The sequence below is a fragment of the Pseudomonas tremae genome (genome assembly GCF_001401155.1).
Classification (GTDB): Bacteria; Pseudomonadota; Gammaproteobacteria; order Pseudomonadales; family Pseudomonadaceae; genus Aquipseudomonas; species Aquipseudomonas tremae.
Window position 1 is genome coordinate 115,344 of record NZ_LJRO01000031.1, and the last position, 40,769, is coordinate 156,112.

Below are 40,769 nucleotides of genomic sequence, written 5' to 3' on the forward strand. Positions count from 1 at the left end.
GTTTCATTTCGCTGACGATCACCCCGATCACGATCAGTGCCGCCCCCAGCAGGGCAATGCCTGGCAGGCGCTCACCAGCCAGTCTTCCGACAATCCCGGCCCACACCGGTTCACCTGCATAGATGACCGTTGCGCGCGTGGGCGAGACGCTCTTCTGTGCCCAGTTCATGGCGATCTGGATGGCCGCGCTCATTGCGCCCAGCCCGACCGCGCTGGCTGTCAGTAACCATGAGAACTCCGGCAGAGGTTCCTGGGTGGGCACGATCATCAGAAACGCCAGGATAGACGCCGTTGCCAGTTGCACGACGGTGACCCTGCGCACGTCGACTTTGCCAGCATAGGCGCTGATCATGATGATTTCGGCGGCGATGGCCACGGTGCTGATCAGCGTCACAATCTCGCCTGTGCTCAGATTCAGGGAAGCACCTTGCGGTCCTGACACCAGCATCAGGCCAAGGAAGGCGAGGATGATGCCCAAAGTTGGCATCAGCCCAGGCCGTTGCCCCAGCACCAGCCATTGCAACAGCGGCACGCACGGCACGTACAGTGCCGTGATGAATGCGGACTGGCTGCTGGGGATGGTCTGCAGTCCTACAGTTTGCAGGCCATAACCGAGCATGATCGCGGTGCCGATGAAAACACCGGCCCTGAGCTCAAGAAAGGTCAGTCCGCGCAGCACCTTGATTGAAAACAGCGCTACGATGAGCGCCGCAGCGGCAAAGCGAAGCCCGACGAAAAACATCGGCCCGCTGACCGTCATGGCATGCTGCACCAGCAGAAACGTGCCTCCCCAGAGCATGGTGATCAGGATCAGAACGGCCTCTGCCTTGCTGATACGGGGTATGCGGCTGATAGACTTCATGTCAGCTCCGGGCTCCTGTGAATTGCGCTGTGGCGACGATGAATGCGACGTAAAGATGAGTACGCCAGGAGCGTCCTCGAAGTGGGCAGTATAATGCGCAACGGTTTGATGTGAGCACTACCATGCACAAAGAAAATTCCGGGCGCCCGCCCGTGCTGCAGCACGTGAGCCAGAATGTACGGCGTTTGCGTAACGCTGCAGACCTCAGTCAGACGGCTCTTGCCGACAAGTCGGGGGTCAGCCGCCGCATGCTGGTGGCGATCGAGGCGGGCGAGAAAAATGTCAGCCTGGCGACCCTGGACCGAGTGGCCGAGGCGCTGGAAGTGGCGTTCAGCGACCTGATTCAGGCCCCTGAAAACCGCGATCACAGCCGTATCAACGAACTCGCCTGGGCGGGTGCGATTGTCGGCAGCAAGGCGGTGCTGCTGGCCAAGGCGGTGGCACGTCGCGAGGTCGAACTATGGGAATTCTGCCTGGAACCCGGCGACGCCTACGCTTCTGAAGCCGATCCCGATGGCTGGAGCGAGCAGGTCTATGTCGTGGAAGGGCATTTGACGCTGCGTTTTTCCGAGCCTGTTGCCGAACAGCAAATCGGCCCGGGCGAGTTCTTCATGTTTCCCAGCAATCAGCCGCATCGTTACTGCAATGAAGCAGGCATGACCCTGCGCTTTGTGCGTAACGTGGTGCTCTGAGATTTTTTATTACCCCCTTTCTGCAACCTGCCGAGGCGCTGTTCGATGACTGACAACCCTGACCGGAGCGCTGACATTCTTATCATTGGTGGCGGTTTGAGCGGCACCCTGCTGGCCGCGCAGTTAGTGCGCAGGCCGGGCCGGCGGCGCATCCGGATCATCGAAACCCGCAGCGAGCTGGGCAGGGGCGAGGCTTACAGCGCTATAGAGCAAGGGCATACGCTCAATGGCAACGCGGCACGCATGAGTGTCGACCCTGACAACCCGGATGACCTGACCCAGTGGCTGGCGGGTTATCTGGCCGAAGGCGGCTGGCCTGAAGCGGCAGAGCAAAAAGTACCGGTTGCCGAACTGTTCCCGCCGCGCGGTGTGTTCGGGCTCTATGCACAGCAGCGCTTGCGCGAAGCTTGTGCCGCTGGCAAAGCCGTTGGCTCGACGGTCGAGCACGTACAGGGGGAGGCGGTGGACATCCAGATCAATGAGCAAGGCGCGCGCGTTACGCTGGCCGACGGTCGTGAGCTGCTTGGCAACCAGGCTGTGCTGGCGACCGGCATGTACGCCGCATCACGTACACCGCAGCGCGAGTCGGACGGGCTGAATGCTGCAGCGCTGGACCCTTGGGATGTGAGCGTCATGCGTCAGCTCGAGCCTCATGCCAGGGTCTTGATCATCGGCTCCGGGCTAACGATGGTCGATGCGGTGGTTTCTCTGGAGAAGTCCGGGCATCGCGGGCCGATTCAGGTATTTTCCCGTCACGGCTTGTTGCCGCACGTGCGTCGTCAACCCCCGGAGTGGGCTGACTTTCTGGCGCAAAACCCAGGCATTCGCAGCCCGTTGCAACTGTTGCGCAAGGTACGCGAGCAATGTGAACTGGCCATCGAAAGCGCTATTGACTGGCAGGCCCCGCTGGACACCGTGCGCGCCAACGTCGGCAGGCTGTGGAGTCAAGCCACCGACAGGCAGCGACGTCAGTTTGTGCGCCATGTGCGACCGTGGTGGGAAAGCCACCACCATCGTTCACCACCGCTGGGTGCAGCCTTGCTGGCGCGACTGGTCAAGCAGGGGCGGCTGAGTATCGCTGCAGCTTCGTTGCAAGGTGTTGAACGCCTGGTTTCAGATGAGGTGCAGATCAGCGTACGTCGGCGTGGCGACAGTGAGACTACCCATATCGTGGGTGATGCCTTGATCAACTCCACTGGCATTCAGTACGACTGGCGCCGTGTTGACCGCCCGTTGCCCCGCCAGTTGCTGGCACGCGGGCTTATCCAGCCCGGACCATTGGCGTTGGGTATCGCCGCCGACGTCGATGGCGCGGTGCTCGACGCACAAGGCCAACGTTCCCCATGCCTGTTCGCCATGGGGCCGCCGTTGCGCGGCATGTGGTGGGAAAGCACCGCAGTGACCGACGTGGCTATTCAGGCCAAGGCGCTGGCGCTGCGTCTGGCCTCGCTGAAACGCTGAGGCCACAAGGCCGGACACGCAGCGAACACGAGCGCCAGACGCCGTTTCACACCGACAAATGCAACATCCTGTCACCCTGTACGTTCTCGCCCGGTCTGCGTTTGTTGACCGCCAGTTCGCCGATTCTGATCAGCCGGGTGCGAGTGACGTTGCGTGTCAGGCCCAGCAGGCTGGCAGTGTGAACCTGATTGTGATGGCAGAAGCGGTAAGCCGCTCTCAGCAATGTGTCCTCGACCTTCTCGTGCAGTGCCCCGGCCTGTTCCTCGAACAGCTTTTGAAATGCGCGGTTGAGCAACTGCTCGGCGGACTCGTCCGATGGGTTCTGTTCGTCAGACCGCTCGATCCGCAGGTTGGACATGCGCAGGTCATCACGCTGGATGACGCCATCACGGCAGACCAGCAGCGTGTGGTGAATGACGTTCTCCAGTTCACGGATATTGCCTGGCCAACTGTAGGTCTTGAGCTTGTGCTCGGCTTCGGCGCTGACCCGCACCGGGGCGTGCCGCAGTCGCTGGCTGTAGACGTCGATGAAATGCCGGACCAGCGGCAGGATGTCGCCGGGACGGTCGCGCAGCGGGCTCAATTCCAGGTTGACCACGTCCAGTCGGTAATAAAGGTCTTCGCGGAAATGCCCGGCGTTGATGGCCTTTTCCAACTGCACATTGGTGGCTGCCAGAACCCGCACATCGATCGCAATACTCTTGCGCGAGCCCAGTCGGACCACTTCACGCTCCTGAAGCACGCGCAGCAGTTTGACCTGCAAGGTCATGGGCAGGTCGCCGATTTCATCGAGAAACAGCGTGCCGCCGTTGGCCTCTTCGAACCAGCCAGCCTTGGCGCTGATCGCTCCGGTGAAAGCGCCTTTCTCATGGCCGAACAACTCGGCCTCGATCAGGTTCTCGGAGAACGCACCGCAGTTGACTGCCACAAACGGCTTGTCGCGGCGGGCGCTCAACTCATGCACATGCCTTGCAACCAATTCCTTGCCGGTACCGGTTTCTCCGATGATCAGCACGCTCGCGTCACTGGGCGCAACCTGACGCACGTGTGCCAGCAAGGCTTTGGACCTGGGGTCTTCGAAAACCTGCGCGGTGGCTCTGATCGATGTCGCCAGTGCAGGCGAGTGGGGTAGGGTCAGCAGTTGCCCTGACATCACTTGGCCTGCGGGGGCAGATCGTTGGCGATCATTTCGCCGAACGGCCCTGTCAGATTGGTGATGCCGCGCCCGGCCAGGCTGGCGTAAGGTTCAGGCAGCAGCGGAAAGACCAGTTCGGCAAAGCGGTAGGCTTCTTCCAGATGCGGATAGCCCGAAAAAATGAAGCTTTCGATGCCCAGGTCTGCGTATTCCTTGATGCGTTCAGCCACTTCCTGCGGGTTGCCGACCAGCGCTGTGCCTGCGCCACCGCGAACCAGGCCGACGCCTGCCCACAGGTTGGGGGCGATTTCCAGATTGTCGCGACGCCCGTCGTGCAGGGCGGCCATGCGCCGCTGGCCTTCTGAATCGAAGCGCGAGAAAGATTTCTGCGCAGCGGCGATGGTGTCATCGCTGATGTGTTCTATCAGGGTACTGGCGGCTTTCCAGGCTTCTTCGCTGGTTTCGCGCACGATGACATGCAGGCGAATGCCGAACTTCACGATACGACCCTTGCGCGCTGCACGCTCACGTATATCGGCCAGCTTTTGGGCAACGGCTGCGGGAGGCTCGCCCCAGGTCAGGTAGACGTCCACCTGATCGGCAGCCAGATCGTGTGCCGCGTTAGAAGAGCCTCCGAAATACAGCGGTGGGTAGGGCTTCTGAATGGGCGGATAAAGCGCTTTGGCGTTTTGCACGCGCAAATGCTTGCCTTCAAAGTCGACAGCTTCGCCTTGCAGCACGCGACGCCAGATTTGCAGAAACTCATCAGTGACTTCATAGCGCTCGCTGTGGTCGAGAAAGCTGCCATCGCCACGATTTTCGTCGGGATCGCCACCAGTCACCACGTTGATCAACAGGCGGCCGCCGGAGAGCCGATCCAGCGTGGCAGCCATGCGTGCCGAAACGGTAGGGGAGATGATGCCGGGGCGGATCGCCACCAGGTACTTCAAACGCTCAGTCAATGGCACCAGTGCAGAAGCGATCACCCACGAGTCCTCGCAGGAGCGGCCGGTAGGGATCAATACCCCGTAATAGCCCAGATCGTCGGCGGCCTGTGCCACCTGCTTGAGGTAGTTGAGCGTGACCGGACGTGCGCCCCTCGTCGTGCCCAGATAATGGCCGTCGCCGTGAGTCGGAAGAAACCAGAAAACGTTCATGACAAATCCTTGGGAGTGATCAGCGATCAGCGCTGACGGGACCCGCTGTTGCGTCATAGACAACCCGCCAACAGCGTACGAGGTGAGCCATTTATAGAACGTCTGTTTTATTCCGTAAAAGAACGTTAAACCATATTTTTAGATCCTAAAAGAATATGTGTATTGTTCTGCTCTGCGTGTGTGGGGCAAAAGGTCTTCATATGCGGTTGCAAAAGCGCTCGTCAGGCTGTCGAAACTTTTACTCGGCCTGCCCGGTCACCTGTTGACGATCATCAGGAGTCAGACCATGGCAAGGGCAATCTGGAAAGGCGCGATCAGCTTCGGGCTGGTACACATCCCCGTGGCACTGGTTTCCGCGACCACGTCAAACAGCGTTGACTTTGACTGGCTCGACAAGCGCAGCATGGAGCCGGTCGGCTACAAACGGATCAACAAGGTCACCGGCAAGGAAGTCACCAAGGAAAATATCGTCAAGGGCGTGCTGTACGAGAAGGACCGTTACGTGGTGCTCAGCGAGCAGGAAATCCGTTCCTCGCACCCCAAGTCGACCCAGACCATCGATATCTTCGCTTTTGTCGACAGCCAGCAGATTCCGTTACAAAACATCGACACGCCCTATTTTCTGACCCCTGACAAGCGCGGCGAGAAGGTTTACGCGCTGTTACGCGAAACTCTGATCGATACCAAAAAAGTCGCGCTGGCCAACGTCGTGCTGCACACCCGCGAGCACCTGGCAGCGGTGGTGCCGCTGGAGTCGGCACTGGTCATGGTTATCCTGCGCTGGCCCGCCGATGTGCGTGAGCTTGACGCACTGGAACTGGGCGAGGCGGTGACTGACGCGCAGTTGAACAAGAGTGAACGCGACATGGCCAAGCGACTGGTCAAGGACATGAGTGCCGACTGGGAACCTGAAAAGTACCGTGACACGTTCCAGGACAAGATCATGAAACTGGTTGAGACCAAGGCCAGTGAAGGCAAGATCGAGGATGTCGAGACTGATCCGGCCGAAGAAGAGCGCAAGAGTGCTGACGTGATCGACCTTACCGACCTGCTGCGTCGCAGCCTGGCGGGCAAGGGCGGGGCAGGCAAGGCCAGAACAGGCAAGCCTTCGACGAAAGCCGCTGACAAGCCTGCTGCCAAGGATGAACCCAGACCCAAGCGGCCCGCTGCGCGCAAAAAGACCAGCAAAGCCTCTTGAGTCAAAAGCCTCTTGATCCATAGGGAGAACACCGGCCATGGCCAAGCCAGCCAGTGAGTACACGCGCAAGCGCAATTTTGACGTTACCTCTGAACCCGCCGAGAGCCAGCGCAAAGGCAAGACGAAGCCCGGCGCGCTGAGTTTCGTGGTTCAAAAACATGACGCGCGCAACCTGCACTATGACTTTCGACTGGAGCTGGATGGCACGCTCAAAAGCTGGGCAGTGCCTAAAGGTCCGAGTCTGGATCCGAAGCAAAAACGTCTGGCTGTGCATGTCGAAGATCACCCGCTGGATTACGCAGGTTTCGAGGGCAGCATTCCAAAAGGTCAATATGGCGGAGGTGACGTCATCGTCTGGGACAGGGGCATCTGGCAGCCTCATGGCGATCCGCAAAAGACCTATTCGGAAGGCAAACTCAAATTCACGCTGGTCGGTGAAAAGCTCACTGGCGAATGGGCCTTGGTGCGCACTCGCCTCAAGGGCAGCGGCAGCAAGGAGCAATGGCTGCTGATCAAGGAAAAGGACGCGATCGCCCGCCCTGCTGACGAGTACGACATTACACAGGAGCAACCGCGCGCATGTCGGAGCAGGTCGTTCAACGCCTGACCCTGCGAAAGGTAAAGCCAAGGCTGCTGCACCGAAGGCCGCAATGAAGAAGAAACCAGTCAAATCGAAAACGGTTTTCCCGGACGCGCTTTCTCCTCAGCTTGCGACATTGGTGGACGCCCCGCCTGCAGGTGAATGGCTGTACGAGATCAAGTTCGACGGCTACCGCATGTTGACGCGAATCCAGAAGGGTGAAGTGTGTTTGTTCACCCGTAACGGCAACGACTGGACCGAGCGTCTGCCAGAACTGGTCAAGGCGCTCGGTGCCTTAAAGTTGCAGGACAGCTGGTTCGATGGTGAGGCTGTGGTTCTGGACGAGCAAGGGCTGCCTGACTTTCAAGGCCTGCAGAATGCCTTCGACGAAGGGCACAGTAAAAAGATCCTGTATTACCTTTTCGACATGCCGTTTCTGAGTGGCGAAGACTTGCGCGAGTTGCCGCTGGAGCAGCGTCGTGATGCGCTGAAACAAGTGCTCGATAGCCAGCGCAGCCGCTTGTTGCGTTACTCGGATGACTTTCAGGCCGGGCATCAGGACATTGTGGCCAGCGCCGCCGCGATGGGGCTTGAGGGCGTGATTGGCAAGCGTGCCGGCAGTGCGTATGTCGGCAAGCGCAATGCCGACTGGATCAAGCTCAAGTGCCGCTTGCGTCAGGAGTTCGTGATCGTTGGCTATACCGCGCCCCAGGGCAGTCGCTCGGCGTTCGGCGCTTTGCTGCTGGCAGTCAACGACGATAAACAGGGTCTGGTATACGCCGGGCGTGTAGGCACCGGTTTCACTGAGCAAACCCTGAAGCAGTTGCAAAAAAAGCTGCAACCGCTGCAGCGCGAAGGTTCGCCACTGGGCAGCAAGCTGAGCTCGGCGCAGGCGCGCGGGGTGCAATGGGTGGAGCCGCAGCAGGTCTGTGAAGTTGAATTCGCTCAGTGGACGCGTGAGGGTATATTGCGTCAGGCCGCTTTTATCGGTTTGCGCAGTGACAAGCCAGCCAGCGACGTGGTGCGCGAAGAGGCGCAGCCGGCGAAGGTCGCCGATCACACCAAGGCTGCATCCACTGCGCCACGCACCGGAAAAAAAACTGCCAAGGGCAGGGTGGACGTGGCGGGCACGGGTATCAGCCATCCGGATCGTGTTATCGACAGCAAGACCGGCACGAAGAAGGTTGAGCTTGCGCAGTTTTACCAGTCCATTGCCGAGTGGATTCTGCCGCACCTGAACAAGCGTCCGGTGGCCCTGTTGCGTTGTCCGGAAGGCATCGACGGCGAGCAGTTTTTTCAAAAACACGCCGAACACCTGGCCATCCCGCACATCCGGCAACTGGATCGCACCCTCGACCCCGGCCACGCTGCCCTGATGGAAATCGATTCGCCCGAGGCGCTGGTCGGTGCAGTGCAAATGGGCACCATCGAGCTGCACACGTGGGCCGCGACACGCGACAGGATCGAGACCCCCGATCATTTCGTGCTGGACCTTGACCCTGACCCTGACCCTGCGTTGCCTTGGCGCAGCATGATCGAAGCCACGCAGATGGTTCTGGCGGTGCTGGAAGAGCTCGGGCTCGAGGCCTTCCTCAAGACCAGCGGTGGCAAAGGCATGCACATCATCGTGCCATTGGCACGCCAGGCTGACTGGGGCACTGTCAAAGCGTTCTCAAAAGCTATCGCCGAGTTTGTCAGCCGCCAGTTGCCCGAGCGCTTTACTGCCACGATGGGGCCGAAGAACCGGGTCGGGAAAATCTTCATCGATTACCTGCGCAACACTCGCGGCGGCAGCACGGTCACCGCCTATTCGGTACGCGCCCGGCCAGGCTTGCCGGTTTCGGTGCCGATTGCGCTGGATGAGCTGGCCGGGCTGACGTCGTCTGCGCAGTGGGACATCAACAATCTTGAAGCGCGTCTGAATCAGCTCAAGGACGATCCGTGGGCGGGTTACAGCAACCGCCGCAAGATCACCCAGAAGATGTGGAAACAACTGGGTGCCAAGCGGCCTTGAGGGCGATTGACGAGCAAAACTAGAGAATCCGGTACAACAAGCGCTCGACCCTGACGCGACTCACCCTGCGCAAGAATTTGCGTACGCCCTCGGGGTAATTGGCCAGCGTATCGAGTTCGTCGTATTGATTGACTCGTTGCGTATTGCGCATCAGATGGGCAATTTCGGCTTCCCGCGGATCGCTCCACTGCGCCTGCGGATCATCGATCAACAGACCGTTTTCCAGGTCCAGATTGAAGGCGCGCGGGTTCAGATTGTTGCCGGTCAGCAAGGTGTAGCGCTGATCGACCCAGATGCCCTTGAGGTGGAACGTGTTGTCCCCATGCTTCCACAAGTGCACGTTCAGACGATGCTGGGCGATTGCCTTCTGGTGTTTCTGGGCGAAGCGCCGAAGGCTGATCTCATACAGATAGGGCAGGGCCGATATCACCTTGAATGGCTCGTCGGGGTCGATGAAGAAGTCATTGGCGGTCTTGTCGCCAATGATGATGTCGACATGCACGCCACGCTTGAGTGCCCGGTTGATCTCGCGAGTCACTGCCACCGGCAGGTTGAAATACGGCGTGCAGATGGTCAACTGGATCTTGCTCGAGGCAATGAGGTCGCAGATCACCCGATTGAGCCTGTTGCGCGGGCCGACGCCCAGCAGCGGGATCACTCGCAGCTGGCCGTTTTCCTTGTCGCCCGCGGATGTATCGTAGGCAGCACGCTTCAGATCACCGCGAAAGGCGCGAATTTCACTGCGCAAGCTGCGAGAGGTCGGCGGTGACTGCAGGTCCAGACGATGCACGGCAGGGGACGGCAGGATTTCCTGCTGCACCAGTTGCTGGAAGGAGTCGGCTAGCGGCGCGCTTTCTATCAGGTGGTAGCGGTCAAGGCGGTACTTGTCGAGCTTGTGCAGGTAAACGTTGTTGATGCTTGCGCCGGAATAGATCACGCAGTCGTCGATAACGCTGCCTTTGAGGTGCAATACACCGAACAACTCACGGGTCTGCACCGGCACGCCGTAGATCGGCACCTCTTCGTCGTATTCCAGGTTCTGCGCCTGATACCAGGTCGAGTTGCCCGGCTGGCGTCCGGCACCGATCAGGCCACGCTGCGCGCGGAACCAGTCGACCAGCACTACTACATCCAGCTCTGGACGGGCTTTCTTGGCAGCATACAAGGCGTCAAGAATTTCCTGGCCGGCCTCATCCTGCTGCAGGTACAGAGCGATTATATAGATGCGGCGAGTGGCCGAAGCGATCTTCTCCAGCAGACAGCGCCGGTAGTCGGCGGCAGAAGGAACGATGGAGATTGCATCGCTCGGCAAGGCAAAACCGTGAAGCGCTGCCAGGGTCGAGCGTCTGAAAGTGGACTGCATAGGCCTCTCGATGGGAAAACCAACAGGGTACGAGCTTACACGAGAGTCGCCTGCAGGTGGCTGTCGTCAACCTGTTTCAAGGCATTGCAGTGCGATGGGGGGGATCTGGTCGTTGTCTGCGACTCCTGTAATGCCAGCGATGGAAAAGCTCCATCGCATGGAGGCCTATGGCCAGACTTGCAACTTCCTGTATGAAATAAACGATAACCATTCCCACTAACATCTGATAGCATTTCGCATTACCTTGAGTCGGTCATTTCCAGGAAGGTTTCTTCCGATCTCGCTCATCTCGTCAGCAGGACCTTTTAATGCACACCCCATCGTTCCCGATGCGCCTTACTTTGCTCGCGTTTTGCTGTTCAGTTGGTTCTCCGGCCTGGGCAGCCTCGGCCACGGCTAGCCCACAAAGTGGCCCAATGGTGCTTGGAGAAACCGACATCAGCGCCGACAAGACTGCCCCGCATGACCTTCCGCCAGTATACGCAGGCGGTCAGGTTGCCCGTGGCGGGCAGCTTGGGGTGCTGGGCAATGCCGACCTGATGGACGTGCCGTTCACCATGTCGAGCTACACCGAGCAACTGATCGAAGACCAGCAGGCCGAGGACGTCGGGGACGTGCTGTTCAATGATGCGTCGGTGCGCCAGTCAAGCGGCTACGCCAACGCTTCGAAGATATTTGTCATTCGCGGCCTGAAACTGGCCACCGATGATATTTCCTACAACGGCCTCTATGGCGTACTGCCGCGCCAGATCATATCGACCGATGCACTGGAGCGGGTCGAGGTCTTCAAAGGGCCGAACGCTTTCATCAACGGCGTTACGCCAACCGGCTCGGGCATCGGCGGCGGCGTCAACCTGCAACCCAAGCGCGCGAAGGACACACCGACGCGCCGGTTTACCACCGACATCAGCAGCGACGGCCGGGTCGGCGAGCATCTCGACCTCGGCCAGCGCTTCGGCGAAGGCAATCAATTCGGCGCACGCCTGAACCTGTCTCAACGCGAAGGTGAAACCGGGGTCGAAGATGAAGAGCATCGCAGCAAGCTGTTCGCCCTTGGGCTTGATTATCGGGGTGACGACTTCCGCATTTCCGGCGACTTCGCGTATCAGAAACAGCGCATTAACCAGAGCCGCAACGCGGTGTTCGTCGCCAGCGGGCTGACCCGCGTACCGCATGCGCCAGACTCCGACACCAACTACGCGCCGAACTGGACCTGGACCGAAATCGAAGACACTTTCGGCATGACTCGGGCCGAGTACGACCTGAACGATGACTGGACGCTGTACGCCGCAGCTGGCGCCAAGCACACCCGTGAAAACGGTATCTACGGCTCGCCGACCATCATTGACGCAGCTGGCAACACCACAGCTTCGCCATCTTCGATACCGCACGACGAAGACAACAGGACCGCGATGGCCGGGATCAACGGCAAGCTGCAGACCGGCTCGGTCAGCCACAAGGTCAACTTCGGCCTGTCCGGTATATGGACCGAGCAGCGCGGTGCGTATCTGTTCGGCAGCACGTCCGGCAACAACCTTTACGACCCCGTTTCCCAGGAGCGCCCGGCACTCGACAGTTTCACCGCAGGCGATATGAACGATCCCGGTATCACGGGCAAGAGCCGGATGCGCAGCGTAGCGTTCTCCGACACGCTGGGCTTTTTCGACGATCGCCTGCTGCTGACGGCAGGCTTGCGTCGCCAGCAACTGCGGGTTCAGGGCTATGACTACAACAGTGGCTCGCGCAATGCTCTGTATGACCAGGCAATCACCACGCCAGTCTACGGCGTGGTGTTCAAGCCCTGGCAGTACGTGTCGTTCTACGCCAACCGCATCGAAGGTCTTGCTCAGGGGCCGACTGCGCCGAGCACTGTGACGATCAACCCCGGCCAGGTTTTCGCACCTGCACGTTCCAAGCAGATAGAGGCAGGTGTGAAACTGGATATGGGCACGTTTGGCGCTAGCCTGGGCGTGTATCGCATCGAGCAACCGACTGACGGGTATCAGATTCAGGACGGTCTCGGCACGCGCTATGTCCGCGACGGTGACCAGCGTAACCGCGGCGTCGAAATGAACGTCTTCGGCGAGCCGGTCGTCGGCTTGCGTTTGCTGGCTGGCCTGACCCTGATGGACACCGAGGTGAGTGGTACTTCAGGTGGCAGCGATGACGGAAACAGGGCGATCGGCGTGCCGACCTTCCAGTTTAATGCTGGCGCCGACTGGGACGTGCCGGGTATCGAGGGCGCGGCCATCAGTGCGCGCATGCTGCGCACCGGTGGGCAGTATGTAGATGCGGCAAACACCCTGAGCATTCCGACCTGGAACCGCTTCGATCTGGGCGCACGCTACACCTTCAACGTCGCACAGAAGGACGTCACCCTGCGTGCCAACGTCGAAAACCTGATGGACAAGGATTACTGGGCGTCGGCCAACGGCGGCTATCTGACTCAGGGTGAACCACGCACCTTGAAACTCTCGGGTACTATCGATTTCTGATGACTGACTGAACGGCCGCATCGTCGGATGCGGCCTGCCGTCGGTCAATAGCCGTTGCGCTTCAGAATCGCATCAATGCTTTCTTTCGCTGGCCGCCCGTAGAACTTCAACAGTTCGGCGGTGCGGTTAGTGAAAAAGCCGTCTGCGCCATCGTTGCGGATCCGCTTGAAGTCCTCTGCATCGTCCACCGTGTAAGGGTGAATGACCATGCCTTTCTCGTGGGTCAGGTTGTTCATCCAGGGTTTGACCAAGTCCATGTAGCTCTGGTCACCACCCTTGGCCAACTGCGACGAAGGGCCTGTGCCGATGGCACCGTGGGCTTTGGCCCAGTCAATCCAGTTTTCGAATTCCTGCGGCGATTTGACTTCCTGTGCCGCGTAATAGCTGGCCTTGTCCTTGAACCCCGAGTCCTTGAAGGCAACGTTGGATTTCGGTTCTATCGAGCCTTCGCCAATCCACAGCAACAGTACCTTGGGGATGTTCGGCATTTCTTTTTGCAGCAGTTCCAGGCTCTGTTTCTCGAACGTCTGCAGGACCACACGGCCCGGCATATGCGCGACGTTGACCTGGCCGGCGGCGGCAGCAGGTCGCTCGCTCAGCCAGCCACGCTTGGTCAGGACCTTTTTCAGGTCGGCTTCGACACCGGGAAATTTGTTCGGCACCTTGGTCTCGATATACAGCCCTGGCTTGTTGGCGCCGCCCTCGGCGATATCGATCACTTCGTCCAGCGTGAGGATTTGCAACCCGGCGTAACTTGCGCGAGCGCGGTCAGGGTAAGCCTTGTTGAACCATGAACCTGCGTCCAGTTGCTTGAGTTCCGCCAGCGTGAAGGTGCTGACCGGGTCCTTGACCCGCGTCGGGAACACTTCGGCAACGTTGGTGGTGCGTTCCAGCACGTCATCGTGCAGGGCGATCAGCACGCCATCCTTGGTGCGCTGGATGTCCATCTCCAGGTAGTCCGCGCCCAGGTCGCGGGCCAGGGTATAGGCCGGAATGGTTTCTTCGGGTGCGTCGAACGAGGCACCGCGATGGGCGATCGCTGCGGGCCAGGGCAGGCCGTATTTTTCGCTCAACACTTTGCCCGGAGCATCCGCCGCCGCTGCCATCCCGGATGACAACATCAGGCTCGACATGACAGCCGCAGCCAGGAGTGTGCGTGTTGACAGCGTGATGGAAAATCCTTGCATGGGCGTATGGTTCCTAGTCTGGAGAGGGCGTCCGAGTGCGTCAGTCGATGGTGCCGCTGGCACGTCGCTGCGAGCAACGATAGCGCACAATCGGATTGCCGAGGTCGGTTGTCACTCAGTCTGTCCGGCAAATGCGTCCGCTTCATGAACGTGTGGCCTTATCGCGAACGCTTTTTCAAACGAACCTCATTGACGCTGCACAAATGCGTCGAGTCGCGTTACTGTCAGCGTTTTACAGATCGAGCGAGAGCGTACATGACAACGGTATTGGTGCTGGTCGAGAACCTGGACACGTATTTGCCGATTCTGGAAAACAGTGGCTTTCAGCTGATTCGTGCTCCTACGCCAGAGAAGCGTGCCGAGGCGATAGCCACCCATGGTCAAGCGATCAGCGCTGTTGTGACACGCGGGCCATTGGGTTTCTTTGCCGAGGAAATGGATGCGTTGCCACACCTGCGCATTATTTGCGTGAGCGGGGCAGGTTACGAGAAGGTCGACCTGCCTGCCGCCAAAGAGCGCGGTATTACCGTCACCAACGGCGCCGGCGTCAACGCTGACACGGTGGCCGATCATGCGTTGGCACTGCTGTTGTCGCTGGTACGCGATATTCCTCAGGCGGACGCCTCCGTAAGGCGCAGCGAGTGGCGCAAGGCCGTGCGACCATCAATGGCAGGCAAGCGCCTGGGCATCATCGGGCTCGGGGCCGTGGGGCTGGCCATCGCCAAACGTGCGGCGGCTTTCGACATCGTCATCGGCTACCACAACCGCAAGCCGCGCAACGAATGCCCTTACACCTGGCATGCTACTGCGCAGGCGCTGGCTGCCGAGTCGGATTTTCTGGTGGTTGCCACGCCCGGTGGCAACAGCACCCTGCATCTGGTCGATGCTCAGGTGCTGGAAGCGCTGGGCGCCGAAGGTTTTCTGGTGAACATTGCCCGGGCCAGCGTTGTAGATACTCACGCGCTGGTCAATGCGCTTCAGACCGAGCAGATCGCCGGGGCTGCGCTGGATGTTTTCGACGATGAGCCCAACGTGCCGGATGTCTTCAAAACGCTGAACAACGTCGTGCTGACGCCTCATGTGGGAGGTTTGTCGCCCGAGGCGTCGAGAGACAGCGTGCAAAAGGTCAACGATAACCTGTTGGCGTTCTTTTCCGGGCAGCCGGTGCTCACGCCGGTCAGCGAATGAGACCTTGCAGCGCTGCATGCAGTGTCTTGCCGAGCCGCCCATTCTGATTGCACTTTTGCCTGTTTATAGTCCGTTCCGATTGCACATAAATGGACAGGGAGCAGGGCATGGGCGTGGCGGCTAAAGCGGTCATAAGCATACACATCGGGCTGGTGGGGGATTTTATCGCCGAGGTGCCAGCGCATCGGGCGACCCCTCTGGCTTTGCAGATGGCGGCCGATGTATTGCAGGTTCAGGTTGATATTGAGTGGCTGCCGACGCCACAGATCGGCGACGGTTCGGGTCTTGGCCGGTTCGACGGTTTGTGGTGCGTGCCCGGCAGCCCGTATCTGCAGATGCAGGGTGCGCTGACTGCCATTCGCTTTGCCCGGGAGAGGCGGGTGCCGTTCCTGGGGTCCTGCGGCGGTTTTCAGCATGCATTGGTCGAGTACGCAAGAAATGGCCTGGGCTGGGCAGACGCCGAGCATGGCGAAACCTCGCCTGGTGCCGCAAACGTCATCATCGAGCCGCTCGACTGCTCGCTGGTCGATGCGCTGGCGCCGATTCATCTGCAACCCGACACGCTGATTGCTCAGGCTTACCGCACGCTCGATATCGAAGAGCGCTATCACTGTCGCTACGGTCTGCGTCGCGAGTTGGAATCGTCGCTGTTCGGCGGTGCCCTCAAGGTCAGCGGGCGAGGGCCGGAGGGCGATGTGCGCTGCATGGAATTGCAAGGCCACCCATTCTTTGTGGCCACGCTGTTCCAGCCGGAGCGGGCTGCGTTGTCGGGCAGGAATGCACCTCTGGTCGATGCATTTCTTCGCGCCTGCCTCACGGCTGCACAGAGCAATGAATCGTGATTGCGGCACGGTTCCCCACACCATACTTTGCGGTGGTGTTCACCTCGCTGCGTAAATCTGATGAGCATCAGGCATATGCGTCGGCTGCGCTACGAATGGTCGAACTGGCCAGCCGGCAGCCTGGTTTTCTTGGCGTGGAATCGGCACGCGGTGAAGACGGGCTGGGAGTGACGGTGTCCTACTGGACCGACGAAGCGGCGATTCTGGCCTGGAAACAACAGGCCGAACATACCGAGGTTCGCGAGCGGGGTCGCGCGCAGTGGTATCAGGCCTTTACCACGCGTGTCTGCAAGGTCGAGCGTGACTACTCGTTCGGTCAGCTTTGACGTCAGGGCATGACCGGTGGCGTGTACGTCAATGTCGTGCCCAACGCCCATAGCAGAAACAGTACCAGCGGCGCATGGACCAGCAATTGTACGAACGAAAAGCCGATAAGGTCCCGCGCTTTCAAGCCCAGGACACCCAACAGAGGCAGCATGTAGAACGGGTTGATCAGGTTTGGCAGGGCTTCGGCAGCGTTGTAGATCTGCACCGCCCAACCAAGGTGGTACTGAAGGTCGTTGGCCACTTGCATGACATAAGGGGCTTCGATGATCCACTTGCCGCCCCCTGACGGGATGAAGAACCCCAATATGGCCGAGTAGATGCCCATCAGGATCGCATAGGTGTCGTGAGAGGCAATGCTGGTGAAGAAAGTCGAGATGTAATGCGCAAGGGTTTGCGCATCGCTACCTTTGACGGTCGTCAGCAGAGCGGCGATCGAGCCGTACAACGGGAACTGGATCAGCACGCCGGTAGTGGTGGGTACGGCTCGCGCCACTGCATCGAGGAAGCTGCGTGGCCGCCAGTGCAACAGCGCGCCGAGCATGATGAACAGGAAGTTATAGGTGTTCAGGCCGGAGATCGCGGTGATCGCCGGTTTGCTGGAAAACTCGCTGAACAGCCAGCCTGCGCCCAGCAGGACCATCAGGATAATCAACAGCGGGCTGTATTCGAGCCACTCGCCTGGTCGGGTTCTGGCAGGTAGAGGTGGCAGATTGAACGCCGGGTCTATGCCACATGCCTTGGCGTCGCGAGCACTATTCGGGCCCGGGGCGGTGGCGTAGGCGACGATCAGCGAGACCACCACCAGTGCTGCAAGCATGACGCCGGATTGCCAGAGAAAGATGGTTTCAGTGAAGGGAATGACGCCGGTGATCGAAAGGATCGACGGCGGCAGGCTGGCAGGGTTGGCCTGCAACTGCGCGGCAGAAGATGACAGCCCCAACGCCCACACGGCGCCCAGCCCCAGGTAAGCGGCTGCACCGGCAGCGCGATAGTCCATGCGCAGGTCGGTGCGACGGGCGAGGGCGCGAACCAGCAAACCCCCGAATACCAGTGACAGCCCCCAGTTGAGCAGCGAGGCCAGCATGGAAATCAGCGCCACCCATGCCACCGCAGAGCGGCCGTTGCCGGGTACTCGTGCCAGACGGTCGATCAGGCGCACGGCGGGCGGCGAGCTGGCGACCACATAACCGCCGATAACCACGAAAGCCATTTGCATGGTGAACGGAATCAAGCTCCAGAACCCGTCTCCGAATGCCTTCGCGGCCTCTGCCGGTCTTGCCCCGATGGCGAGCGTCGCCAGCGTGACGATGACCACCGCCAGTGCGGCGAATACCCATGAGTCGGGAAACCAGCGTTCAGCCCAGGCGGCGCATCGCAGGGCAAATCGGGCGGAACGGCTTTCTTCGATGTTGGCGGCCATCAGAGGCACCTCTTTTTGTAATTATTATCAGGGAATATCTAAACACCCGAAGTGGACGCAGAGCGTCCAGAACGGCGCTCCCACGCCGGAGCGTGGGAGCGATAGTGTCTCTCGGCCACCCCTTAAAAGCTCATCTCGATCACGTCATCCGGCACGATCAATTTGCCTGCGGTTCTGGCAATGATTTCTTCCACGCTGACCCCGGGGGCGCGTTCGCGCAGGATAAAGGCGCCATTTTCTATTTCCAGATACGCCAGGTCGGTCAGCACCTTGCGTATGCAGCCCGCGCCGGTCAGCGGCAAGTTGCAGCGCGGCAGCAGTTTGGATTCGCCGTCCTTTGAAGCATGGGTCATGGTCACGATGATGTTGTCGGCTCCCGCCACCAGGTCCATCGCGCCGCCCATGCCCTTGATCAGCTTGCCGGGGATCATCCACGAGGCGATATTGCCCTCGACGTCCACTTCGAAGGCGCCCAGCACGGTCAGGTCAACATGCCCGCCACGGATCATGGCAAAGGATTCGGCCGAAGAGAAAATCGATGCACCGATACGTGCGGTTACGGTCTGCTTGCCAGCGTTGATCATGTCGGCGTCGATGGTTTCCTCAGTCGGAAATGCGCCCATGCCCAGCAGACCGTTCTCTGATTGCAGCATGACGTCGATGTCGTCCGGCACGTAGTTGGCAACCAGCGTTGGAATGCCGATGCCGAGGTTCACGTAATAGCCGTCCTTGAGTTCGCGGGCGACGCGTTGCGCCATTTGTTCGCGGGAAAGTGCCATGGTCTGAAATCTCTTTGTTGTATGTCGAAGAAGCCGCGCAATCAGGATTTTCTGACGGTGCGCTGCTCGATACGCTTCTCGAATGTGCCCTGTATGATGCGGTCGACGTAGATCCCCGGGGTGTGGATCTGAGTCGGCAGCAGTACACCAGGCTCGACAATTTCTTCGACTTCGACCACCGTGATCCGGCCTGCCGTGGCCACCACCGGATTGAAGTTCTGCGCGGTATGACGATAGATCACGTTACCGAAGTGGTCGGCTTTCCAGCCTTTGACCAATGCGAAATCGCCCGTGATGGCTTCTTCCAGAATCACGTTGCGACCATTGAACTGACGGGTTTCCTTGCCTTCTGCCACCGGTGTCCCGTACCCAGTCGCGGTGTAGAACGCAGGAATACCGGCGCCCCCTGCACGCATTTTTTCAGCAAGCGTGCCTTGTGGGGTCAGCTCCACTTCCAGCTCGCCGCTGAGCAGCTGCCGTTCAAACAAGGCGTTCTCGCCCACGTAAGAGGAAATCATCTTTCGGATCTGCCGGTCTTCCAGCAGGATGCCGAGCCCGAAGCCGTCGACACCGCAGTTGTTGGAAACAACCGTAAGGCCCTTGATGCCCATGCGTTTGATCTGTGCGATCAGGTTTTCCGGGATACCGCACAGGCCGAAGCCTCCACAGAGTACCGTCATGTTATCGGTCAGCCCGGCAAGGGCTTCTTCGTAGGTTGCTACCCGTTTATCGAGTCCAGCCATGATTGATCCGCCTTTTATAGTTGTTGACCATCAGTCGCGCTGTTTGAAGATCTAATGGCTTGCATCTTCACCCTGTAGCACTGATTTGTTAATTTTGTTTTTATGATCAATTGATAAGAAAAATAAATATATGAACGTCAAACAACTCCGGGCTTTCGTTGCGGTGGCGCAGTACCTCAGTTTTGCTCAGGCCGGTGAGCGGCTGAATGTCTCGCAGCCAGCGCTGAGTCTGACCATCAAGGGGCTGGAGGAGGATCTTGGCGGGCAATTGTTGACGCGCACCACGCGCAGTGTCGGTTTGACGCCTGAAGGCGAAACCCTGCTGCCACTGGCTCGCCAGCTATTGGCAGACTGGGACAACACCGAAGAGCTGCTGCGCCAACGGTTTACGCTGCAAATGGGGCGGGTTTCGATTGCCGCCATGCCATCGTTCGCGGGCAATATGCTGCCTGGAGCGCTGAAGGTGTTCCGCGGTCGCTACCCGAGGGTCAATGTCGCGGTGCATGACGTGATCAACGAGCAAGTGTTGGAAATGGTCCGCCATCGCCGCGTTGAACTGGGTATCGGTTTCGAACCGGAATCGAGCAGCGCCTTGTTGTTCACGCCATTTTATGTAGATTGCTTCGTGGCGGTGGTCGCCAGCGACTCGTTGCTGGCCGAGCGCGCCGAGGTGTCCTGGGCCGAACTGCTGCGTGAAGATTTCATTGCGCTGCAACGGCCCTCCGCCGTGCGCTTGTTGCTGGAGCAGGCCATAGAACCTGGGCACGGCAAACTTTCGGTGGCGTTCGAAAGCCATCAGTTGTCCACTATCGGTCGGATGGTGGCCAACGGCTTGGGCGTCAGTGCGGTGCCATCGCTGTGTATCGGGCAGATGCAGGAACTGGGCGCGCGCTGCATTGCGCTGGTCGAACCGCGAATCGAGCGGCGTATCGGGCTGCTGATGCTGGCCGACCACAAGCTGTCAGCCGCTGCGCAAGCCTTGCGCGAGGTGCTGATCGAGAATGCTCGGAAAAGTCGATAGACACTATCACGGCGGTTGATTTTTGCTGCAGCAGGGGCAGGCGTAACCTTGCTTCATTGCCGAAATGAAGCCCGACCGGAGGCCCCCAGATGAACCATAAAATTGCCCTTGCGCTTGCCCTGACATTTACCGTTGCGCTGGTCTCCGGCTGCTCCACTCATCATGCGACCGAGCAGCGTCCATTTAGCACTGAGGAAAGCCATCAGCTCGCGCTGGAAGATTTGAACCGTCGCGGTTTGTCATTTGACGAATACCAGGCGCGCAAGGCGCAATTGCTTGCAGACCCTCAGATCCAGCAAGCGCGTGAGTTCGATGACGACGGCGAAACCAGCGTTGATCTGGGTGCCATCACTCAACCCCCGCAAGGCTGACAGCCTGCTTGATAAGCCTGCTGCGTGAAACTGTACGGTAATAATGATCAGCCAACTGTCCGTTTGTTTCTGACAACGTCTCCGATAGGGTGAGCGCCTGACTCACTGCTACGGACAGGCTTCATGGTGCTCTCTTTCGATTTACTCCTCGCTTTTGCACTGTTCGCCTTCGTGACGTCGGTGACCCCCGGGCCGAATAACATGATGCTGCTGGCTTCCGGCGTTAATTTCGGTTTCAGCCGAACCCTCCCTCATATGCTGGGCATAACCATCGGCTTTTTTGTTCTGGTGCTGGCGGTGGGCTTTGGACTGGGCGGTGTGTTCAGGACCTGGCCGATGCTTTACACGATCCTGCGCTATGTGGGCGCTGCCTATCTGGTGTGTCTCGCCTGGAAGATTGCGACATCGGGGCCTGCTTCCGAAAACGTCGAAAGCAAAGGCAAACCGTTCAGCTTCATTAACGCCGCGCTGTTCCAGTGGGTTAATCCCAAGGCCTGGATCATGGCGATCGGGGCAATCAGCACGTACACGCCCATGCAGGGCTACTTTTATAACGTGGTGGTGATCTCGGCGGTTTTCGCGTTGATCAACCTGCCCAGTGTCGGGATTTGGGCAGGCTTTGGCAGCCTGCTGCGCAATGTGCTTCGCGACCCCCTTGGGCTGAGGATTTTCAACGGTGTGATGGCCGCCTTGCTGGTGGCCTCACTGTACCCGTTGTTCGTCGAGCACTGAGCCTGTCGTTACAACGCCAGTTGCAGATGCCCGCCTGCCTGTTTGTGACGCGCCTGCAGCCTGCGCTGCAGGCCATGGTAGAAGTGTTCCAGCCCTTCATGCAGCCGTTCGGTGAGCGTGTCGTCGAGCGTGCCGCCTTGTTCGTTGTCGCCGTAGGTTATCTGAGTATCGATGGCGAAGATGCCGTGCAGCACTTCCTGTGATTTGAGGGTCGAGAGCACCGGTTTGAGGGCGTAATCGACGGCCAGCATGTGTGCAATGCTTCCACCCGTTGCCAGTGGCAAGACCACCTTGCCGTGCAGGGCACGTTCCGGGAGCAGGTCGAGCAGGGTTTTCAGTGCGCCTGAAAACGACGCCTTGTAGACCGGCGTGCCGATCAGAACACCATCAGCCTGGCTGACCGCTTCTATGAAAGCCAGCACTTGAGGACTGTCGAAGCAGGCGAACAGCAGGTCCTCGGCATTGAAGTCGCGAATGCGCAATGTGGTGACTTCAACGCCTTGTTCTTGCAACCAACTGCTTGCGTGGGCCAGGACTACCCCGGAGCGGGATTTGGGAGACGGACTGCCTGAGAGTGAAACGACGAGCATGCGGGAATTCCTTGCGATAAGCGTCCCTCTGCAAAGCAGCTTGTGTGCCAGTCCCGTAAAATCGTCTCGCAGCCTCCGAAATACAGGGGTTTCCCAACGCCCGCAGTGTGGCTGGAATGGCCGATTGCTGACGCTTTTGCAAACAACTGTTGCAAGGCTGTTGCTTCAGCAACAGTCAGGCTTCGCTGACTAAGACAAAAAAATCCCCGCAACGCGGGTTGCAGGGACAGTAAGCGACGTCGGCGAGAGGTCAGCGGCGAAAGGCGGCACCGGTCTGCACGACGCTGGCCGAACCCAGCAGCTGACTGATGAAGCGACTCCAGCGAGTAATGTCAGCCGGGCCCACGAAAACTACGTCCTGGGCCTTGAGCTCGAATTGCCCGGCCAGCAGGTACGCAGTGGGTTTTTTGGCATTGAGGTGGTAGACGGTCGAGGCGGCATCGGCGAAGTTTTCCGCACCGCGTATCACGTACACCGCATTACCGTCTGCACTGTCCGGGCTCAAGCCACCCGAGTTGCCCAGTGCCTCCAGCAGCGTCAGGCGTGTTGTGCCGAAAGAGATGACCTGAGGGTTGCGGACTTCGCCCAGCACGTAAATCTTGTTTCTCGAGTTGCTGTTCAAATGCAGGTAATCGCCATCCTTGAGAAATATCCTGCTCAACTGCGAGCCTTCGCGGTTCAGCGAGTCAATGTCGATCAGGTAGTCCCGACCATCACGCCGCAGGGTCAACCCGGCCAGATTCGCGTCGGTCAGATCGACCCCTGCCACGCTGACTGCCTGCACCAGGCTCAATGGAATGTTGGTGATCGGTTGCGGGCCGGGCACCTTGAATGAGCCTGACAGCAATATGCGCTGGCTGTTGTAGCGCAGCACCTTGGCGTCGACCTTGACCTCGGTGTACTGAGGCGCCAGGCCCATGCGTAGTTGCTCGCGGACCTCGCTGACGGTTTTGCCACTGGCGCGAATCCGCCCGATATAGGGGAAATAGAGTGTGCCGTCGTTCAGCACCTCACGGGTGTTCGCATCCAGTTGGTCCTGCGATCCCGGCGCTGTCAGCTCCGGGTGCTCGAACACGGTAACCAGCAGGGTATCGCCAGCCCCTATCACGTATTCCGGGGTCTTGTAGTCAAGCAGTTCCTGCGGCAGAGCCTTGGCGTCTGCGATGGCGCGTTGCTGTTGGTGTCGCAAACTGTTCGGGGTCATTTCGACCAGCTGCGCCCTGGGCTCTTCAGGGTCGTTGAGGGTGACGTCGTCCTGCGTCATATGCTGACCGGGGGCAAAGGCACAGCCCTGTAGCGTCAAGCTGGCGAGCAGTAAAGCAACTAACGTCCGATTCATATCCGGGTTCCTTTCATCATGGGGTGTGGCTCCTTGTGCGTACGAGGTCCGAGATTGATCGGGGGAGAAGGGAATAGTCAGAAGGCGTTCTTGTTGACGAACCCTCTGAGCAGCGTCAGCAGAATGATTTTGAGGTCCAGCCAGATCGACCAGTGCTCGATGTAGTCCAGATCGAATTCGACCCGCTTGCGCATCTTGTCCAGCGTGTCGGTTTCGCCACGCCAGCCGTTGATCTGTGCCCAGCCGGTGATGCCGGGTTTGACCTTGTGGCGCAACATGTAGCCGCTGACCTGCTTGCGATACTGTTCGTTATGCGCAACGGCATGAGGACGGGGGCCGACGATGGACATTTCACCGAGCAGCACGTTGAAGAACTGCGGCAGTTCATCCAGTGAAGTGCGCCGCAGAAAGGCGCCCAATGGTGTGATTCGTAAATCGTTGCGGGTGGCTTGAGTCACCACGTCACCGTTTTCCAGCACGCTCATGCTGCGAAACTTCCAGACCATGATCGACCTGCCGTCCAGCCCGTAACGCCGCTGGCGAAACAGTACCGGGCCGGACGAAGTGAGTTTGATAGCCGTGGCGATAAGCAGCAGCGGCAGGGCGATTATTGCCAGAATCAGACTGGACAGCAGAATGTCTTCGAAACGTTTGGCCAGGCTCCAGGCACCGTCCATGGGTGAATCGAAAATACTGATGCTGGTCAGGCCGTTGATGCTTTCACTGCGCGCGTGCAGCAGGTCGAACATGAACACGTCCGGGACGAGATACACCGATGCGGTGGTATCGCTCAGTCCGGTTATCAACTCGCGCAACTGCGGTTCGGCACTGAAGGCGAGGGTGATGTACACCTTGTCGATCCGATTGGCGCGGGCGTCTAAGATCAACTGTTCCAGATCACCCAGTACCGGCAGGCGGCGTGTGCCGGCGTCCGGGTGCATTTGCTGCGGATGGGCGTCATAGAAACCCAGAAGTTTCAGGCCCATCCACGGTGCGAGAGAGATCGAGCGCGCCAGCCGTTCGCCCACCTGACCGGTCCCGACGATCGCCACCCGACGTGTATTGAAACCATTTCGCCGCAGTGTGTGCAGTGCAAGGCGAATCAACAGTCGATAGCCGCACAGCGCGCCAAGGACCAAGGCAAACCAGCTCATCTGCTCGTTATCCGGCATCTGCAGACGTTTTAGCAGCAGGTAGTTCAACGAGAGCAGAATGACAAAGCTCAGTGCCCAGTAATTGAAGACCTTGGTCAGTTCGCGCAGGATACGTTCGCCGCGCCACGAGCCATACAACTGGTGATATTCACTGAACCAGTGGAACAACAGCACTGCCAGGAGGATGCGAAACCAGGTCTCGGTGATATTGATCGTCGTCAGCCCGGTTTGCCAGTAACCGATCGATACAATAACTGCCAGATCCAGCAGACGATGGGCGAGTGACAGTGCCGATTGATGGGCATGCAGAATGCCGCGAACGGACGTAGCCATCGACGGTTCCCTCACACGGATTTGATGGGAACGACGCGGCCCGGCAGGTCGCTGCCTGCTGGCCCGGTATAGGCGGTCCAATCTGGCTGAGGCAGGCGCGCCAGATGAAGCAGGTGGGCCGTCACCAGGCGGCTTTCGACGAACGCCTGGATTTCCTGCTCGAAGCGCAGCACCGAAAATCGCTCGGCATTGGCCTGGCAGGCCTCTGGTGTGATGCGTGCCTGCTCTGCTTCGAACTCGGCAACAGCGGCGATCAGCGAGGCGACGGTTTGTTGTCGATAAAACACGCCGGTCGGGTGCGGGTGATCGAGCCCGCGGACGGTTTCCAGCACGCCGCCCTTGCCGAACGCAATCACCGGTGTACCGCAGGCCTGAGCCTCGACCGGGCTGATACCGAAATCCTCCTCGGCGGCAAACACAAAAGCCTTGGCGCTGCGCATGTGTTGCAGCAGCACGGCAGCCGGCTGAAAGCCCAGCAGCGTGATGTTGGGCGAGTGGCAGGCAATGGCGCGGGCCTTGGCCAGGTCAGGCCCTTCGCCGATCATGATCAGGCGCTTCTCCGGCATAGCGGCGAACGCTTCGACGATCATCGGCATGCGTTTGTAAGGCACCATGCGTGAAGCGCTGAGGTAGAAATCCTGACGAGCGCCATGCGCGGTGAAGCCGAGCGTGTCGACTGGCGGATAGATGACCGTGGACTCTCGCCGGTAAGCCTTTTCGATGCGGGCGCTGACAAACCCGGAATTGGCAATGAACGCGTCTACACCGGTCGAGGTGCGCTGGTCCCACAGCCGGATGTAGTGCAGGACAATGCGTGCCAGCCGGCTTTTGATGCCTTTGACCATCCCTGATTCCCGGAGGTACTGGTGCTGAAGGTCCCAGGCATAGCGGATGGGTGAATGCACATAACTTATATGCAGCTGCCCCGGACCGCTGAGCACGCCTTTGGCCACAGCATGGCTGCTGCTGATGATCAGGTCATAAGCGGACAGGTCCAGTTGTTCTATGGCCAGCGGCATCAACGGCAGGTAGCGTTGGTAGTGTTTTCGGGCACCAGGCAGATTCTGGATAAACGTCGTTTTCGGCCTTTTGCCGCGCAGGTGCAGACGGTCCTGATCGTTGAGAAAATCGATCACGGCAAACAGGTCCGCGTCAGGCCAGATATTGATCAGTGACGCGAGTACGCGTTCGGCGCCGGCGTAAGTCACCAGCCAGTCATGGACGATAGCAATTTTCATGGGCGTTCCTTGCTCAATGTGCTCACGCTGTCGCAGACGCGGCAATGTGTCCGGCAATACAGGTGTCGACTCAGGGCTCGTCTGAAGATGTGCGATGGTCATGCGATGTCTCGCCGTGCGCATCGACCACGGGTTCCAGCAGCGTGTCGATATGCCGGGAAAGGTGCTTCGCGGAAAGCTCCCAGGAAAAACGTTGTACGTTTTTCAGCCCCCGCAGACGCAGCGATTGACGTAACGGGGCGTCGACCAGCACGCGGCGCATTGCCGCCGCCATGTGGCTGACGTCCAGAGGATCGAAATACAGCGCGCTGTTCTGCAGCACTTCAGGAATCGAGGCGGCATTGGCAGCCAGCACCGGACAGCCGCAGGCCTGCGCTTCCAGCGGCGGAATGCCGAAACCCTCGTACAGCGACGGGAAGACGAAGGCGATTGCCCCCTGATACTGCTCGATCAGTTCGGCATCACTGAGCCGACCCAGAAAGCGGATGCGAGGGTCACGACAGGCCAGGCGCTGCAGGTCCGGATCGGCGAACACGCCGCTTGCCGCTGCAGATCCGCGTGACCACGCAGGCTCAGAAACGCCTCGATCAGTCGATTGAAGTTTTTGTGCGCAGCGGGCGATGAGACTGCCAGCAAATATTTCGGCCGGTCAGGCACGACCGGACGCGGTATGAATTGATCGCTGACCGCTGCGGGTACGACCAGCACCTTGTCTTCGGCATATCCGTAGAAAGAGCTGATCTCTGTTTTGGAAAAAACGCTGCCGGTCAGCAGGGTTCTGGCCCGCGACAGCAGGACCGGGGTAATGGTCCGGTAGACCAGGCGAAACAGCCGGGTATAACTTTGCGGATAACGCACATAGTTGATGTCGTGATGAGTGGCTATCTGGTTGCCGTAGAACATAGGGCCGGTGTTGCTGATCGAGATCAGCAGCGGGCTGCCCCGGCGCTTCAGGTACAGCGGCAAATCGATCTGCTCCCATAAATGACCGGTGGTATAGCCGACACGCTGCGCATCCAGCGCACGGGCACACTCATGCAGTCTGATCGCGCGCGGGGCAACAAAAACCAGATCGTTGCGCAGGCGTTTCAACGCCCGGCACATCTGTTCTGCATAGCGCTGCACACCACTGATGTCCTGGGTGAGAAACCGTGAATTGATGAAAATCATCTCAAGCTTCCTGCTGGTGAGGGTGATTTGGCTGGAGTACGAGCGCCTTGCCCGGTGCCCATGAGGTCGAAGATGTCCATTGAGCAGGACTGAAACTACGTGCGTACGCTGCGCCAGGTGATGCGGTCCTGAAGCGTCTGAGCAAAAATGCTTTCGTATTGATCCAGCATGAGGTCCAGGTTCAACAGGGACGCGACACTGTTACGCGCCTGACTGCCCAGGCGTGCGAGAAGCTCGGGTTGCTGATGCAGTTTGAGCATCGCCAGGCCCAGCGAGTCAGGATCATCGGGGCTGCACAGCAGGCCGTTGAGAGGGTCCTGAATGATTTCCGTCAGCCCGCCCATGCGGCTGGCAATCACTGGGCGGGAGTGCGCACAGGCTTCCACAGCCACCAGGCCGAATGGCTCGTTCCACATCGAAGGGACGACCGCGACATCGATCTGACGGTAGAAAATATCGGGCTGCTGAAAGCCGACGAAACTGATCCGGGGTGATGTGACCCTGGCCCGCAAGCGTATCTCGTCAGCCAGTTGCCCACGCCCGGCGATCTTCAGGGTGGCGTCGAAGGGCAAATGCTGGAACTGATCGATCAGCCATCCCACCCCTTTGTTTTCCGACAGCGTGCCCAGATAGCCAAAGCGCAGTGGGGCTTTATCCGCCGGTGGTGTGCGCAACTCGTGCAGCGGGGGTGAAAACGGACTGGCGTTATGCACCACATAGCCTCGTGCGCCCTTGAAATAGCCCTGCGCTTGAAGGGTGTCGAGCATGAAACGGCTAACCCCCACGACTGTACTGACTTGCTCCGATTGTCGAGCGTGATGCTTGCGAAACTGCGAGCACACCCGGCACTGCCGCTGACAGCTCTGACCGTTTTTGAACATGGTGCTGCCCGGACACAGCAAGTAAAAATCGTGCAGGACCTGCACGACAGGGCAATCGGCTGCGCTGATTTCGTCCCATGCCGACACCGACCAGCCGGTCAGGTTATGGCAGACCACGAGCTCGGGCTGTTCAGCTGCCATCACTTGACCGACGTAGTCGCGCATGCCGCTGTTGTAGCGATCACGCCAATGCCAGCCCAACCGCGCCAGACGGCCAGGTCGTTGAGCGCTGAAATGCCAGTAACTGTTCAGCAGTCCGGCCCGATAGACCTTGACACGATTGACCTCCGCCAGTTGCAGGTCAGGCTTATCGGAGGTGGCCAGCACCGCCACCGTATGACCGCGCTGCTGCAACCCCTCGACGGTGCGCTGCAGGATGATTTCCGCTCCGCCGCCGATATCGGGCGCGTAAAGGCTACTGACAAAGAGGATTTTCATAGCGGGTATGACCTGTTCAGGCCCAATACGCCAGCTTCGCCCTCGCGTATGGCCTTTCTCAGCAGGTGCAGGCGCTGCATGGCGTTATGACGACGTGCGCACAGGCTCAGCATGCAGAGAAAGACCAGCCGGTTGAGTCGATGGCTCGGCGCGGAAGATGCCCAGACATACTTGTCGAACCATGCCTGATTGCGCGCTGCGTAATAAGCGCGTAGATCCGATCCGCCCAGCAGGTAGTTTTCATAGACGTTGCGGGTGCGGGCCTTGATGTTCCACGAGTCCTCCAGGTCATCAAGCCGTGCGCCGGTTATCAGAAACAGCTTTCCGCCGCCCTGGGTGATCCGCCAAGTGTATTCACTGTCATCCACGTACAGTTTGAGCGCATCCAGTGGCTGGCCGATCTTCATGTAGAGGCTGCGATGGGCCAGCAACCCGCCGTAAGTCGCGAAGGGAATTTGCACCATTTCTGGCAAGGGGCTGGCCGCCCTGGACCGCCTGAAAGGCAAGCGGCGCCATATCTTGTAGGGCAACTGGGCAATGTGAAAACCGAAGAAACTCGAGCGACGCTGAATGGCGTAACGCAGCGGAACCCCGGCGGCAACGTCGGCCTGGTGAGTCGGACGAAATCCGAGTACTGCGGTGTTGTCATTCCCGCCGCTTTGCGTCTTTTCGTGCAGGGCTCTGTGCAGTACTTCAATGGCATCAAGGGTCGGCGCGTTGTCATCGTCCATCAGCCAGATGTAGTCGTCCCCGGCGTCGAGCGCTGCCTTTATGCCAACCGAATAACCGTTGGCCGAACCGGTATTGTGCGCAAGCCGGATCACCTGAACCTTGTCCGGCCATTCTTCGCACAGCGTCTGTAACGGCGCGACAGAAGCATTGCTGACGATGATGACCCGACTGATCAGCGGGCTCTGAAGCGAGCGGCTGATCAGCGTGTGCAGATAGTCGAAACGGTCACCATAGGTGAGCGTCACCAGGGTGGTCTGACAGGGCATGGTGCGGTTCCGGTGCGGAGGGCGGATGATGAGCGCGTGAAGGCGGCAGTGTCTGTTGGTGTGGTGAGCCTCAGGCCCTGGCTTGTACCCGTGACAGACTGCTGATGGGCAGCACCACCTGATGCTGGCGTTGCAACATGCTGAGCAGAATGACCGCGCGTTCGCTGCCGTCCGCTGTCAGGAAAATCGCCTCGACTGCACTCAGGCTGCCGGTGTTGATCAGCACTATGTCGCCCCGGGTAAACCGGGTGTCCGCCGATGGCGCAGAAAGACGCTGGCGGATCTGCTCGATCAGCGCGTCCCGAACCGGCACCGGCTGACCGCCAAAGGTCACGATGCGTGAGACGCCACGAGTGGAACGGATCGGGTACCAGTTGTCATGCACCTGGTCCATGCGAATGAACAGGTAGCCGGGGAACAGCGCTTCTTCAGTCTGCAGCCTGGCGACGGTCCTTTTTGCAGTCGCCTGTAGTGGCCGGTAACACTCGAAGTGCTGGCGTTGCAGATTCTCTGCGGCGCGCGCTTCCTGACGTGGTTTGGTCTGGATCAGATACCAGCGAGCATCCTGATCAGCGAGAAGCATGGTCAATTCCTTTTATATGAAGCGGCTCGGGTGTCTGGGGGCGTTTCTGGCTAGCGGGGGGCAGGGTGGTAGTTGTAACCATAGGCGGCACAGTCGTAGTCGGAGGTCATGGCGTTGCGCACCACAGCATTGAAAATGGCCCCTTTGATCAACACTCCGTTCTGGCCCAGGCGACGCTTGCAGGCTTCGATCTCCTTGATCGTGGTCATGCCAAAACGCGCGACCAGCAGGCAGGTGCCTGCCTGACGCCCCACCAGTGTCGCGTCGGTCACCGCCAGGATGGGCGGTGTGTCGATCAGGATCAGGTCATAGCGTGGCGACAGCTCGGCCAGCATTTTGTGGAAATTGTCATGCATCAGCAGTTCCGAGGGGTTGGGCGCCGCGAACCCGCAGGAGATGAGATCCAGGTGGTGAATGCGCGTCGGGTTGATGACCTCGCTGCAGGGCAATCGGGCGGCCAGCGTGTCGGACAGGCCGTGCCTGGGTTGCAGACCGAAGATACGGTGCAGGTAACCCTTGCGCATGTCAGCATCGATAAGCAACACCCGTTTGCCGGTCTGGGCAATGATCGCCGCCAGATTGGCCGACACAAACGATTTGCCGGCGCCCGGCGTCGGGCTCGATATCATCAGCACGTTATTGCGCGCTTCAAGCATCGCGAAATGCAGGCTGGTACGCAGGCTGCGCAATGATTCAACAGCCAGCTCGTCGGGCGCCGCGATGCTCAACAGTTTCGGCTCAAGCGTTGCCCGACTGTTCTTGCCGGGCTTCTCCAGTCGATCCTGATGGCGCGAAAAGGCCAGCGACGCATAGACCGGCATGCCGAGGCTTTCGATGACTTCTGCGCTTTCAACACCACGATAGAACGCCTGACGTATGAAAATGATGGTCACCGCAACCAGGACACCGAACAGAGAGGCAATCAGTACGATCAGCTTCTTCATCGGCCTGACGGGCCTTTCTATGTTGCTGTCGGCATTGTCGATGATCCTTACGTTACCGATGCTGCCCGCTCGCAGAATGTCCTGCTCCTGGCTCTTGTTGAGCATCAGCGTGTAGGTCTGGCTGGTGACCTGCATGTCGCGCGTCAGACGCAGCAATTCCTGCTGGGTCATGGGCAGCGCTTCGATCTTTTTCAGCAGGGCCTGCCTCTGTTGTTCAAGCTGATTGATCTGGCTCATCAAACCGCGGTAGGTCGGGTGCTCGCGGGTGTACAGACGCTCCAGTTCGACGCGTTTGAGTTTCAGCTCGGAAAGCGTCGCGTCGAGACTGACCACCTGATCAAGCACTCCCTTGGTTTCGATGCTCAGGTCCACAGACTTGGCGCTGGTCTGAAAATTGTTCAGCGCGACCTCTGACTCTTCCAGTTGTTTGCGCACCGCAGGCAGTTGCGAGCGCAGAAACTCCAGACGCTGGGCCGCCTCGGCAGAACTGCGCTCGACGTTCTGGCGTACGTACAGATGGCTCACCTCTTCGAGAATTCGATTGGCCTTCTGCGCATCCGGGTCTTCGATGGACAGGTAAATGATCCCTGAGTCTCTGCCGGCCTCAGTGATCTTCAAACGGTTCTGATAGCTCAACGCGGTGCTGAAGGTGCGTTGTCTTGAGACCGTGAAATCAGTCCCGGGACGTGCTTGCAGCGCGGCGACCTGAATCGTGACCCCGCTGCCCTCGACGACGCGATTGGTCGCGCCGCGAAGCAGCAGACGGTGCTCATCGTCGTAGAGCGAGAACTGGCCGGGCTGGCCTGCAGTCAGAGTCAGGTTTTCGCCGAGCAGAGACTCCGGCACGTCGAGTTGAAAAACGTCGATTTTCTCGCCGCCCCACGCATAGCGGTTGAGGCCGAACAAGGGCTCTGCCAGCGTGCGCTGGCTTCCAGGGGTAAAGGTGCGATGCAGGTAAGGACCGATCACCGGAAAGAAGTCCGGGGTCTGCAGCACATTGAGTTTGAGGTCATCGACCACCTTGCCTAGCAATGCACGTGATTTGATCAGCTCTGGGACACTGACGTCGGCCTGCCGCTGGCCTCTGGCGTGCCCTCGATGCCAATTTTTCTGGGCTCTATCTGGATCATGGCATTGGCCTGGTAGTAAGGCGTCGCCAGAATCGCGTAGGCCAGCCCGATCAGGAAGAACAGCCCGACGGTCCAGAGAATCAAGGCTTTGTGATCGAACAACATCCGCAGAACGGTTGCCAGATCGACCCGTGAATCCTGGTAGTGATCCAAAAGAGCATGGTTCATGACGGTCATTTATCGTGTCTCTTCTGACTGAAAATGAGGAAGCCAGTCGTCGATGCACCGCGAGAGCTGCGCATAGGTCTGTTCGAAGGCTGAAAGGGGTCGCCGATAGGGGTCGGCTACATCGGGATCGAGCGGGCCTTGCCACTGGCCAATCGAGAAAGTTCTGCCACGTACTGCGGGCGCGAACCTGAGCAGGTCGGGCATGTGCCGCCGTTCCATCACCAGGATCAGCTCTGCCTGGTGCAGCAGCTCGTGGTTGACCTGGCGTGCGGCATGGGGCTGCAGCGGCACACAATGGGCATCCAGCACGGCGCGGGCCGACGGGTCTATAGGTGAGCCTGACAGCGCGGCGATGCCTGCCGAATCAACACACACTGTGGTGGCCCCCAGGCGCTGGCGCATCATGGCCACCGCCATCGGGCTGCGGCAGACGTTGCCGACGCACAGCACCAGTACGCTACTGAACATGGCTGTCCGTCGGTGTCGGCAACAGACGCTTGAACAGGTTGCCGACGAGGTTGCCCGCCACTTTCCACAGGGTCTGAAGTTTGCGGCGAGGAGCAAGCGCTGCCAGCGCGAGGCAAACCGTCTGGACCAGAAAGTGCTCGTACAGTGGTTGATTGCCGATACGATTGTAGTAGTTGGCCAGGCTGAAGCAGGTCATCAGGTTCATGTGGATCTTGCGCTTATCGCTGCGCATGGAAAACACTCCGCCAGGGTGCAGTCGATACGCTGCGGGCTTGATCTCTCCCAGGAACTTGCCGCTGCCATAAGCGCCCAGCAGCGACCACCAGCACATGTCGTTCAGCGGTGCGCTGCGGACATTCAGCTCCGCAGGCAATGTGCTGAAGACATTGCGAAAACACGTGGTAAGGGTCGACAGCCGCCGTGCTTTCTGTAATTCCAGAGGCGTGGCGTCGGTGCGCAGGCGGCCTTTCAACTGCACGCCATACTGACCGTTCTCGTCGAAGGCGAACGCATCGTGGTAAGTGATGACGCAGCCAGGATGGCTTTCGAGAAAGTCCACTTGAGTTTGCAGTTTGAGCGGATCCGTCCAGTAGTCGTCTGCTTCGCAATAGGCTATATAGCGGCCGCGTGCGCTGGCAAAAAGCGCCGGAACACAGGGCTGGCCCAGGCTGTATTGGTTGGCTTTTTGGTAGAACGCTCGAATGATCGTCGGGTACCGCTCGGCGTATTGCGCGATGATGCGTGCGGTACTGTCGGTGGAGGCGTCGTCGTTGATCAGAATTTCGTAATCGAAGCGTGTCTGCTGCGAAAGGAAGCTGTCCAGCGCCTGAGCGATGAAGGCTTCCTGGTTGTAAGCCGGGCAGACAATGCTTAATAGCGGTGGCTGCGCAGTCGTTTTTTTAACGATGGTATCCATTGTTCAAGTACTCGGTTTGCTGAACAGAACATGGATTTTCGACCTTAGTGGCCTGTGACTTCCCGCCACTAGCGCGAGTGTGATCAGACCGCTGACGGCCATCGCCAAAAGCAGGCTGCCTCGACTCTGGCCTGCGATCAGGCGAAACACAGGCTCACTGATCGCCAACCCGACAGCGGTCATGATGGTGATGCGCACGATATCGCTCAGCCACTGCCGATGAATGCCTGGTGCCAGACATTGATGCACGATCAACGGCCAGATGGCGAAAGACGTCATGCGCAGAAAAAACCAGGCCAGCGCAGCGCCGTACACGCCCTGATAATGAATGGCCAGGCACATGACGGGCACCGTGATGGCGGTCGATACCAGGCTGTACCAGAGGTGCAGCTGCATCCGGCCATAGGCGTACTGCAGATAGAACTGAAAGGCGCTGGCGGCCATGATCGCGCTGCCCAGTGCATACCAGCCCAGCACCGGACGACTCCAGCGGGCGGCCATTTCGTCGCCGCTCCACGCGAAGATCAACGGCTCGGCATGCAAGGCAATGACGGCGGCCAGTGGAAAGAGAACGCTGCAGGCCATGCGATTAGCGCCGAGAAACAACGCGTGCATGTCGTCGCGTTTGCCTTCGGCCATCAACACCGTCATGCGCGGCAGTAGCGTCTGAATCAGTGGATTGGCCAGCATCAGAATGCCGGTGGTAATCAACGCAACAAGGGAAAAGTAGCCGTACTGGTCCAGCGGCAGCACGTTCGACAGTAGCGCCTTGTCCATCTGGGTCAGCACGACCCACAGCACCGCGCTCAGCGACAGACTGCCGGCGAACGGCAGAATCGGTTTGACGAGTGGCCAGTCCAGACCGCTCAGCCAGCGTGGCGCGGGCATCTGATGCCAGGCTTTGCAGGCGAAGACCAGTGTCTCGATCAATCCCACTGCTGCCTGAAACTCAAAGAAGTGCCTTGGGTCCTGGGAGAACTGGCTGACCAGTAGCAGCCCGCCCAGATAGCGCAGCGTGGCGATCGACACATTGGCAGCGTTGAGCCAGCCATGCTGTTCGAGCCCCTGAAGACCACTTTTGTACAGAGTCGAATAGAGGCGCAGGGCAATGATCAACCCCATCAAGCCGATACAGTAGGACAGTGTGTCGGGCTGCAGCGTGTCTGCATTGAGCCAGCGCGTGGCGATCCATGTGCTGGCTGCAACGATGAGCAAGCCACTGAGCACCGCCAGCGGCAGAAACAGCAGCTCAAACGAGCGCAACAGTAGACCAAGCTTTTGCTCGAGCGCGGGAGTGCCCCGTTGATGAGCCACTGCGCGTACCAGACTTGGAGACAACCCGGCGTCCAGCAGTTGCAACCAGGCTTGCAGCAGTGTGAAGAAACCGATCAGGCCATAGGCTTCGGCGCCCAGATGGTTCAGGTAGAACGGCATGATCAGAATCCCGATCAGCAGCACATAAGCCTGACCACCGTAATTCAGTAACGTGTTACGAAAGATGGAGACATGAAGCGAGGAGGGGCCGTGGGTCATGATCAACTTGCCCGCGCAATGGCAGGCGCGCCATAACCGGAACCTTCCAGGCTGCAGGCTTCGATCAGCGTGCGAATGACCAGGTCCTGATCGCTTTTCTGCAGGCCCGGGTAGATAGGCAGGCACAGCACCCGCTCGCTCAAGGCCCGGGAGACGGCCTGTGCCGGTTGCGGTTGCAGATATTCAAGCGTGTCCAGCGATGGATAAAAGTAACGACGAGGGTTGATCTCGCGCAGGTTCAGCGCAGTGCGTACTTGCAACAGCTGTTGCTCGTCGCGCAAGGCCACGGGGTAGTAGCTGTTGTTCAGGCTGCTGTCGGTCTGGGGTTGCTGCAGATCGAGGTAGCTTTCCAGTGATGAGGTGTAGCGGCACGCGATCTCTGCGCGCTCCTCGAGAATGTTTTCAATGTTGTCCAGAACACACAGCCCCATCGCTGCGGAAAACTCATTGAGTTTGGCATTGATGCCAATGCCGTCGATCCGGTCCACTCCGGATATACCGAAGTTGCACAACAGATGGGCCTTCCTGGCCAGTTCGTCGTCATTCGTGATGATCGCGCCGCCTTCGATGGTATGAAACAGCTTGGTGGCATGGAAACTCAGGGTACTGATATCGCCATGGTTCAGCACCGACTGGCCCGCATGGCGCACGGCGAATGCGTGCGCGCCGTCATACACCACTTTGAGCGAGTGTTTGCGAGCAATCTGTTGAATTGCTTCAACGGCGCAAGGATTGCCAAACACATGTGTGCCGACGATCGCGGTAGTGTCCTCGGCGATACTGTTGCTGATGTGTTGCGGAGAGATGTTCCAGGTGGCCGGATCGATATCGGCAAAAATCGGCCGGATGCCTTCCCATTGCAGCGAGCTGCTGGTGGCGACAAAGCTGAACGGCGTGGTCACGGCGCTACCTGTCAGGCCCAGGGCGCGATAGGCAACCTGCAAGGCCAGTGTGCCGTTGTTGGTCAGAATAATATGACGGACACCCAGGTAATCCTTGAGGCGGTCAGTCAGTTCCTTCGCCAGCGGGCCATGATTGGTCAGCCAGCCTCTGGCGTAAATCCCTTCGACGTAGCGTTTGAACTGATCGATATTCCCCAGGTAAGTCTTGGTCACATTAATCATCGAAGCCTCCATGTCTCTCTGAACCAGGTTGTTGCCAAACGAATGACCAGGCGCGTCTCGGCTACAGCGTCACATTGCTTCAGGCAACGCTACCGCCATACCGAACGCGTTCAGTACTTTCAAAGGGGGGATTCAAGAGTCAACAGGCATCCGCCAGCGCAAGATGAGCACTGGGGAAATAACTAACTGCGTGGGACGGAACAGCAGCCAACTTCGACGTGGTTATCCTGGCGCCTGCTCTGCGGCATGTGCGTAATGATCAGGATGTGTGTCTGACAGCGCTATATATCGGTGGCAACAGGGTATCTGTCAAATTATTTCGTCAGTCTTCTGTTGTTTTCCAGAAAAAGACTTTCGGCTTATTCGCTAACTCGTTGATTGTTATGAGTGTCAAAAAAACAGCAGTTAAGCGTTGCTTTTTACTGGCACCTTTTACGCGCCATTTCGAAGCAGTAAAGGTCGTCCAGGCAGGCTGGCCTGCATACCTGGTGCGAGCTTTATGTTCTGTAGGGTTCTATTTGGTGTAATGCATGATTCTCCAGGGCGGTTGGTGGTTCCCGACTGGGCATGGGCCGCTTCATTCATGAGCAGGACATCGGACGCGCGGCCGGGTTGATCAGAGAATCCCTGCTTCGGCCAGCGTTTTGGGCGGTTGCTCAGTCTCGATGAGTGCTCCATTATCTGAACCAGCGAAAGCAGCCAATTTTCGGGTCAGCAGGAGAATCAATGAGCACGCAATCCTACGTCGGTTCAGCAGTGGCAGAACGTCTTGCGCAAACCCGCGCCTTGATGAGCCGGGAGCATATCGATGCCTATCTGGTGCCGTCGGCGGATCCGCACCTTTCCGAATACTTGCCCGGTTACTGGCAGGGCCGGCAATGGCTGTCAGGTTTTCACGGTTCAGTCGGTACGTTGATCATCACCCAGGATTTTGCGGGCATATGGGCTGACAGTCGTTACTGGGAGCAGGCAACCAAAGAGCTCGCAGGCAGCGGCATAGAGCTGGTCAAGCTGTTACCTGGCCAGCAAGGCCCGCTTGAATGGCTGGCTGATCAGGCCAAGGCTGAGACCGTGGTTGCCGTTGATGGCGCAGTTCTCGCTGTTGCTTCTTCTCGTACTCTGGCCAGCAAGCTCTACGAGCGCGGCGCTCGCCTGCGGACCGACATCGATCTGCTCATCGAACTGTGGGCGGACCGCCCGGTCTTGCCGACTCACCCGATTTACGAGCATCTGCCTCCGCAGGCTTCGCTGACTCGTGGCGAGAAGCTGACACGCGTCCGTCAGATCATGCTCGAGCGCAAGGCTGACTGGCACTTTATCGCCACGCTGGATGATATTGCCTGGCTGTTTAATCTGCGCGGCGCAGACGTGTCCTACAATCCGGTGTTCATCTCCTTCGCATTGATCGGTCCGCAAAGTGTGACGCTGTTTGTTGATGCCAGGAAGGTCCCGGAGGGCGTGCGTACCAGTCTCGAGCGCGACGGTATCAACCTGCTGGATTACACGCGAATCGGCGCGGCCTTGCGTGAGTTGCCCAAAGACGCTCGACTGCTGGTGGATCCGGCGCGTGTGACATGTGGGTTGCTCGATTATCTGGACAGCGAAGTGATGCTGGTCGAGGGACTGAACCCGAGCACACTGCTGAAATCGCAGAAAACCGAGGTGGATGCGGATCATATTCGCCATGCAATGGAGCAGGACGGCGCGGCGCTCTGTGAATTCTTTGCCTGGCTGGATGGCGCGTTGGGGAAAGAGCCCGTCAGCGAGCTGACAATCGATGAAATGCTCACTCAGGCGCGGGAGCGTCGCCCGGATTATGTGTCGCCCAGCTTTGCGACCATTGCGGGTTTCAATGCCAACGGCGCGATGCCGCATTACCGCGCGACCGAAGCAGAGCATTCCCTGATCGAGGGGGATGGCTTGTTGCTGATAGATTCGGGCGGTCAGTACCTTGGCGGCACCACTGATATCACGCGCATGGTCGCAATAGGTACGCCGAGCGTCGAACAGAAGCAGGACTGCGCGCGAGTCCTCAAGGGGGTCATTGCGCTGTCGCGCACTCATTTTCCGAAGGGCATTCTGTCTCCGTTGCTGGACGCTATCGCTCGCGCGCCGATCTGGAGCGACGGCGTCAACTATGGCCACGGTACGGGGCATGGCGTAGGGTATTTTCTGAATGTTCACGAGGGGCCGCAGGTCATTGCCTATCAGGCGCCGGCGACACCTCAGACAGCCATGCTGCCTGGCATGATCACGTCCATCGAGCCCGGGACCTATCGCCCGGGTCGCTGGGGCGTACGTATCGAAAACCTGGTGATCAATCAGGTGGCTGCCACGACCGAGTTCGGCGATTTTCTGCGTTTTGAAACCCTGACGCTTTGCCCGATCGATACCCGCTGCATTGAGGTATCGATGCTGAACGAGGAAGAGCGCAACTGGCTGAATGACTACCACGCGCAGGTCCGAGGTCGATTGAGCCCATTGCTTGACGGTGCTGCACTTGCCTGGCTGCAGGCCCGCACAGTCGCAATCTGAGCAGGGCTGCCCGGTGTCGCTGGTTCAGTCCTGCGGCACCGGGTTGTTCAGGGGCGTGTTCTTCTTGCAGACGATAATCATGCTGCGGCTTGTGTAGCCCGCCGGGTTCAGACCAAAGGGGTAGTCTTCCGGTTCTTCGGTGACATCCCCTGACTTGGCTATGACCTTGAAGGTTCGTGATGCACAGGCATTCGTTGCCAGCTCATAACATTTCGCCCAGGAAGAGGTGAGACCCGAGCAGTTGATATGGATGCCGCGTTTGCCCGGCATTACCGGCTTGGAAGTAGCGGCACAACCTGCCACTGCTAACATGGCCAGTGCGATAAAAGTGTATTTCATTCCTTTCCTTAGCGGGCCATTACTGATCGCGATCCACCTGAATCGCTGCATCATGGATCGGTAAAAGCGTTGTCCGGTTTCTCGAAAATGTAGCAGTCAGGTGTAAACATGGCGCATGCGCGTGACAAATGCTAGTGCCATTGCGTTTCTCGTCTGCTGGCGCGTTCAATCTGCGGGCACCAACTGAGGTTTGGCATTTGCCGAGCTCAGGGTCGCCCCGATCGACGCAAAAATGATTGCGCCGATCGCCAGCCATTGAGTCAGTGAAAGATCCTCATGAAGGAATATCAGGCCTGACAGCGCTGCAAATACCGGTTCCAGGCTTGCCAGTGTGCCGAACGTGCGCGCCGACATGCGTGTCAGCGCGATCATCTCCAGACTGTAGGGGAGGGCGGTCGATAATATCGCGACGCCCAGCGCGGCGGGTATCAATGATATATCCAGCAATGCACTGCCAGCGTGTATCACACCGATCGGTCCGATAAACAGTGCGGCAATCATGACGCCAAGCGCGGCCGTCTGAACACCATTGTCTGCGCCGGCCTTCTGGCCGAACACTATATAAGCTGCCCAGCAGACGCCTGCCCCGAGCGCGTAGCAAGCGCCCACCAGATCGACCGCAGCATCCGAGTTGCCCAAAGGGATCAACAGCAACAGGCCGATGACGGCAAGTGTCACCCATAGAAAGTCGATGGGTTTGCGCGATGACAGCAAGGCCACCGCCAGTGGGCCGGTGAATTCCAGTGCAACAGCTATTCCCAGAGGCACCGTCTGCAATGACATATAGAAGAGGAAATTCATGCAGCCCAGCGCAATGCCGTAGATCACGACAGTGCGCAACGACTTTGCAGTCAGGCTCGCTCGCCACGGACGAAGGATGACAAGCAGGATCAGGCTCGCGAATACCAGCCTGAGCGTCGTGGTTCCTTGAGCGCCTACAACCGGAAAAAGGCTCTTTGCCAATGATGCGCCGCTTTGAATCGACACCATGGCAATGATCAGTAGTCCCAAGGGAAAGAGGGCTGAGAGGATATTGTTGGATTTGTAAGGCATTTCGGTTCTGCGTCCTTGGGGTGCTGCGCTCTGGGGGCTGACATGATGAGGAATAAATGATATCTGAGCAATATATTGCTCAGATGGCACTTTCCTTTCTATATAGGTGGTCACAGGGCGTGTTGAAATGGGGAATTAGAGAGATTTGAGAATTAACGGTTGACGCCCTCTGTGATCTGTCTATAATTCGCCCCACTTCCGGCGCAGACGGAAACGAAAAAGCCTTGTAGATCAATAGTTTACAAGGATTCGGAGTGAAGAGTCAGCG

At 59.0% G+C, this 40,769-nt stretch carries 32 protein-coding genes and 3 pseudogenes (1 of these 35 only partly in view); 12 read left to right on the forward strand and 23 right to left on the reverse strand.

The features are described 5' to 3' along the window. Positions 1-862, reverse strand: the 5' portion of a protein-coding gene (locus ALO43_RS02100) for a DMT family transporter (RefSeq protein WP_024671003.1). It extends 62 nt beyond the left edge of the window; 862 of the gene's 924 nt are visible here — the first part of the coding sequence; its start codon is at positions 860-862; its stop codon lies off the left edge, out of view. 122 nt (positions 863-984) lie between these two features. Here ALO43_RS02100 and ALO43_RS02105 point away from each other — a divergent pair, with 122 nt between their 5' ends. Beyond that, positions 985-1,554 carry a helix-turn-helix domain-containing protein gene (locus tag ALO43_RS02105; RefSeq protein ID WP_024671002.1) on the forward strand — a complete coding sequence of 190 codons (570 nt, stop codon included), beginning with the start codon at positions 985-987 and terminating at the stop codon, positions 1,552-1,554. A 45-nt stretch (positions 1,555-1,599) separates the two neighbouring features. Continuing rightward, the gene (locus tag ALO43_RS02110) at positions 1,600-3,015 is read left to right on the forward strand and encodes an FAD/NAD(P)-binding protein (protein ID WP_054997035.1); all 1,416 of its coding nucleotides are present in this window, start codon (positions 1,600-1,602) and stop codon (positions 3,013-3,015) included. 46 nt (positions 3,016-3,061) lie between these two features. Here the strand turns inward: ALO43_RS02110 and ALO43_RS02115 are convergent, their stop codons facing one another. Both ALO43_RS02115 and ssuD read right to left on the reverse strand, forming a co-directional pair. Next, entirely contained in the window at positions 3,062-4,168 is a 1,107-nt protein-coding gene (locus ALO43_RS02115) for a sigma-54 interaction domain-containing protein (RefSeq protein ID WP_024671000.1), read from the reverse strand. Then, entirely contained in the window at positions 4,168-5,307 is a 1,140-nt protein-coding gene (gene ssuD, locus ALO43_RS02120; RefSeq protein ID WP_054997036.1) for an FMNH2-dependent alkanesulfonate monooxygenase, read from the reverse strand. Before ssuD ends, ALO43_RS02115 begins: the two co-directional genes overlap by 1 nt. Positions 5,308-5,593: 286 nt before the next feature. On the opposite strand from ssuD, the gene ku reads away from it, so the two are divergent. Both ku and ligD read left to right on the forward strand, forming a co-directional pair. Beyond that, a complete protein-coding gene (gene ku / locus ALO43_RS02125; RefSeq protein ID WP_024670998.1) occupies positions 5,594-6,505 on the forward strand; it encodes a non-homologous end joining protein Ku in 912 nt (303 codons plus the stop codon). A gap of 37 nt (positions 6,506-6,542) precedes the next feature. Continuing rightward, positions 6,543-9,099, forward strand: a pseudogene (ligD, locus tag ALO43_RS02130) (DNA ligase D). A 19-nt stretch (positions 9,100-9,118) separates the two neighbouring features. On the opposite strand, the gene pssA reads toward ligD, so the two are convergent. Beyond that, the gene (pssA, locus tag ALO43_RS02135) at positions 9,119-10,462 is read right to left on the reverse strand and encodes a CDP-diacylglycerol--serine O-phosphatidyltransferase (protein WP_024689737.1); all 1,344 of its coding nucleotides are present in this window, start codon (positions 10,460-10,462) and stop codon (positions 9,119-9,121) included. 308 nt (positions 10,463-10,770) lie between these two features. On the opposite strand from pssA, the gene ALO43_RS02140 reads away from it, so the two are divergent. Beyond that, on the forward strand, positions 10,771-12,957 hold the full coding sequence (locus tag ALO43_RS02140) for a TonB-dependent receptor (protein WP_024670995.1): 2,187 nt from the start codon (positions 10,771-10,773) through the stop codon (positions 12,955-12,957). Between the two features lie 44 nt (positions 12,958-13,001). On the opposite strand, the gene ALO43_RS02145 is transcribed toward ALO43_RS02140, so the two are convergent. Continuing rightward, positions 13,002-14,144 (reverse strand): glycerophosphodiester phosphodiesterase, encoded by a 1,143-nt coding sequence (locus ALO43_RS02145; RefSeq protein WP_054997037.1) that lies wholly within the window; start codon positions 14,142-14,144, stop codon positions 13,002-13,004. A 255-nt stretch (positions 14,145-14,399) separates the two neighbouring features. Between ALO43_RS02145 and ALO43_RS02150 the strand changes: the two genes are divergently transcribed. From ALO43_RS02150 to ALO43_RS02160, 3 genes are all read left to right on the forward strand, one after another. Continuing rightward, a complete protein-coding gene (locus ALO43_RS02150; protein WP_024670993.1) occupies positions 14,400-15,332 on the forward strand; it encodes a 2-hydroxyacid dehydrogenase in 933 nt (310 codons plus the stop codon). 107 nt (positions 15,333-15,439) lie between these two features. Continuing rightward, complete coding sequence (locus tag ALO43_RS02155; RefSeq protein ID WP_024670992.1) at positions 15,440-16,174, forward strand: CTP synthase C-terminal region-related (seleno)protein; 735 nt, start codon at positions 15,440-15,442, stop codon at positions 16,172-16,174. Further along, on the forward strand, positions 16,171-16,500 hold the full coding sequence (locus tag ALO43_RS02160; protein ID WP_024670991.1) for an antibiotic biosynthesis monooxygenase family protein: 330 nt from the start codon (positions 16,171-16,173) through the stop codon (positions 16,498-16,500). The genes ALO43_RS02155 and ALO43_RS02160 overlap by 4 nt, the downstream gene beginning before the upstream one ends. Before the next feature lie 2 nt (positions 16,501-16,502). Here the strand turns inward: ALO43_RS02160 and ALO43_RS02165 are convergent, their stop codons facing one another. From ALO43_RS02165 to ALO43_RS02175, 3 genes are all read right to left on the reverse strand, one after another. Beyond that, positions 16,503-17,921, reverse strand: a complete 1,419-nt coding sequence (locus tag ALO43_RS02165) for a short-chain fatty acid transporter (RefSeq protein WP_024689734.1) — start codon at positions 17,919-17,921, stop codon at positions 16,503-16,505. 122 nt (positions 17,922-18,043) lie between these two features. Beyond that, complete coding sequence (locus ALO43_RS02170; RefSeq protein ID WP_005890568.1) at positions 18,044-18,700, reverse strand: CoA transferase subunit B; 657 nt, start codon at positions 18,698-18,700, stop codon at positions 18,044-18,046. A gap of 41 nt (positions 18,701-18,741) precedes the next feature. Beyond that, positions 18,742-19,443, reverse strand: a complete 702-nt coding sequence (locus ALO43_RS02175) for a CoA transferase subunit A (RefSeq protein ID WP_005890569.1) — start codon at positions 19,441-19,443, stop codon at positions 18,742-18,744. 130 nt (positions 19,444-19,573) lie between these two features. On the opposite strand from ALO43_RS02175, the gene ALO43_RS02180 reads away from it, so the two are divergent. The 3 genes from ALO43_RS02180 to ALO43_RS02190 all read left to right on the forward strand — a co-directional run bounded on the left by ALO43_RS02180 (position 19,574) and on the right by ALO43_RS02190 (position 21,567). After that, positions 19,574-20,464 (forward strand): LysR family transcriptional regulator, encoded by an 891-nt coding sequence (locus ALO43_RS02180; RefSeq protein ID WP_054997038.1) that lies wholly within the window; start codon positions 19,574-19,576, stop codon positions 20,462-20,464. A gap of 89 nt (positions 20,465-20,553) precedes the next feature. Continuing rightward, a complete protein-coding gene (locus tag ALO43_RS02185) occupies positions 20,554-20,835 on the forward strand; it encodes a hypothetical protein (protein ID WP_005890571.1) in 282 nt (93 codons plus the stop codon). A gap of 123 nt (positions 20,836-20,958) precedes the next feature. Continuing rightward, positions 20,959-21,567: a LysE family translocator gene (locus tag ALO43_RS02190; RefSeq protein ID WP_054997039.1), complete on the forward strand. Its 609-nt coding sequence runs from the start codon at positions 20,959-20,961 to the stop codon at positions 21,565-21,567. A gap of 8 nt (positions 21,568-21,575) precedes the next feature. On the opposite strand, the gene ssuE is transcribed toward ALO43_RS02190, so the two are convergent. The 13 genes and pseudogenes from ssuE to ALO43_RS02255 form a co-directional block, all read right to left on the reverse strand. Continuing rightward, positions 21,576-22,157, reverse strand: a complete 582-nt coding sequence (ssuE, locus tag ALO43_RS02195; RefSeq protein ID WP_054997040.1) for an NADPH-dependent FMN reductase — start codon at positions 22,155-22,157, stop codon at positions 21,576-21,578. 250 nt (positions 22,158-22,407) lie between these two features. Continuing rightward, on the reverse strand, positions 22,408-23,496 hold the full coding sequence (locus ALO43_RS02200) for a polysaccharide biosynthesis/export family protein (protein WP_005890574.1): 1,089 nt from the start codon (positions 23,494-23,496) through the stop codon (positions 22,408-22,410). A gap of 77 nt (positions 23,497-23,573) precedes the next feature. Continuing rightward, complete coding sequence (locus tag ALO43_RS02205; RefSeq protein WP_024691416.1) at positions 23,574-24,983, reverse strand: undecaprenyl-phosphate glucose phosphotransferase; 1,410 nt, start codon at positions 24,981-24,983, stop codon at positions 23,574-23,576. Between the two features lie 11 nt (positions 24,984-24,994). Next, on the reverse strand, positions 24,995-26,221 hold the full coding sequence (locus ALO43_RS02210; protein WP_024670987.1) for a glycosyltransferase family 4 protein: 1,227 nt from the start codon (positions 26,219-26,221) through the stop codon (positions 24,995-24,997). A 70-nt stretch (positions 26,222-26,291) separates the two neighbouring features. Next, positions 26,292-27,391: pseudogene (locus tag ALO43_RS02215) on the reverse strand (glycosyltransferase family 4 protein). A 95-nt stretch (positions 27,392-27,486) separates the two neighbouring features. Next, positions 27,487-28,710 (reverse strand): glycosyltransferase family 4 protein, encoded by a 1,224-nt coding sequence (locus ALO43_RS02220; protein WP_054997041.1) that lies wholly within the window; start codon positions 28,708-28,710, stop codon positions 27,487-27,489. Beyond that, positions 28,707-29,708 carry a glycosyltransferase gene (locus tag ALO43_RS02225; protein ID WP_024670984.1) on the reverse strand — a complete coding sequence of 334 codons (1,002 nt, stop codon included), beginning with the start codon at positions 29,706-29,708 and terminating at the stop codon, positions 28,707-28,709. Before ALO43_RS02225 ends, ALO43_RS02220 begins: the two co-directional genes overlap by 4 nt. Positions 29,709-29,778: 70 nt before the next feature. Further along, positions 29,779-30,291 (reverse strand): transcription/translation regulatory transformer protein RfaH, encoded by a 513-nt coding sequence (rfaH, locus tag ALO43_RS02230; RefSeq protein WP_054997042.1) that lies wholly within the window; start codon positions 30,289-30,291, stop codon positions 29,779-29,781. Between the two features lie 50 nt (positions 30,292-30,341). Then, positions 30,342-32,542, reverse strand: a pseudogene (locus tag ALO43_RS02235) (polysaccharide biosynthesis tyrosine autokinase). Further along, on the reverse strand, positions 32,543-33,001 hold the full coding sequence (locus tag ALO43_RS02240) for a low molecular weight protein-tyrosine-phosphatase (protein WP_005890590.1): 459 nt from the start codon (positions 32,999-33,001) through the stop codon (positions 32,543-32,545). Then, positions 32,991-33,917 (reverse strand): glycosyltransferase family 2 protein, encoded by a 927-nt coding sequence (locus ALO43_RS02245; protein ID WP_024670981.1) that lies wholly within the window; start codon positions 33,915-33,917, stop codon positions 32,991-32,993. The genes ALO43_RS02240 and ALO43_RS02245 overlap by 11 nt, the downstream gene beginning before the upstream one ends. Before the next feature lie 3 nt (positions 33,918-33,920). Beyond that, positions 33,921-35,450 carry a lipopolysaccharide biosynthesis protein gene (locus ALO43_RS02250; protein WP_024670980.1) on the reverse strand — a complete coding sequence of 510 codons (1,530 nt, stop codon included), beginning with the start codon at positions 35,448-35,450 and terminating at the stop codon, positions 33,921-33,923. A 2-nt stretch (positions 35,451-35,452) separates the two neighbouring features. Further along, positions 35,453-36,574, reverse strand: a complete 1,122-nt coding sequence (locus ALO43_RS02255) for a DegT/DnrJ/EryC1/StrS family aminotransferase (protein WP_053932422.1) — start codon at positions 36,572-36,574, stop codon at positions 35,453-35,455. Between the two features lie 726 nt (positions 36,575-37,300). Between ALO43_RS02255 and ALO43_RS02260 the strand changes: the two genes are divergently transcribed. Continuing rightward, the gene (locus ALO43_RS02260; protein ID WP_005890596.1) at positions 37,301-39,109 is read left to right on the forward strand and encodes an aminopeptidase P family protein; all 1,809 of its coding nucleotides are present in this window, start codon (positions 37,301-37,303) and stop codon (positions 39,107-39,109) included. A 24-nt stretch (positions 39,110-39,133) separates the two neighbouring features. Here the strand turns inward: ALO43_RS02260 and ALO43_RS02265 are convergent, their stop codons facing one another. Further along, the gene (locus ALO43_RS02265) at positions 39,134-39,448 is read right to left on the reverse strand and encodes a hypothetical protein (protein ID WP_005890597.1); all 315 of its coding nucleotides are present in this window, start codon (positions 39,446-39,448) and stop codon (positions 39,134-39,136) included. 165 nt (positions 39,449-39,613) lie between these two features. After that, positions 39,614-40,501 carry a threonine/homoserine exporter RhtA gene (gene rhtA, locus ALO43_RS02270; protein WP_024670977.1) on the reverse strand — a complete coding sequence of 296 codons (888 nt, stop codon included), beginning with the start codon at positions 40,499-40,501 and terminating at the stop codon, positions 39,614-39,616. Positions 40,502-40,769: the final 268 nt, after the last annotated feature.

Coding starts and splice junctions, on each gene's coding strand:
- ALO43_RS02105 (WP_024671002.1), top strand. CDS start 985: ATGCACAAAGAAAATTCCGGGCGCCCGCCCGTGCTGCAGCACGTGAGC.
- ALO43_RS02110 (WP_054997035.1), top strand. CDS start 1,600: ATGACTGACAACCCTGACCGGAGCGCTGACATTCTTATCATTGGTGGC.
- ALO43_RS02115 (WP_024671000.1), bottom strand. CDS start 4,168: ATGTCAGGGCAACTGCTGACCCTACCCCACTCGCCTGCACTGGCGACA.
- ssuD (WP_054997036.1), bottom strand. CDS start 5,307: ATGAACGTTTTCTGGTTTCTTCCGACTCACGGCGACGGCCATTATCTG.
- ku (WP_024670998.1), top strand. CDS start 5,594: ATGGCAAGGGCAATCTGGAAAGGCGCGATCAGCTTCGGGCTGGTACAC.
- pssA (WP_024689737.1), bottom strand. CDS start 10,462: ATGCAGTCCACTTTCAGACGCTCGACCCTGGCAGCGCTTCACGGTTTT.
- ALO43_RS02140 (WP_024670995.1), top strand. CDS start 10,771: ATGCACACCCCATCGTTCCCGATGCGCCTTACTTTGCTCGCGTTTTGC.
- ALO43_RS02145 (WP_054997037.1), bottom strand. CDS start 14,144: ATGCAAGGATTTTCCATCACGCTGTCAACACGCACACTCCTGGCTGCG.
- ALO43_RS02150 (WP_024670993.1), top strand. CDS start 14,400: ATGACAACGGTATTGGTGCTGGTCGAGAACCTGGACACGTATTTGCCG.
- ALO43_RS02155 (WP_024670992.1), top strand. CDS start 15,440: ATGGGCGTGGCGGCTAAAGCGGTCATAAGCATACACATCGGGCTGGTG.
- ALO43_RS02165 (WP_024689734.1), bottom strand. CDS start 17,921: ATGGCCGCCAACATCGAAGAAAGCCGTTCCGCCCGATTTGCCCTGCGA.
- ALO43_RS02170 (WP_005890568.1), bottom strand. CDS start 18,700: ATGGCACTTTCCCGCGAACAAATGGCGCAACGCGTCGCCCGCGAACTC.
- ALO43_RS02175 (WP_005890569.1), bottom strand. CDS start 19,443: ATGGCTGGACTCGATAAACGGGTAGCAACCTACGAAGAAGCCCTTGCC.
- ALO43_RS02180 (WP_054997038.1), top strand. CDS start 19,574: ATGAACGTCAAACAACTCCGGGCTTTCGTTGCGGTGGCGCAGTACCTC.
- ALO43_RS02185 (WP_005890571.1), top strand. CDS start 20,554: ATGAACCATAAAATTGCCCTTGCGCTTGCCCTGACATTTACCGTTGCG.
- ALO43_RS02190 (WP_054997039.1), top strand. CDS start 20,959: ATGGTGCTCTCTTTCGATTTACTCCTCGCTTTTGCACTGTTCGCCTTC.
- ssuE (WP_054997040.1), bottom strand. CDS start 22,157: ATGCTCGTCGTTTCACTCTCAGGCAGTCCGTCTCCCAAATCCCGCTCC.
- ALO43_RS02200 (WP_005890574.1), bottom strand. CDS start 23,496: ATGAATCGGACGTTAGTTGCTTTACTGCTCGCCAGCTTGACGCTACAG.
- ALO43_RS02205 (WP_024691416.1), bottom strand. CDS start 24,983: ATGGCTACGTCCGTTCGCGGCATTCTGCATGCCCATCAATCGGCACTG.
- ALO43_RS02210 (WP_024670987.1), bottom strand. CDS start 26,221: ATGAAAATTGCTATCGTCCATGACTGGCTGGTGACTTACGCCGGCGCC.
- ALO43_RS02220 (WP_054997041.1), bottom strand. CDS start 28,710: ATGAAAATCCTCTTTGTCAGTAGCCTTTACGCGCCCGATATCGGCGGC.
- ALO43_RS02225 (WP_024670984.1), bottom strand. CDS start 29,708: ATGCCCTGTCAGACCACCCTGGTGACGCTCACCTATGGTGACCGTTTC.
- rfaH (WP_054997042.1), bottom strand. CDS start 30,291: ATGCTTCTCGCTGATCAGGATGCTCGCTGGTATCTGATCCAGACCAAA.
- ALO43_RS02240 (WP_005890590.1), bottom strand. CDS start 33,001: ATGTTCAGTAGCGTACTGGTGCTGTGCGTCGGCAACGTCTGCCGCAGC.
- ALO43_RS02245 (WP_024670981.1), bottom strand. CDS start 33,917: ATGGATACCATCGTTAAAAAAACGACTGCGCAGCCACCGCTATTAAGC.
- ALO43_RS02250 (WP_024670980.1), bottom strand. CDS start 35,450: ATGACCCACGGCCCCTCCTCGCTTCATGTCTCCATCTTTCGTAACACG.
- ALO43_RS02255 (WP_053932422.1), bottom strand. CDS start 36,574: ATGATTAATGTGACCAAGACTTACCTGGGGAATATCGATCAGTTCAAA.
- ALO43_RS02260 (WP_005890596.1), top strand. CDS start 37,301: ATGAGCACGCAATCCTACGTCGGTTCAGCAGTGGCAGAACGTCTTGCG.
- ALO43_RS02265 (WP_005890597.1), bottom strand. CDS start 39,448: ATGAAATACACTTTTATCGCACTGGCCATGTTAGCAGTGGCAGGTTGT.
- rhtA (WP_024670977.1), bottom strand. CDS start 40,501: ATGCCTTACAAATCCAACAATATCCTCTCAGCCCTCTTTCCCTTGGGA.